Origin of the sequence: Pseudactinotalea sp. Z1748 (assembly GCF_049725185.1) — a bacterium.
Lineage (GTDB): Bacteria > Actinomycetota > Actinomycetes > Actinomycetales > Beutenbergiaceae > CALKWS01.
On record NZ_JBMPQB010000005.1, the window covers coordinates 57,672 to 113,003 of the forward strand.

The 55,332-nt window shown below is 70.5% G+C and carries 55 protein-coding genes and 2 riboswitches (2 of these 57 running past the window's edge); of the genes, 32 read left to right on the forward strand and 23 right to left on the reverse strand.

The genetic code is table 11. The features are described from left to right. On the forward strand, positions 1 to 753 hold the 3' portion of the coding sequence (locus ACO0LU_RS11930; RefSeq protein ID WP_424791580.1) for a glycosyltransferase. 456 nt of this gene lie to the left of the window's left edge; only the last 753 of its 1,209 coding nucleotides appear in the window; its start codon lies off the left edge, out of view; the stop codon is at positions 751 to 753. A 51-nt stretch (positions 754 to 804) separates the two neighbouring features. Here the strand turns inward: ACO0LU_RS11930 and ACO0LU_RS11935 are convergent, their stop codons facing one another. Beyond that, positions 805 to 1,791 (reverse strand): LacI family DNA-binding transcriptional regulator, encoded by a 987-nt coding sequence (locus tag ACO0LU_RS11935; protein WP_424791581.1) that lies wholly within the window; start codon positions 1,789 to 1,791, stop codon positions 805 to 807. Between the two features lie 316 nt (positions 1,792 to 2,107). Here ACO0LU_RS11935 and ACO0LU_RS11940 point away from each other — a divergent pair, with 316 nt between their 5' ends. The 4 genes from ACO0LU_RS11940 to ACO0LU_RS11955 all read left to right on the forward strand — a co-directional run bounded on the left by ACO0LU_RS11940 (position 2,108) and on the right by ACO0LU_RS11955 (position 7,138). After that, a complete protein-coding gene (locus ACO0LU_RS11940; protein ID WP_424791582.1) occupies positions 2,108 to 3,766 on the forward strand; it encodes an extracellular solute-binding protein in 1,659 nt (552 codons plus the stop codon). 80 nt (positions 3,767 to 3,846) lie between these two features. Next, entirely contained in the window at positions 3,847 to 4,887 is a 1,041-nt protein-coding gene (locus ACO0LU_RS11945; protein ID WP_424791583.1) for an ABC transporter permease, read from the forward strand. After that, positions 4,884 to 5,813 carry a carbohydrate ABC transporter permease gene (locus ACO0LU_RS11950; protein WP_424788371.1) on the forward strand — a complete coding sequence of 310 codons (930 nt, stop codon included), beginning with the start codon at positions 4,884 to 4,886 and terminating at the stop codon, positions 5,811 to 5,813. The genes ACO0LU_RS11945 and ACO0LU_RS11950 overlap by 4 nt, the downstream gene beginning before the upstream one ends. A gap of 89 nt (positions 5,814 to 5,902) precedes the next feature. Then, a complete protein-coding gene (locus ACO0LU_RS11955; protein WP_424791584.1) occupies positions 5,903 to 7,138 on the forward strand; it encodes an endo-1,4-beta-xylanase in 1,236 nt (411 codons plus the stop codon). 53 nt (positions 7,139 to 7,191) lie between these two features. On the opposite strand, the gene ACO0LU_RS11960 is transcribed toward ACO0LU_RS11955, so the two are convergent. Next, positions 7,192 to 7,746 carry a cob(I)yrinic acid a,c-diamide adenosyltransferase gene (locus ACO0LU_RS11960; protein WP_424791585.1) on the reverse strand — a complete coding sequence of 185 codons (555 nt, stop codon included), beginning with the start codon at positions 7,744 to 7,746 and terminating at the stop codon, positions 7,192 to 7,194. Between the two features lie 161 nt (positions 7,747 to 7,907). Next, positions 7,908 to 7,976: riboswitch (cobalamin riboswitch) on the forward strand. 123 nt (positions 7,977 to 8,099) lie between these two features. Here ACO0LU_RS11960 and ACO0LU_RS11965 point away from each other — a divergent pair. The 5 genes from ACO0LU_RS11965 (at position 8,100) to nrdJ (ending at position 14,664) form a co-directional block, all read left to right on the forward strand. Continuing rightward, on the forward strand, positions 8,100 to 8,810 hold the full coding sequence (locus tag ACO0LU_RS11965) for a hypothetical protein (protein WP_424791586.1): 711 nt from the start codon (positions 8,100 to 8,102) through the stop codon (positions 8,808 to 8,810). Between the two features lie 4 nt (positions 8,811 to 8,814). Next, positions 8,815 to 9,891 (forward strand): energy-coupling factor transporter transmembrane protein EcfT, encoded by a 1,077-nt coding sequence (locus ACO0LU_RS11970; protein WP_424791587.1) that lies wholly within the window; start codon positions 8,815 to 8,817, stop codon positions 9,889 to 9,891. Next, a complete protein-coding gene (locus ACO0LU_RS11975; RefSeq protein ID WP_424791588.1) occupies positions 9,888 to 11,588 on the forward strand; it encodes an ABC transporter ATP-binding protein in 1,701 nt (566 codons plus the stop codon). Before ACO0LU_RS11970 ends, ACO0LU_RS11975 begins: the two co-directional genes overlap by 4 nt. Further along, positions 11,585 to 12,451 (forward strand): ECF transporter S component, encoded by an 867-nt coding sequence (locus ACO0LU_RS11980; protein ID WP_424791589.1) that lies wholly within the window; start codon positions 11,585 to 11,587, stop codon positions 12,449 to 12,451. Before ACO0LU_RS11975 ends, ACO0LU_RS11980 begins: the two co-directional genes overlap by 4 nt. Before the next feature lie 92 nt (positions 12,452 to 12,543). Next, on the forward strand, positions 12,544 to 14,664 hold the full coding sequence (gene nrdJ, locus ACO0LU_RS11985; protein WP_424791590.1) for a ribonucleoside-triphosphate reductase, adenosylcobalamin-dependent: 2,121 nt from the start codon (positions 12,544 to 12,546) through the stop codon (positions 14,662 to 14,664). 97 nt (positions 14,665 to 14,761) lie between these two features. Here the strand turns inward: nrdJ and ACO0LU_RS11990 are convergent, their stop codons facing one another. Beyond that, the gene (locus ACO0LU_RS11990) at positions 14,762 to 16,174 is read right to left on the reverse strand and encodes a glutamyl-tRNA reductase (protein ID WP_424791591.1); all 1,413 of its coding nucleotides are present in this window, start codon (positions 16,172 to 16,174) and stop codon (positions 14,762 to 14,764) included. 44 nt (positions 16,175 to 16,218) lie between these two features. On the opposite strand from ACO0LU_RS11990, the gene hemE reads away from it, so the two are divergent. The 10 genes from hemE to ribH all read left to right on the forward strand — a co-directional run bounded on the left by hemE (position 16,219) and on the right by ribH (position 26,583). Further along, positions 16,219 to 17,268 carry a uroporphyrinogen decarboxylase gene (hemE, locus tag ACO0LU_RS11995; protein ID WP_424791592.1) on the forward strand — a complete coding sequence of 350 codons (1,050 nt, stop codon included), beginning with the start codon at positions 16,219 to 16,221 and terminating at the stop codon, positions 17,266 to 17,268. Between the two features lie 8 nt (positions 17,269 to 17,276). After that, on the forward strand, positions 17,277 to 18,671 hold the full coding sequence (locus ACO0LU_RS12000) for a protoporphyrinogen/coproporphyrinogen oxidase (protein ID WP_424791593.1): 1,395 nt from the start codon (positions 17,277 to 17,279) through the stop codon (positions 18,669 to 18,671). Then, positions 18,668 to 19,627, forward strand: a complete 960-nt coding sequence (hemC, locus tag ACO0LU_RS12005) for a hydroxymethylbilane synthase (RefSeq protein WP_424791594.1) — start codon at positions 18,668 to 18,670, stop codon at positions 19,625 to 19,627. Before ACO0LU_RS12000 ends, hemC begins: the two co-directional genes overlap by 4 nt. Next, positions 19,624 to 20,457 (forward strand): uroporphyrinogen-III synthase, encoded by an 834-nt coding sequence (locus ACO0LU_RS12010; RefSeq protein WP_424791595.1) that lies wholly within the window; start codon positions 19,624 to 19,626, stop codon positions 20,455 to 20,457. Before hemC ends, ACO0LU_RS12010 begins: the two co-directional genes overlap by 4 nt. An 8-nt stretch (positions 20,458 to 20,465) precedes the next feature. After that, positions 20,466 to 21,464, forward strand: a complete 999-nt coding sequence (gene hemB, locus ACO0LU_RS12015; protein WP_424791846.1) for a porphobilinogen synthase — start codon at positions 20,466 to 20,468, stop codon at positions 21,462 to 21,464. Beyond that, the gene (hemL, locus tag ACO0LU_RS12020; RefSeq protein ID WP_424791596.1) at positions 21,461 to 22,783 is read left to right on the forward strand and encodes a glutamate-1-semialdehyde 2,1-aminomutase; all 1,323 of its coding nucleotides are present in this window, start codon (positions 21,461 to 21,463) and stop codon (positions 22,781 to 22,783) included. Before hemB ends, hemL begins: the two co-directional genes overlap by 4 nt. A 65-nt stretch (positions 22,784 to 22,848) precedes the next feature. Continuing rightward, a riboswitch (FMN riboswitch) is annotated at positions 22,849 to 22,976 on the forward strand. A gap of 82 nt (positions 22,977 to 23,058) precedes the next feature. Next, positions 23,059 to 24,093 carry a bifunctional diaminohydroxyphosphoribosylaminopyrimidine deaminase/5-amino-6-(5-phosphoribosylamino)uracil reductase RibD gene (gene ribD, locus ACO0LU_RS12025; RefSeq protein WP_424791597.1) on the forward strand — a complete coding sequence of 345 codons (1,035 nt, stop codon included), beginning with the start codon at positions 23,059 to 23,061 and terminating at the stop codon, positions 24,091 to 24,093. 11 nt (positions 24,094 to 24,104) lie between these two features. Then, on the forward strand, positions 24,105 to 24,704 hold the full coding sequence (locus ACO0LU_RS12030) for a riboflavin synthase (protein ID WP_424791598.1): 600 nt from the start codon (positions 24,105 to 24,107) through the stop codon (positions 24,702 to 24,704). Continuing rightward, positions 24,701 to 26,077, forward strand: a complete 1,377-nt coding sequence (gene ribB / locus ACO0LU_RS12035; protein ID WP_424791599.1) for a 3,4-dihydroxy-2-butanone-4-phosphate synthase — start codon at positions 24,701 to 24,703, stop codon at positions 26,075 to 26,077. The genes ACO0LU_RS12030 and ribB overlap by 4 nt, the downstream gene beginning before the upstream one ends. After that, positions 26,074 to 26,583: a 6,7-dimethyl-8-ribityllumazine synthase gene (ribH, locus tag ACO0LU_RS12040; RefSeq protein ID WP_424791600.1), complete on the forward strand. Its 510-nt coding sequence runs from the start codon at positions 26,074 to 26,076 to the stop codon at positions 26,581 to 26,583. The genes ribB and ribH overlap by 4 nt, the downstream gene beginning before the upstream one ends. On the opposite strand, the gene ACO0LU_RS12045 is transcribed toward ribH, so the two are convergent. Further along, positions 26,571 to 27,248: a cation diffusion facilitator family transporter gene (locus tag ACO0LU_RS12045; protein WP_424791601.1), complete on the reverse strand. Its 678-nt coding sequence runs from the start codon at positions 27,246 to 27,248 to the stop codon at positions 26,571 to 26,573. The genes ribH and ACO0LU_RS12045 overlap by 13 nt on opposite strands. Further along, a complete protein-coding gene (gene cmtR, locus ACO0LU_RS12050) occupies positions 27,245 to 27,601 on the reverse strand; it encodes a Cd(II)/Pb(II)-sensing metalloregulatory transcriptional regulator CmtR (RefSeq protein ID WP_424791602.1) in 357 nt (118 codons plus the stop codon). Before cmtR ends, ACO0LU_RS12045 begins: the two co-directional genes overlap by 4 nt. Before the next feature lie 111 nt (positions 27,602 to 27,712). On the opposite strand from cmtR, the gene ACO0LU_RS12055 reads away from it, so the two are divergent. Further along, on the forward strand, positions 27,713 to 27,991 hold the full coding sequence (locus ACO0LU_RS12055) for an aldo/keto reductase (RefSeq protein ID WP_424791847.1): 279 nt from the start codon (positions 27,713 to 27,715) through the stop codon (positions 27,989 to 27,991). A gap of 137 nt (positions 27,992 to 28,128) precedes the next feature. Here the strand turns inward: ACO0LU_RS12055 and ACO0LU_RS12060 are convergent, their stop codons facing one another. The 3 genes from ACO0LU_RS12060 to ACO0LU_RS12070 are packed head-to-tail and all read right to left on the reverse strand — an operon-like array spanning position 28,129 to position 29,778. After that, positions 28,129 to 28,821 (reverse strand): alpha/beta fold hydrolase, encoded by a 693-nt coding sequence (locus ACO0LU_RS12060; protein ID WP_424791603.1) that lies wholly within the window; start codon positions 28,819 to 28,821, stop codon positions 28,129 to 28,131. Beyond that, positions 28,818 to 29,621 carry a DinB family protein gene (locus ACO0LU_RS12065; protein WP_424791604.1) on the reverse strand — a complete coding sequence of 268 codons (804 nt, stop codon included), beginning with the start codon at positions 29,619 to 29,621 and terminating at the stop codon, positions 28,818 to 28,820. Before ACO0LU_RS12065 ends, ACO0LU_RS12060 begins: the two co-directional genes overlap by 4 nt. A gap of 13 nt (positions 29,622 to 29,634) precedes the next feature. Next, positions 29,635 to 29,778, reverse strand: a complete 144-nt coding sequence (locus tag ACO0LU_RS12070) for a hypothetical protein (RefSeq protein ID WP_424791605.1) — start codon at positions 29,776 to 29,778, stop codon at positions 29,635 to 29,637. Between the two features lie 86 nt (positions 29,779 to 29,864). On the opposite strand from ACO0LU_RS12070, the gene ACO0LU_RS12075 reads away from it, so the two are divergent. Beyond that, positions 29,865 to 30,818, forward strand: a complete 954-nt coding sequence (locus ACO0LU_RS12075) for a helix-turn-helix transcriptional regulator (protein WP_424791606.1) — start codon at positions 29,865 to 29,867, stop codon at positions 30,816 to 30,818. 8 nt (positions 30,819 to 30,826) lie between these two features. Here ACO0LU_RS12075 and ACO0LU_RS12080 read toward each other — a convergent pair whose 3' ends face one another. Beyond that, the gene (locus tag ACO0LU_RS12080) at positions 30,827 to 31,792 is read right to left on the reverse strand and encodes an arsenic resistance protein (RefSeq protein ID WP_424791607.1); all 966 of its coding nucleotides are present in this window, start codon (positions 31,790 to 31,792) and stop codon (positions 30,827 to 30,829) included. Between the two features lie 105 nt (positions 31,793 to 31,897). Here ACO0LU_RS12080 and ACO0LU_RS12085 point away from each other — a divergent pair, with 105 nt between their 5' ends. Together ACO0LU_RS12085 and ACO0LU_RS12090 are read left to right on the forward strand one after the other, a co-directional pair. Further along, positions 31,898 to 32,320, forward strand: a complete 423-nt coding sequence (locus ACO0LU_RS12085; RefSeq protein ID WP_424791608.1) for an ArsR/SmtB family transcription factor — start codon at positions 31,898 to 31,900, stop codon at positions 32,318 to 32,320. Further along, entirely contained in the window at positions 32,317 to 33,957 is a 1,641-nt protein-coding gene (locus tag ACO0LU_RS12090) for a SulP family inorganic anion transporter (RefSeq protein ID WP_424791609.1), read from the forward strand. Before ACO0LU_RS12085 ends, ACO0LU_RS12090 begins: the two co-directional genes overlap by 4 nt. Before the next feature lie 45 nt (positions 33,958 to 34,002). Here the strand turns inward: ACO0LU_RS12090 and ACO0LU_RS12095 are convergent, their stop codons facing one another. The 3 genes from ACO0LU_RS12095 to ACO0LU_RS12105 are packed head-to-tail and all read right to left on the reverse strand — an operon-like array spanning position 34,003 to position 36,495. Further along, the gene (locus ACO0LU_RS12095; RefSeq protein ID WP_424791610.1) at positions 34,003 to 34,761 is read right to left on the reverse strand and encodes a sugar isomerase domain-containing protein; all 759 of its coding nucleotides are present in this window, start codon (positions 34,759 to 34,761) and stop codon (positions 34,003 to 34,005) included. Between the two features lie 16 nt (positions 34,762 to 34,777). Further along, on the reverse strand, positions 34,778 to 35,482 hold the full coding sequence (locus tag ACO0LU_RS12100; RefSeq protein ID WP_424791611.1) for an N-acetylmannosamine-6-phosphate 2-epimerase: 705 nt from the start codon (positions 35,480 to 35,482) through the stop codon (positions 34,778 to 34,780). A gap of 11 nt (positions 35,483 to 35,493) precedes the next feature. Beyond that, entirely contained in the window at positions 35,494 to 36,495 is a 1,002-nt protein-coding gene (locus ACO0LU_RS12105; RefSeq protein WP_424791612.1) for an N-acetylglucosamine kinase, read from the reverse strand. Between the two features lie 229 nt (positions 36,496 to 36,724). On the opposite strand from ACO0LU_RS12105, the gene manD reads away from it, so the two are divergent. Beyond that, entirely contained in the window at positions 36,725 to 37,957 is a 1,233-nt protein-coding gene (manD, locus tag ACO0LU_RS12110) for a D-mannonate dehydratase ManD (RefSeq protein ID WP_424791613.1), read from the forward strand. Between the two features lie 10 nt (positions 37,958 to 37,967). Here manD and ACO0LU_RS12115 read toward each other — a convergent pair whose 3' ends face one another. Then, positions 37,968 to 38,480, reverse strand: a complete 513-nt coding sequence (locus ACO0LU_RS12115; RefSeq protein ID WP_424791614.1) for a GNAT family N-acetyltransferase — start codon at positions 38,478 to 38,480, stop codon at positions 37,968 to 37,970. Positions 38,481 to 38,537: 57 nt separating this feature from the next. Between ACO0LU_RS12115 and ACO0LU_RS12120 the strand changes: the two genes are divergently transcribed. Both ACO0LU_RS12120 and surE read left to right on the forward strand, forming a co-directional pair. Continuing rightward, entirely contained in the window at positions 38,538 to 39,584 is a 1,047-nt protein-coding gene (locus tag ACO0LU_RS12120) for a PfkB family carbohydrate kinase (RefSeq protein ID WP_424791615.1), read from the forward strand. Beyond that, positions 39,584 to 40,456: a 5'/3'-nucleotidase SurE gene (gene surE / locus ACO0LU_RS12125; RefSeq protein ID WP_424791616.1), complete on the forward strand. Its 873-nt coding sequence runs from the start codon at positions 39,584 to 39,586 to the stop codon at positions 40,454 to 40,456. Before ACO0LU_RS12120 ends, surE begins: the two co-directional genes overlap by 1 nt. Before the next feature lie 9 nt (positions 40,457 to 40,465). On the opposite strand, the gene ACO0LU_RS12130 is transcribed toward surE, so the two are convergent. Next, on the reverse strand, positions 40,466 to 41,044 hold the full coding sequence (locus ACO0LU_RS12130; protein ID WP_424791617.1) for a helix-turn-helix domain-containing protein: 579 nt from the start codon (positions 41,042 to 41,044) through the stop codon (positions 40,466 to 40,468). A 74-nt stretch (positions 41,045 to 41,118) separates the two neighbouring features. Here ACO0LU_RS12130 and ACO0LU_RS12135 point away from each other — a divergent pair, with 74 nt between their 5' ends. After that, positions 41,119 to 41,541, forward strand: coding sequence for a VOC family protein (locus ACO0LU_RS12135; protein WP_424791618.1), 423 nt, complete (start codon positions 41,119 to 41,121; stop codon positions 41,539 to 41,541). Positions 41,542 to 41,617: 76 nt separating this feature from the next. Here the strand turns inward: ACO0LU_RS12135 and ACO0LU_RS12140 are convergent, their stop codons facing one another. From ACO0LU_RS12140 to ACO0LU_RS12150, 3 genes are read right to left on the reverse strand one after another with little or no spacing between them, the layout of a single operon-like run. After that, a complete protein-coding gene (locus ACO0LU_RS12140) occupies positions 41,618 to 41,965 on the reverse strand; it encodes a DUF202 domain-containing protein (protein ID WP_424791619.1) in 348 nt (115 codons plus the stop codon). Continuing rightward, a complete protein-coding gene (locus ACO0LU_RS12145; RefSeq protein ID WP_424791620.1) occupies positions 41,962 to 42,333 on the reverse strand; it encodes a YidH family protein in 372 nt (123 codons plus the stop codon). The genes ACO0LU_RS12140 and ACO0LU_RS12145 overlap by 4 nt, the downstream gene beginning before the upstream one ends. Positions 42,334 to 42,376: 43 nt before the next feature. Then, positions 42,377 to 43,627 carry an aspartate aminotransferase family protein gene (locus ACO0LU_RS12150; RefSeq protein ID WP_424791621.1) on the reverse strand — a complete coding sequence of 417 codons (1,251 nt, stop codon included), beginning with the start codon at positions 43,625 to 43,627 and terminating at the stop codon, positions 42,377 to 42,379. 147 nt (positions 43,628 to 43,774) lie between these two features. Between ACO0LU_RS12150 and ACO0LU_RS12155 the strand changes: the two genes are divergently transcribed. Both ACO0LU_RS12155 and ACO0LU_RS12160 read left to right on the forward strand, forming a co-directional pair. Continuing rightward, a complete protein-coding gene (locus ACO0LU_RS12155; protein ID WP_424791622.1) occupies positions 43,775 to 45,232 on the forward strand; it encodes an NAD-dependent succinate-semialdehyde dehydrogenase in 1,458 nt (485 codons plus the stop codon). A 120-nt stretch (positions 45,233 to 45,352) separates the two neighbouring features. Further along, the gene (locus ACO0LU_RS12160; RefSeq protein ID WP_424791623.1) at positions 45,353 to 46,756 is read left to right on the forward strand and encodes an FAD-binding oxidoreductase; all 1,404 of its coding nucleotides are present in this window, start codon (positions 45,353 to 45,355) and stop codon (positions 46,754 to 46,756) included. Between the two features lie 33 nt (positions 46,757 to 46,789). Here ACO0LU_RS12160 and ACO0LU_RS12165 read toward each other — a convergent pair whose 3' ends face one another. The 6 genes from ACO0LU_RS12165 to ACO0LU_RS12190 all read right to left on the reverse strand — a co-directional run bounded on the left by ACO0LU_RS12165 (position 46,790) and on the right by ACO0LU_RS12190 (position 53,162). Next, complete coding sequence (locus tag ACO0LU_RS12165; protein WP_424791624.1) at positions 46,790 to 47,464, reverse strand: GntR family transcriptional regulator; 675 nt, start codon at positions 47,462 to 47,464, stop codon at positions 46,790 to 46,792. Next, positions 47,464 to 48,282, reverse strand: a complete 819-nt coding sequence (locus ACO0LU_RS12170; RefSeq protein WP_424791625.1) for a maleate cis-trans isomerase family protein — start codon at positions 48,280 to 48,282, stop codon at positions 47,464 to 47,466. Before ACO0LU_RS12170 ends, ACO0LU_RS12165 begins: the two co-directional genes overlap by 1 nt. Before the next feature lie 347 nt (positions 48,283 to 48,629). Continuing rightward, positions 48,630 to 49,817: a M20 family metallopeptidase gene (locus tag ACO0LU_RS12175; RefSeq protein WP_424791626.1), complete on the reverse strand. Its 1,188-nt coding sequence runs from the start codon at positions 49,815 to 49,817 to the stop codon at positions 48,630 to 48,632. Then, positions 49,817 to 51,034: a PLP-dependent aminotransferase family protein gene (locus ACO0LU_RS12180; protein WP_424791627.1), complete on the reverse strand. Its 1,218-nt coding sequence runs from the start codon at positions 51,032 to 51,034 to the stop codon at positions 49,817 to 49,819. Before ACO0LU_RS12180 ends, ACO0LU_RS12175 begins: the two co-directional genes overlap by 1 nt. A 27-nt stretch (positions 51,035 to 51,061) precedes the next feature. After that, complete coding sequence (locus tag ACO0LU_RS12185; protein ID WP_424791628.1) at positions 51,062 to 52,300, reverse strand: M24 family metallopeptidase; 1,239 nt, start codon at positions 52,298 to 52,300, stop codon at positions 51,062 to 51,064. Further along, on the reverse strand, positions 52,293 to 53,162 hold the full coding sequence (locus ACO0LU_RS12190) for a maleate cis-trans isomerase family protein (protein WP_424791629.1): 870 nt from the start codon (positions 53,160 to 53,162) through the stop codon (positions 52,293 to 52,295). Before ACO0LU_RS12190 ends, ACO0LU_RS12185 begins: the two co-directional genes overlap by 8 nt. Before the next feature lie 53 nt (positions 53,163 to 53,215). Between ACO0LU_RS12190 and ACO0LU_RS12195 the strand changes: the two genes are divergently transcribed. Next, on the forward strand, positions 53,216 to 54,187 hold the full coding sequence (locus ACO0LU_RS12195) for a D-2-hydroxyacid dehydrogenase (RefSeq protein ID WP_424791630.1): 972 nt from the start codon (positions 53,216 to 53,218) through the stop codon (positions 54,185 to 54,187). Between the two features lie 53 nt (positions 54,188 to 54,240). After that, positions 54,241 to 55,332, forward strand: the 5' portion of a protein-coding gene (locus tag ACO0LU_RS12200) for an amidase (protein WP_424791631.1). 330 nt of this gene lie beyond the right edge of the window; the window shows 1,092 of its 1,422 coding nt (coding positions 1-1,092); its start codon is at positions 54,241 to 54,243; the stop codon falls past the right edge of the window.

Consider the following 55,332-nt stretch of genomic DNA (forward strand, 5'->3'; position numbering starts at 1 on the left):
CCCGGGAGGATCGACGGCGAACGTCACCTAGCGAAGACCAGCGACGCCGTGCTCGCGGTCAGCCACGCCGAGGCCGCCACCGTCACCGGCCGCCTGGGCGCCGACGGCGAGCGGGTGTTCGTGGTGCCGCCGGGGGTGGATGTGGAACTGTTCCACCCCATCGAGGGCGAGCCTCGCTCCACCCTGGTGCTGGCAGCCCGCCTCGAACCGCTCAAGGGCGTGGACCTGGCGATCCGCGCCCTGGCTCTGCTGCCTGCGCAGATCCGACCGGACCTGCACGTGCTCGGAGCGCCCTCGGGCGCCTACCCCGGCTATGACGAGGAGTTGCGGGCCCTCGCCGCCGAGCTCGGCGTGGCGAGCCGGTTGCAGTTCAACGGCGCGGTCGCCCGGGCCCGGCTCGCACGCTGCTTCGCCACCGCTCGTGCGGTGCTGGTGCCCTCGCACTCCGAGAGTTACGGGCTCACCGCGCTGGAGGCCTCGGCATGCGGGGTCCCGGTGATCGCCTCCGGCGCCGGGGGGCTGCGCGAGGCGGTCCACGACGGCGTCACCGGCCTGATCGTGCCCAGCCGCGACCCGCAGCACTGGGCCGATGCGATCGCAGGGATGCTCACCGATCCGGACCGCGCTGCCGCGCTGGGACAACAGGGCCGCGAACTGGCGCTGCGCCGCACCTGGCGGGCCACCGCGCAAGGCTGGGAGCGGGTCTACCGGCGACTCCTGGGTGCGGGCACGCCCACGACTGGGCTGGGCTGACCGCCGCGCTGGGTAGCCACCGATCCGGGTCTTGCGACCGCAACAGGGCCGTCAACGGGTGGAGCCACGCACCATCAGGGACACCGGGCTGACGATGTGTTCCGCGGGCACCTCGTCCCCGGCGATGCGCTGCTCCAGGAGCCGCATCGCCTCACCGGTGACGAACTCGTGGTTGGGATCGATGCTGGTCAGGCCCGGATGTAGGTAGTCCGAGATCGCGAGGTTGTCGAAGCCGGCCACCTGGGCGCGATCGGGGATGCTCACGCCGTGATCCCAGAGCGCCGACATCGCGCCCAGCGCGAGCATGTCCGTGACGGCGAAGACCGCGTCGAAGGCCAGGCCCTCACCGAGCACGTCGCGCATCGCCTCCCGGGCGTCGTGCATCGTGTAGTCGCCCAACGGCACGATCAACCGGGGGTCGACGGCGAGACCGGCCTCGGCATGGGCGGCCTCCCACCCGGCGCGCCGGGAGGAGGAGATCCCGGCGTCCTCCTGCGCCGAACCGCCCAGCACGATGACGCGGCGCGCGCCGTTGGCGAGCATGTGTGCGGTGGCCAGCCGGGCGCCGTCCTCGTTGGCGAGCCGGATGTGATCGACCGACCTCGGCATCGTCCGCTCACCGAGCAACACCAGTGGAACCCGGTGGCGGGCCTTCTCGATGTCCTCATGGCTGAGGCCGACGGTGGACAGCACTACGCCGTCGAACATCCGCAGCCGGGGCAGGGCGACCGCTTCCAACTCGCTCTCGGTGCGCGCGCTGGTGCGTTCCAGCACCAGATGCCGGCCGGTGGCCTCGACGTGGATGGCCAGTTCATCAGCGATATCACTGAAGTAGTCGTGGAAACTCGGCGCGATGAAGGCGATCGCGTTCGAGCGCCCGACGCGGAGGTGGCGAGCGGTCAGGTTGACCTGGTACCCGAGTTCCTCGGCGACCAGGTGGATCCTGGCGCGGGTCTCGGGGGACACCCGGCCGCGGTTGGTCAACGCGTTCGAGACGGTCGCCACCGTGACGCCGGTGCGCTGAGCGATATCGCTCATGGTGACCATGGTGAACCTCCGAGCGCCGATTGTCGCAGATTTTCCGAGGCGCATTGACGGGGGCGCCCCCTCATGCCACACTCTACGTGCTTGATCGATTAATCACGTGCGATCCCAACGATGCGAGAGAGGGCTACCGAACGCGCGCAGAATCGACGCCGTACAGAACGTCACCGGCGCAGGTGCCGGAGACCGCCGGATCGAGGCTTGCCCGATCCGGCATTCCACACCAGGCCCCGGGCCCTTGTCCGCGGTCCTGACTCGAAGGAGAGGGAGACAGATGTCATCAGAGGCAACATCGTTTCGGCGCAAGCGCGTGAGTGCAGTCGGCGCCGCAACCCTGGCCGCGGTTCTCGGGCTGGCCGCGTGCGGCGGTGGGAACGGCGACACCACGTCCGATCCGGGAAGCGGAGAGGGCGCGGAGGGCACCGGGGCCGCCGCGGGCGGACTTCAGTGCTCCTCGGAGAGCGTTGCCGACGAGCAATGGAGTGCCGCCGAGCCCGTCACCTTCTCCATGCTGTGGACCGACTGGCCGGAGAACCCGATCACCGACGACTGGATCCTCTTCGATGAGATCGCCGAGCGCACGAACGTGACGCTGGAGCTGACCAACATGTCCTTCAGTGACGCCGAGGAGCGGCGCAGCCTGTTGATCAGCGCCGGTGACGCGCCGCAGATCATCCCGCTCATCTACACCGGCGACGAGCGCCAGTACGCGGCCTCCGGTGCCGTGGTCCCGTTGAGCGACTACTCCGACTACATGCCCAACTTCACCAAGTACGTGCAGGAGTGGGAACTGGAAGACATGGTGGAGAACCTGCGCCAGGCCGACGGCAGGTACTACATGACGCCGGGGCTGCAGGAGGTCTCCGTCCCGGTCTTCACGCTCATCATCCGCCAGGACATCTTCGACGAGGTGGGCGCTCCGGCGCCGGAGACCTGGGCGGACCTGCGCGAGGGCCTGGAGTTGATCAAGGAGGCCTATCCGGACAGCCGGCCTCTCGCTGACGGATTCGAGGGTCACTCGATGTGGAACTACGCCTCGCACGCCTTCGGGACCGTAGCGGGCTGGGGGTTCGGCACCGGGATGTGGTTCGACGAGGACGCCGATGAGTTCGTCTACGCTCCCACCACCGACGGATACCGGGAGATGGTCACCTACTTCCACGACCTGGCCGACGACGGGCTGCTGGACACCGAATCGCTGACCGACGCCAACGACGGCATGGGCACGGTCACGGAGAAGTTCGCATCGGAGCAGGTGTTCGCTGCCTCGGGTGCTTCCGGCACCGTGCAGGAGTTCGCCCAAGCCCTCGATGCGGCCGGCGTCACCGACTACGAACTCACCCAGATCGCCCCGCCCGGCGGCCCCGCCGGGCAAGTCGTGGAGCCGCGCAACTTCTGGAACGGGTTCATGCTGTCCTCACACGCGGCCGAGGATGAGAACTTCTGCGACCTGTTGCACTTCGTCGACTGGCTGTACTACAACCCCGAGGCCCGCGAGATGCTGCAGTGGGGCATCGAGGGTGAGCACTACACCAAGGACGACGACGGCACCATCACGCTGAACCCCGAGTACTCCCTGGAGTCCTTCAACATCAACGTCGGCGCCGAGACCGACATCGGCGACCTCGGCTTCAGCAACGACGTGCTCGCCGGCTCGACCGAGTCCCGGGCGCTGAAGGAGTCCTACAACGCCCCGGAGTTCGTGGACTACATCGACACGGTGCTGTCCACCCGCACCCCACGCGACCCGTTCCCGAACGCCCCGCTGACCGAGGCGCAACTGGAGCAGGCCGCGCTGTGGGGTACCCCCCTGAAGGACACCGTGGACACCGCGACCCTGGCGTTCATCATCGGCCAGCGTGACCTGTCCGAGTGGGACGCGTTCCTGGGCCAGTTGGAGTCCCAGGGGCTCTCCAGTTACGAGGACCTCGTCAACGAGGCCCGCGAGAACGCCGAGAACGCGGGCTGACACGCACCGTTTGCCGGTGGGCCGGCGGCACCACGCCGCCGGCCCACCGACCTCGGTCAACTCTGGTGAAGGACTAACAGATGAGTTCAGTTCGCACAGCCGGCCCGGCACCCGGTGGCGAGGTGCTGGTGGGCGACGGAGCACCGGTGGGACAGGAACGCTCGTGGCGTCCCCGACGCGGACCACGGTCCTGGCTGGCGCCAACGAAGAAGTCCACGAAGGTGCCCTGGAGCAAGGCACTTCGGCGCGACTGGGTGCTGTACGCCATGGCCCTGGTGCCCGTGATCTTCCTGCTGATCTTCCGGTACATGCCGATGGTGGGCAACGCCATCGCCTTCCGCCGGTTCCGGCCCGGGGGCAGCATCCTCGGGGACGAGTGGGTGGGCCTGCAGTACGTACGCATGTTCATCGCCGATCCCAACTTCTGGAACGTCTTCGCCAACACCGCGATCCTCGGGCTGCTCACGCTAGTGGTGTGCTTCCCGCTGCCGATCGTGCTGGCGCTGATGCTCAACGAGGTCCGCAAGCGCACCTTCAAACGGGTGATCCAGTCGATCTCCTACCTGCCGCACTTCCTCTCGGTGGTGATCGTGGTGGGCATGGTGATGCAACTGCTCTCCCTGCAGGGCACCGTGAACCAGGTGATCGAGGCGTTCGGCGGTGAGGCCATCCCGTTCCTGCAACGGGCGGAGTGGTTCCGCACCATCTACGTCGGCTCGGAGGTCTGGCAGACCGTGGGCTGGGGCACGATCCTGTACCTGGCCGCGCTGACCACGGTCGATTCCTCCCTGTACGAAGCGGCGCGGATCGACGGGGCGAACCGGCTCCGGCAGACCTGGCACGTGACCCTGCCCGGGATCCGCCCGATGATGGTCACCCTGCTGATCCTCAACATCGGCACGTTCCTCAACGTCGGATTCGAGAAGGTGCTCCTGCTCTACAACCCGTTGACCTATTCCACTGCCGACGTCATCTCCACCTATCTCTACCGCGTCGGCCTGGTCTCCAGCAATTTCAGTTATGCCGCTGCGATCGGACTGTTCCAGGCGATCATCGGCTTGGTCATGGTCGTCAGCGCGAACCTCATTTCCCGTCGACTGGTAGGAGCAAGCCTGTGGTGACCCAGCGCGCGATCACAGCCACACCGAGCGGGTCCGGAAAGCCGGTCGGCCCCAGCGACACCCGTGCGTACCGGATCTTCACCTGGGCCAACAACGGTGTGCTGATCCTGATCTCCATGCTGATGCTGTACCCGTTCATCACCGTGCTCGCACAGTCCTTCTCCAGTGCCGGTGCGGTCAACGCCGGGATGGTGAGCTTCTGGCCGGTCGGATTCAACACCGACACCTACCGGGCAGTGGCTCAGAACGACCTGTTCTGGAACTCCTACCGCAACACGGTGGTGTACACCGTGGTGGGCACCACCATCGCGATGGCGTTGACGACCGTGTTCGCCTACGTGCTCTCCAAGAAACATCTGCGCGGCCGGAACTTCCTGATCGGGCTCACGATCTTCACGATGTTCTTCAACGGGGGCATCATCCCCAACTACGTACTCATCACGGCGCTGGGGATGAAGAACACCATGTGGGCGATGGTGATCCCCGGTGCCATCTCGGTGTTCAACCTGCTGGTGATGAAGTCCTTCTTCGAGAACCAACCCACCGAACTCGACGAGGCCGCACAGATCGATGGGCTGGGCTGGTTCGGGATCTTCACCCGTATCGTGCTTCCGCTGTCCAAGGCGGTCCTGGCCACGATGACGCTGTTCTACTCGGTGGCGCTCTGGAACGACTGGTTCGCCGCCTTCCTCTACCTGGACAGGCAGGACCTGTTCCCGGTGACCTTGTTCCTGCGCAACCTCATCGCAGGGGCATCCTCGGCAACGAGTGAGGGGGCGGCAATGGCGGGCAGCACCACCGCGGCGATCTCGGCCAACATCCAGGCGGTGACGATGATCCTGACGATCATCCCGATCGTGTGCGTCTACCCGTTCGTGCAGCGCTATTTCGTCTCCGGCATCATGCTCGGCTCGATCAAGGGCTGACAGGCAGTCCACCAGCCGAACCCGGGCCCGGTGCACGGGCCGCCCGCCCCCGCTCGCCCCCGTCCGCCATGCCCTCGAAAGGAAACCCGATGTCCCTCAACCAACGAGAAAGCGCCGCCGTCTCCCTGGACCACCGCAGAACCACCACGAGGCTTCGCCTCACCGAACCGGACGGGACCCCCATCGCCCGACGTGAGGTCCACCTCCAGCAACGGCAGCACGCATTCGGGTTCGGCTGCGCCGCCTTCGAGGTGGCCGATGCGGATCCTGCCTACCAGGACCTCTGGCTCGATCTCTTCGACACCGCGACGTTGCCCTTCTACTGGGGCCGGTACGAACCACAGCGGGGCCACACCCAGCGCGAGGCGTTGCTGCGCGCGGCCCGGTGGTTCGCCGAGCGGGAGGTCCGTCTGAAGGGCCACCCCCTGGTCTGGCACACGGTCAAGGCCCCGTGGGTGGATCAGTTGCCCCTGACCGAGGCCGAGGAGTCGCTGCGGGCCCGGATCCGCCGGGAGGTCGGTCACTTCGCGGGACTGATCGACTCCTGGGACGCGATCAACGAGGTGGTCATCATGCCCAGGTTCACCAATGAACCCGATGGCGTGCCCAACGCGATCTCGCGCCTGTGCGCGCAGAAAGGGCGGGTGGAGATGGTGCGCCTGGCCGTGGAGGAGGCGCGCAGCGCCGGGGTGCGCCCGCACCTGGTGCTCAACGACTTCGACCTCGGCCCCGAGTACGAGCATCTGATCGAGCAGGTCCTCGAGGCCGGGATCCAGATCGACGCGATCGGGTTGCAGTCCCATATGCATCAGGGGTTCCGTGGCCAGGAGTTCCTGACCGAGACCTGCGACCGGTTCGCCAGGTTCGGCCTGCCGCTGCACTGGACCGAGACCACCCTGGTCTCCGGTGATCTCATGCCCGAGCACATCGAGGACCTCAACGATCACCAGGTCCCCGACTGGCCCAGCACGCCCGAGGGCGAGGAACGCCAGGCCGCCGACATCGTGGCGCACTACACCGCGCTCGTCGCTCACCCCGCGGTCGACTCGGTCACCTACTGGGGCATCGGTGACGGCGCGGATGCCTGGCTCGGTGCGCCCGCCGGCCTGCTCCGGGCCGACGGCTCACCCAAACCCGCCTACCACGCGCTGCGGACCCTGGTCCGCGAGGACTGGTGGCTCACGCCGACCACCGGTCGCACCGATGATCAGGGCCGGGTGGAACTCAGCGGCTTCGCCGGGCGTTACGAGGTGGAAGCCGGCGGCGCGACGGCCGAGGTGGTGCTGGAGTCCGGGAACGAGGAGGTCACAGTGGTGCTGACCTGAGCACGGATGCTCGCTCGAACATCGGATCCGCCCGCCGCCGAAGAGTTCCCGCCTCAGCCCCGGCTCGTCGGTTCGGGTGCGGGTCCGCTGGCGTCCCGGGCGAGCACGTACAGCAGGTCGGAGAGCCGGTTCAGGTAGCGCAGCACCGGTTCGGCGACGACCGCCCCGGACCCGAGCGCTGCGACCGCGTGCCGCTCGGCCCGGCGCACCACGGTGCGTGCCACGTCCAGGTGAGCCGACGTCGTCGTCGTGCCCGGGACCAGGAAGACCGGCTCGAGCGGGCGCACGGTGAGGCGCTCGTCGATGATCTCCTCCAGGGCTGTGACCATGGCCTCGGTCACCAAGGACACGCCCTCCTCGAGCCGGTCACGCCGCTCCGGATGGGTGGCCACATCGGCCCCGAGCACGAACAGCTCACGCTGCAGGTACAGGATGAGTCCGGCCAGCGACTCGTCCTCGCAGCCGGCCCGGGCCACCCCGAGCACGGCGATCGCCTCATCGACGTCACCGCTGGTCTCCACGACCAGATCGGCCTTGGACACCCGCCCGCCCAGGAATCGTCCGGTGGAGCCGTCATCGCCCCGCTTGGTGTAGATCTTCGTCGCCATGTCCTCAGCATGGCACCACCACGCTCGGCCAGGAAGGGCTCGCACCGCCGGCTTCGAACGGGACACCCGGGTGGGTGGGGGAGTGCCGGAACTCCCCGGTGCCGATGCCGGCGTTCCGCAGGCGGCGGGAAGCGGCTATGGTCGGACCAGGCCCTACCGAGGGGAAGCCGGTGTGAATCCGGCACTGACCCGCAACCGTGAATCGGGACATCCCGATCAGTCGGAACACCTGGGTTGGGCCGGAAGAAGTGGCTCTGTCCGTCGTGGTCTGCGGAGGGGAGTCCGTAGGCGCCGGCGGTGCACGCGCACCCGGCGGGCCGAGGACCCTGCCGTGACCGCCAGAAAGGCGTCCGATGTCCTCCCTACGCACCCGCCCCCGGCGCAGGCTCGCGCTCGCTCTCACAGCCGCCGCCGCACTAGTTCTCGCACCGGCCGCACTCGATGCCCCGGCGGCCGCCGACTCCGCGCCCGGCGCGGACGGGGTCACCGTGGTGGTGGACTTCACCGACCTGGGCGGGACGATCGAGGTCGGCTTCGCCCCGGGGGACCCCGCTAACGGTCGCGAGGCGCTGGAGGGTGCCGGCTTCACCGCCACCGACTCGACACCGGGGATGGTCTGCGCGATCGACGCGATGCCCGACCCGTGCCCGGAGGAATTCGACGGCTCCTTCTGGTCATACTGGACCGGCACATCGGGGGAGTGGGTCGCCCACACCGCCGGTGCCGATGGCACCGATCCCGCGCCCGGGGACATCGACGGCTGGCGCTACCACGACGGGAACGCCGGACCCCGGATCACACCGCAGGAGGCACTCGAGGAGAGCGTCTCAAGGGCCGGCGTCCCCGCGGACGACGGCGCCACCGGCGGGGAGGACGACGACGCTGCGCCGGGGTCGGAGGAGGCCGCCGAGGACGACGGTGCGGCCGAGGACACCACCACCGACGACGGTGCGACCGATGACCGCACGGCATGGGCCGGCACCACCATCTGGGTGGTGCTGGCGCTCGCCGTACTCGCGGTCGCGGTCGTGGCCGCCGTCTGGTTCAACCGCCGGCGGCACTGAGCCGATGACCGCCGTGGCCCCGGCCCCTCCCACCCCGCTGGTGCGCCCCCGGGTTCCGGAGCTGCAGCCGCTGGCGTGGTGGGCCTGGGCGGGGGCGGCGGTGATCGCGCTGACCCGCACCGGCGATCCGGTGGGGGTCCTGCTGCTCACCGGGGCGGTAGTGGCGGTGGTGCTCTGGCGCAGGTCGGCGGCGCCCTGGACCCGCATCTTCCGGCTGTACCTGTACATCGCCGCGGCGGTCATCGTGCTGCGGTTGGGCTTCCATGTGCTGTTCGGCATCCGCACCGGCGGGCCGGTGCTGGTGCCCCTGCCGGCACTGCCGCTGCCGGAGTGGGCCAGTGGCATCTCGCTGCTCGGTCCGATCGAGTCCCGCGGGCTGGTACACGCGTTGTCCGGGGCGATCGCCCTGGCAGCGATCATCGTGTGTTTCGGCGCCGCGAACGCCCTGGCCAACCCCAAGCACGTACTGCGCCACCTGCCCGGCGCGCTGCACGACCTGTCCACCGCGGTGGTCATCGCGGTCACGGTCACTCCCCAGCTCATCGCCTCGGCCCGCACCGTCCGGCGTGCCCGGCGGCTACGGGGCGTGGAGGGCTCCGGCCCCCGGGTGGTGCTGGGCTACGTGCGGCCGGTGCTGGCCGACGCGATGGATCGCGCGATCGCACTGGCCGCCTCGATGGACTCCCGTGGCTACGCGCGCACCCGCGGCCGGGCCTCGGCCGGGCTGAACCTGGCCCTGCTGGTGGCGGTCCTGCTCGCCGGCGTGGGCACCTACGGGCTGCTCGACGCCACGATGCCGGGCTGGCTGGGTCTGCCGGTGCTGGCGGCTGCGGCCGTGCTGGGCGCGCTGACCACCGCCCACGCCTCCCGCCGGGTCCGGCGCACCCGGTACCGGGCCGCTCCGTGGCGGATCCGGGAGAGCGCGGTGGTGGCCTGTAGCGCATCGGCCGGCCTCGCCGTCGTTCTGGCCGGTGACCGGGCGCACCCGGACCCGCTGACGTGGTTGGGCCTGCCGCTTGGCGTCATCGCCGCAGCGCTCCTGCTGGTGGTGCCGGCGCTGCTGGGACGGGGTGGGCGATGATCCGCTTCGAATCGGTCAGCCTGGTCTACCCGGGATCGGCCACCCCGGTGCTGCGCGATGTGCACCTGGCGATCCCCGAGGGGGAACTGTGCCTGGTCACCGGTGCGACCGGGGCGGGAAAGTCCAGCCTGCTCGGTGCCGCCTGCGCCCGCGTGCCCCACTTCACCGGGGGCGTGCTGACCGGCCGGGTACTCGTGGACGGGCGGGACACCGAGACGCACCTTCCGCGTGACCTGGCCGATCTGGTCGGGGTCGTCACCCAGGACCCGCTGCTGGGCTTCGTCACCGATACCGTCGAGGAGGAACTGGCCTTCGCCCTGGAACAACTCGGCCTGCCCCGCCCGGTGATGCGCAAGCGGGTCGAGGAGGTCCTGGACCTGCTCGCGCTGGCCCCGCTGCGGGACCGGGCGCTGACCGAGTTGTCCGGCGGGGAGCAGCAGCGGGTGGCCATCGGCGCGGTGATGACGGCCCAACCGCGGATCCTCGTGCTCGACGAGCCGACCTCCGCGCTGGACCCCGGTGCGGCCGAGGAGGTGCTGGCGGCCCTGACCCGGTTGGTGCACGATCTGGGCGTCACCGTGCTGCTGGCCGAGCACCGGTTGGAGCGGGTGATTCAGTTCGCCGACTCCGTGCTCGAGGTCCACCCCGGCGGCACGGTCACCTACGGGGAGCCCGGGTCGGTCCTGGCCGCCAGTCACAGTGCGCCTCCGGTGGTGGAACTGGGTCGCCTCGCGGGGTGGGACCCGGTGCCGCTGTCGGTGCGGGACGCGCGCCGGCGTGCCGGGCCGCTGCGCGCACGGCTGGGGCCGCCGGTCGGCGACGGCGCGCGGGAACCCGGCAGCACCGGCTCGCCCCGATCGCGGCGGCCGGCCAGAACCACCGACGACGACGCAGGCGGACCGGGAACCGGCGGTGCACCCGGGCAGGGGCTGCTGCGCGCGCGCGGCCTGAGCGTCACCTACGGAGACGTCACCGCGGTGCACGACCTCGACCTGACCCTGCATGCCGGTGAGGTCCTGGCGGTCATGGGTCGCAACGGTTCCGGCAAGTCCTCCCTGCTCTGGGCGTTGCAGGGCACCGGGTCACGCTCGGGCGGACGGGTGAACCTGCTCCGCGCAGCGGGAACACCGGACCCGGCCGCGTTGCCGGCGGCCCGGGCCCGCCGCCATGTGGCCCTGGTGCCCCAGACGCCGGCACACCTGCTCTACCACCAGTCGGTGGCCGCCGAATGCGCCGCAGCCGATACCGATGCCGGGGCGGCCGACGGTACCACCGCGGACCTGCTCGACCGGATCGTTCCCGGCCTGGACAGGTCCACCAACCCCGCGGACCTGTCCGAGGGCGGACGGCTGGCGCTGGCGCTCGCGGTCCAACTGGCCGCCGATCCGCCGGTGCTGCTCCTGGACGAACCGACCCGCGGCCTGGACTACGGCGCCAAGGAAGCGCTGGCCCGGGTGCTCACCGCTCGTGCCCGGGCCGGCCACGCCGTCGTCCTGACCAGTCACGACGTGGAGTTCGTGGCCCGCTGCGCCCACCGGGTGGTGACGTTGGCGCAGGGACAGGTGGTGGCCGATGGCCCGGCGCGGGAGATCCTGGTCGCCTCGCCCACCTTGGCCCCGCAGACCGCGAAGATCCTGCACCCGCTGGGCTACCTGACCGTGGCCGAGGTGCGCCGGGCACTGGAGGCGCGGGCATGAGCCGGGGTCCGGACGCTACCCCGGCCGTGCCCCTGCGGCCCCGGACCATCGTGGTGCTGGCCGCCGCCACCGCGGTCGGCCTGGTCATCTTCGGTTGGCCGTTGGTGATGACCGAGGGATTCATCCAGGTCGATCATGTCCCGATCGCGCTCGGTCTGGTGCTGAGCCTGGTGCTGGTGGTGTTGCTGGTGGCGCTGGCCGACGGGGGCATCGGGGTGAAGGCGGTCGCGCTGCTGGGCCTGCTCTCTGCCGTGGGGGTGGTGCTACGACCACTGGCCGGCGGCACCGCCGGGATCGAGACCGTCTTCCTGCCGCTGGTGCTGGGTGGGCGGGTGCTGGGCCCCGGCTTCGGGTTCGCGCTGGGCTCCACCACGCTGTTCGCCTCGGCGCTGCTCACGGGCGGGGTCGGGCCCTGGTTGCCCTACCAGATGCTGGCCGCCTCCTGGGTGGCGATGGGTGCGGGTCTGTTGCCCCGCGGGGTGCGCGGACGGTGGGAGGTGGCCATGCTCGCCGGGTACGCCGTGATCGCCTCGGTCGGGTACGGGTTGGCGATGAACTTCTCCTTCTGGCCCTTCCAACTCGGCCTGGGCACCGAACTCTCCTTCGTTCCCGGGGCGGCGACGGGGGAGAACATCCACCGGTTCCTCGTCTACGCGGTGACCACCTCACTGGTGTGGGAGATCGGGCGCGCGATCACCACGGTGGTGGGCATCGTGGTGATCGGTCCGCTGGTGCTGGCCACCCTTCGCCGGGGGGCCAGCCAGGTCGGGTTCGCACCCGCTCCGGCCGCTGTGGAGCGACACGCCGACGGAGAACACGCCGACACGCCGAACACAAGATCTGGTGGTCGTTCCGATCCCTGACTACTAGGTGTAGCGTTGGTCATCCAGCGAATTACATTGATGTCGTTCACGCCCCAGCCGCCCCAGCCACACCGAAGAAAGCAACTCACCTGATGTTCTCCTTCCAACTCCCGTCCACGTTCGTCGACTCCTACGCCACTCGGCAGGTGCCGTGGGGCTATGCCGACGCCGCCGGCAACTCCCTGGGTGAGATCACCTTTCTGCGGACCTATTCGCGCCAGCGGGAGGACGGCACCAAGGAACGCTGGCACGAGGTGTGCAGCCGGGTTGTCGAGGGCATGTTCTCCATCCTCAAGGACCACTACATTTCCCAGCGCCTGCCCTGGGACGAGGCGGAGGCCCAGGAGATGGCCCAGGACGCCTACGAGCGGCTGTTCCAGCTCAAGTGGACCCCGCCGGGCCGGGGCCTGTGGGTGATGGGTACCCCGCTGGTCAACGAGGTGGGCAACTCGGCCCCGCTGCAGAACTGCGCGTTCGTGTCCACCGAGGACATGACCGAGCAGGACCCCTCGGCGCCGTTCACGTTCCTGATGGAGGCCTCGATGCTCGGGGTCGGGGTGGGCTTCGACACCCGCGGGGCCAAGAAGGGCTTCACCATCGCCGACCCCACTGTGCACGACTCGGCCACCGGCCTGGAGATCGACGCCGACGGACGTGCACTGCGCCCGGTGGTGGAGGCCGGCACCCCGGTGTTCACCATCCCCGACACCCGCGAGGGCTGGGTGGACTCCACCGCGATGGTGATCGACGCCTACCTCAAGGGCACCGAGCTCCCGGCGATGGACTACGCCCGGATCCGCCCCAAGGGCGCACCGATCAGGACCTTCGGCGGCACCGCCGCGGGGCCGGCGCCGCTGCACCGGCTGCACACCGCGATCCGGGGCGTGCTGCACGGCCGCGGCGGCCAGGCCCTGACCACCCGGGACATCGCCGACATCGGCAACCTGATCGGTGTGTGCGTGGTGGCCGGCAACGTGCGCCGCTCCGCCGAGATCCTGCTCGGGGAACTGGACGACCCGGACTTCCTCAACCTGAAGAACCCCGAGGTCTTCCCCGAGCGCAACTCCTACGACGCGCAGGCACCTGGCTGGGCCTGGATGAGCAACAACTCCGTGGTGGTCAACTCCGGCGATGACCTGTCCGGCGTCACCGAGGCGATCTCCCGCAACGGTGAGCCCGGTGTGATCTGGTTGGACACCACGCGCGCCTACGGTCGCCTGGCCGACCCGGCCGACCACAAGGACCACCGGGTGATGGGCTACAACCCCTGCGCCGAGCAGCCCCTGGAGTCCTTCGAGTGCTGCACCCTGGTGGAGTCCTTCCCCTCCCGCGCGGAGTCCAAGGAGGACTTCCTGGCCACCCTCAAGGTTGCCTTCCTCTACGGCAAGATCGTCACGCTGCTGCCCACCCACTGGGAGCGCACCAACGCCGTGATGCAACGCAACCGCCGGGTGGGCACCTCGATGTCGGGGATCGCCGACTTCGTGGACAACCACAGCACCGAGGTGCTGGTGGAGTGGATGGATGAGGGTTACCGGGCGGTCCGGTCCTGGGACGCGGAGTTGTCCGAGAAGCTCGCCGTGCGCGAGTCCATCCGCACCACCACCGTCAAGCCCAGCGGGACCGTGTCCATCGTGGCCGGGGTCTCCCCGGGGGTGCACTGGGCCCCGGGCGGGACCTACTTCGACCGGGCGATCCGGTTCCGCAACGAGGACCCGCTGGTCACCCTGTTCCAGGCCGCCGGGTACCGGGTGGAGCCGGCCAGTGAGGACCCGACCGGCACCACGGTGATCTTCTTCCCGGTCAAGTCCGCGGCCCGCCGCTCGGAGAAGGACGTGTCACTACGGGAGAAGGCCGAGCTGGCCGCGCTGGCGCAGAAGTACTGGTCGGACAACTCCGTCTCGGTGACCCTGTCCTTCGACCCCGAGTCCGAGGGCGACCAGATCGGGGACATCCTGACCGACTACGCCGGTCGGCTCAAGACCGCCTCGTTCCTGCCGCAGGGTAACTTCACCTATCCGCAGATGCCCTACACCCAGATCACCCGGGAGGAGTACGAGGCGGCCACGAAGAAACTCATCCCGGCCTTCCTCGATGCGATCTACGACGGCGACATGGAGACCATCGACGCCATCGGTGAGGCGTTCTGCGAGACCGATGACTGCGAGATCGACGACCTGAAGATCAACGCGGACTTCAACGCCGCCACCTGAAGCCACACGGACCCGAGGGCAAGGCGGTACCGTCGCGTTCGGCTGCGAGACCAGCCCCGTGCCGGAGGGTCGTGCCGGCCGACATCGGGGCGAACGCTCAACTCGGGGACACCAGGGCGCGTGCGCCCGGCATGGTTCCGGCGGCGTACGTGTCGTGGGGCGTCGTCCGGCGCGCACGGCCACGCGCTAGTGGGTCCTCGCGCGGTACCTGCATGCCGGTGACGAGTGTCAGCGCCTCGATGAACTGTTGACTGCGACCCTCCCGGCCCGCCGCGCGTGCGGCGACAGTGGGGTCGTGGAGGAGTTTGGCGGCCAGCCGGCGTAGGGCTTGCGTCGCCTGGCCGGCGTCCACGACACCGGACATCGGTAGCCGGGCAAGTTCTGCCTCGAGCGCACCACCGACGTGCTCACGCATGGCAACGATGACATCGTCCATGGCCCTCTCCGCTCTTCGCCCGAAGAACTCCTCCACCTCCTCGGCGAGGATCTCCTGCGCACGGTGGACCTGGCCGTCGGTCGCTGCCGGCGCGTGGCTGCGTACGGTGTTCAGGTCCAGGAACACCAGACCCGGAAGGTCGGCCACGCCGGCGGCGACGTCGCGACGGAGGGCGAGGTCCACCAGAACGAGGGGAGTCCTCGCGGGCGATCTCATCGCCAGGGCGTCGGAGGCGGTATCGACGTCGATGACCGGGGTGCCCGTGCCACGGCAGCAGAGGACGAGGTCGGCACTCGCGAGTGCCGCGACGAGACCGTCGGCGGCCAGAGGCACGACGGCATTCTTCGCGGCGAACTCCTCGGCCCGGTCGGAGGAGGACCAGACGCTGATGTCGGCGCACGACCGCTTGCGCAGGGCGGCGACGGTCGCACCGGCGTAAGCGCCCGTGCCGACGACGACGGCGCGCGCTCCGGCCCAGGTGCCAGCGGGCACCCGCGGTCCGTCTGCGTCGCTCCAGGCTGGAACCTCCCGTGGACAACCCGCACGCGATGTGCGTGCTGAGGCGAGGTCGAGGGCGATGGACACGACCGATCGGCCGGCGGCGGCCAGGTCGGTGGACACGGCGATGCGGCGCGATGCACGGGAGGCGCGCTGGAAGACGTCCTCCAGAGTCGGTGACGTCGTCCCGTCCGCGCGGGCGGACTGCAGGGCGCGGCGAAGTTGACCGGCGATCTCCCGCTCACCGACGACCATGGAGTCCAGGCCCGCCGCCACCTCGAAGACGTGTCGGACGACCTCCTGGCCGACGGCGTGGGACGTGCGGGCGGCGACGTGTGCGCGTGATGTCCCGGATGTTTCGGCGAGTGCCTGGCGGGCAGCCTCGATCGCATCGGTCTCGGCCCCTGTCGGCTCGAGGTAGATCTCGACCCTGTTGCAGGTCGAGAGCACGAGCGCACCTTTGACCGCGGGATGGGCGGCCAGGCGAGCGCCGGCGGCCTCGGCACCAACCGAGAGTCTCTCGAGTTCGGGCAGGGGTACGTCGTGGTGGTTGGCGGCGAGGATGGCGAGCGGCATTCTGGCAGGTTAACTAATCCCGCGAGGTTTGACACAATGCTCGAGTGAATTCATCTGATGATCTCTCGTCGACCCCCTCCGCCCTGCTGTCCGCCTACTCCGGGACCCGGCCGGAACGACTGCCCGTGTGGTTCATGCGTCAGGCCGGCCGGTCCCTGCCGGAGTACTGGAAGGTCCGGGAGGGAACCGAGATGCTCGAGTCGTGTCTCCGGCCGGAGTTGTCGGCGGAGATCACCTGCCAGCCGGTGCGGCGGCACGGCGTGGATGCCGCGATCTTCTTCTCCGACATCGTCATCCCCCTGCGCCTGGCGGGTGTTGACGTCGACATCGTCCGGGGTGTGGGCCCGGTCATCGGTTCGCCAGTGCGCACGGCCGCCGACGTCGACCGCCTCACCGCGCTACCCGGGGGCGACATGACGGCAATTCGCGAGGGCGTCGGGCTCGCCGTGCGCGAGCTCAACGGTCGGAGTGAACCGGTCCCGCTCATCGGTTTCGGTGGTGCCCCGTTCACTCTGGCGGCCTACCTCGTCGAAGGGCGGCCCTCACGGGATCACCTCGCCGCCCGAGCGATGATGCACGCAGACCCGGCCGCATGGGCCCGGTTGATGACCTGGGCGGCGGACCGTACCGCGGAGTTCCTCCTCGCCCAGATCGATGCCGGGGCACGCGCGGTCCAACTCTTCGACTCGTGGGCCGGTTCGCTCTCGGTCACCGATTACAGTGAGCGGGTCGCGCCCTACTCCGCCCGCGTCCTGTCCGCTGTCGAAGGCCTGGTGCCACGGGTTCACTTCGGAACCGGCACCTCGGAGATCCTCACTCTCATGCGCGACACCGGTGCCGAGGTCGTCGGAGTGGACCACCGGATTGGCCTCGACGAGGCTGTCCGGCGGCTTGGTCCCAGCACCGTCGTGCAGGGCAATATCGATCCGGCACTGCTCGCCGCGCCGTGGGACGTGCTCCAGCGGCACGTGGAGGATGTGATCAACCGGGGGCGGTCGGCCGCGGCGCATGTGCTCAACCTCGGCCACGGTGTCCCTCCCGAGACAGATCCCGGCGTCCTCACCCGTATCGTCGAACTCGCGCACGCACGATGAGGGATGCGATGGACGTCGTGGTCGTCGGCGGCGGTATAGGCGGCCTGACTGCGGCGTGGGAGCTGGCCCGCAGCGGACGCCGGGTCACGTTGGTCGAGGCGTCGGACCATCTCGGTGGGCTCGTGCGTCCGCTCGACGTCGGCGGCGTGATCGTCAACCGCGGGCCGGAAGCGTTCGCGGTGCGGCGGCCCGCGGTGGCCGAGTTGTGCGCCGAACTCGGGCTGCCCACGGAGTTGCCGGCGCACGGTTCGTGGCTGGTCACCCCGGAACAGGGCGCCTTCCGCGCCCCGGCCCGCGCCATGCTCGGCATCCCCGCGGACCCGAGCGCCCCCGACGTCGTCGCCGCCATCGGTGAGGCCGCGGCGCGGCGCGCGGCGCTGGACGCCGATCTGGGCCCGACCCCCGGCTCCGACGCCCGCGACCTCGCGACGCTCATCACCGTTCGGATGGGCGAGGGGCTGCTCGAGCGCCTCGTGCGACCTCTCGTCTCGGCGATCCACGGCGCCGATCCGTCGGTGCTGCCCGTCGACAGTGTCATGCCGGGCCTTCGCGACGCGCTGGGGCGCACCGGGTCGCTTGCCGCCGCCGTCGCCGCGACCCTGCCCGAGGGGCCCGCCGTCGCGTCCGTCACCGGAGGCATGCACCTCCTCGCCGAGGCCCTCGCGGAGGCCGCACGCGCCCACGGCGCCACCTTGCTCACGCGCGCCCCGGTCGCCGCGATCGAGTCCGGTTCCCGCGGGCGCTGGCGGGTCGTGGTCGCCGGCGGCACGGACGTCCCGGAGGCGCGCGACGTCGTCGTGGCGACGTCCGGGGTCGCCACCCTCGCGCTCCTAGAACCGCACGTCGACACCCACGCGTTGCGGACGACCACGGGTCAGCCGACGACCCACATCACGCTACTCCTCGACGCTCCAGAACTTGACGAGGCCCCCCGAGGTAGCGGAGTCATCGCCGCAGAGGGTGTGCCCGGGGCCAAAGCGCTGACCCACGTCACCGCGAAGTGGGACTGGGCCGCCCGGGCCGCCGGGCCAGGGCGGCATGTGATCCGACTCTCCTACGGCCGGCCGGGGCAGGAACCACCCCTCGATTCCCTCGACATCGTCACGGACGCCGCCCGCCTGCTCGGCACCGATCTTCGGGCCGACCAGGTGCGGGACAGCACGGTGGTCCACCACGCCGGAGCGCTCGTTCCGGCGGATCCGCAGGTTCGAGATGCGGTGCTCGACCTGTCCCGGACGATGGCCGGGCGTGGTCTTCACCTTGCCGGCGGGCTCGTCGCGGGCACGGGGTTGCCCGCCGTCGTGACGCGGTCGCGGTCGCTCGCCCCGATGCTGGGCAGCCCGGCCACCGCGCCCGCCCCTCGCGCGGCTGCACGGCCTTCCGATGAGAGGGTGGCACTGTGAGCGCCACCTCCGACTCGAGTCCCTGGGTGCTGGGCACCCGGGGCTCCGACCTCGCCCGCACCCAGGCCGGAGGCGTCGCGGACGACCTCGTTGCCGCCGGCGCCGGGCCCTTCGAGCTGCGCATCGTGCGCACCGAGGGAGACGTCCGCACCGAGTCCCTCGCCTCGCTCGGTGGTGCCGGCGTCTTTGCCGGAGCGCTGCGCGCGGCGCTGGGTGCGGGGAAGGTCGACGTCGTCGTCCACTCGCTCAAGGACCTCCCCACGGCGCCTGCCCCGGGGTTACGGATCGCCGCCGTTCCGGTTCGTGCGGATGCCCGGGACGCGCTGTGCGCACGGGAGGGCCGCACCCTCGCCACACTGCAGCGAGGCGCCCGTGTCGGAACCGGGTCCCCCCGCCGAGCCGCCCAACTGCGCGCCGCCCGCTCGGACCTGGACGTCGTCGACATCCGCGGCAACGTCCCAACCCGGCTTGCTCGCACCGAGGACGATCTCGACGCCGTCGTGCTCGCGCTCGCCGGCCTCGCGCGCATCGGGCTCGCCGCCCGCGCGACCGACGTCCTCGACCCGGCCGTGATGCTGCCGGCTCCCGGTCAGGGTGCGCTCGCCATCGAGACCCGCGCCGAGGTGCCTGAGCCGCTGGGTCGGGCCCTGGCGGCCCTGGATCATCTGCCGACCCTGATCGAAGTCACCGCCGAACGCCAACTCCTCGCCAGCCTGGAGGCCGGCTGCGCCGCCCCCGTCGGTGCGCTCGCGACGCTGGACGGCGAGACGCTCAGGCTCGAGGCGGTTGCGGCGGCCATCGACGGTAGACGGGTGCTGCGCTCGTCCGGGACGACGTCGGTGGACCTCACGGGCCGGCGTGATGATGTGCTGGCGAGCGCTCGCGAACTCGGCCACGAACTCGGCACCGAACTCATCGGGCAGGGTGCCGGCGAACTCACCAGAGCAACCCCGTGACCGAGGCCTCGGTCAGCAGAGACTCCCCAGGTCCGGGCTCGCCGCTCTCCGGCCTGCGAGTGCTCGTCCCGCGGGCCGGCGCCGAGGACCCGATCGCGCGCGCGGTCCAGGAGGCCGGGGCCGTGCCCGTGACCGTCGCACTCACCGAGACCGTGCCGGCCCACGACACCGTGCTGGAGCACGCTCTCGCACTCGGCGGTGCTGCGTGGCTGGTGCTCACCTCTGCTCGCACGGTCTCGGTGCTCGCGGACTACGCAGCGCGTACCGGCACACCGCTCGGGGAGCGCCTCCGCCGTGCTGTTGCGGCCGGCACCCGACTGGCCGTCGTCGGCCCCGCCACCGCCGCCGCGCTCGCCGGCATCGGGCACCCGCCCCACCTGTGCGCCACCGCCCCGGAGTCGGCCAGGACGCTCCTGGCCGGCTTCCCCCATCCCGGCGGCGGCGGTCGCGTGCTCCTGCCGTGCTCCGCCCTCGCCGCGCCGGAACTGGTCCGGGGACTGCGCGAGCGGGGTTGGGACGTGGACCGCCGGGACGTCTACACCACCCAGGGCGCGGACCTCGACGCCGCTGCGCGGGCACGGCTGACCGAACCGTGGCCCGACGTGATCCTCCTCACCGCGGGCTCAACGGTTCGCGCCCTCGTGACGCTTCTCGGTCCGCCGCCCTCCTCCACCGCCATCGCCGTCATAGGTGACCCCACCCGGCGCGCCGCCGAGCAGGCCGGGTTGCGGGTCGGCGGCGTCGCACCGGAGGCGACCCCGGCAGGCCTCATCGCGGCCGCCGTCCACTCACTCCGTCACCGCCACCCCGACCCAGGAGCCGACCACTGATGTCCCCCATGCCCCTGCCCGCCGACCGCCCGCGGCGCCTGCGTGCCAGCGCCCCGTTGCGCCGACTCGTCGCCGAGCACCGCCTCTCGCCCTCCGACCTCGTGCTGCCCGTATTCCTCGCCGAGGGCGCGACGCAGCCGCGTCCGATCTCCTCGATGCCGGGGGTCGTCCAACACACCGCGGACTCATTGCGCGCCGCGGCGCACGACGCCGCCGCTGCAGGTGTCGGCGGCATCATGCTGTTCGGAGTACCCGCCGTCCGCGACGCCGACGGATCGGGCGCTACGGACCCGGACGGGATCGCCAACCGTGGCCTGGCGATGCTGCGGGAGGAGGTGGGCGCGGACGTCGTCATCATCTCCGATCTGTGCCTCGACGAGTTCACCGACCACGGGCACTGTGGTGTGCTGGCGGCGGACGGCTCGGTCGATAACGATGCGACGCTTCGGCGGTACGCCGAGATGTCGCTCGCCCAGCACGAAGCCGGCGCACATGTTCTGGGTCTGTCCGGCATGATGGACGGTCAGGTGGCTGCCTGTCGTGCCGCGCTGGACGAGGCCGGAGCCACCGGCACCGCCATCCTCGCGTACTCGGCGAAGTATGCTTCCGCCTTCTACGGGCCCTTTCGTGAGGCGGTGGACTCCAGGCTCCGTGGCGATCGCCGCACCTACCAGATGGACTTCGCGAACCGCACCGAGGGCACGCGCGAGGCGCTTCTGGACCTCGCGCAGGGCGCCGACGTCGTCATGGTCAAGCCGGCGCTCGGCTACCTCGATGTTCTGTCCGACGTCGCTTCGGCCGTTGACATCCCGGTGGCCGCCTACCAGGTGTCGGGCGAACTGGCGATGGTCGAGGCGGCTGCGGCGAACGGCTGGCTGGACCGGGACCGCACCATCCTCGAGACGCTGACCTCCATCCGCCGCGCGGGAGCCGGCATCATCGCCACCTACTGGGCCACCGAGGTGGCGGGCTGGCTCACCGCCGGCGGAGGGCAAGGAGAGAAATGACAACGAATGATGATCTGTTCACCCGGGCGCTCGGCGTCATCCCCGGGGGCGTGGACTCCCCGGTCCGTGCCTACGGCTCCGTTGGCGGCAACCCCCGCTTCGTCGCCGCGGCTTCCGGTGCCCGCATCACCGACGTCGAAGGACGCACCTACGTCGACCTTGTGGCCTCGTGGGGGCCGGCACTGCTCGGTCACGCGCACCCCGAGGTCGTCTCTGCCGTCCAGGACGCCGCGGCTGACGGGCTGTCTTTCGGTGCGCCAACCCTCGGTGAGATCGAGCTGGCCGAGACCATCCGCGAACGGGTGCCCCCGGCGCAGCGGGTGCGCCTGGTCTCCACCGGAACCGAGGCAACGATGACGGCGGTGCGCCTCGCGCGGGGCGCGACGGGCCGTGACCTCGTCGTCAAGTTCGCCGGTTGCTACCACGGTCACGTCGACTCCCTGCTCGCCGAGGCCGGCTCGGGCGTGGCGACCTTCGGCCTACCCGGTTCCGCCGGGGTCCCGGCGGCAAGCGCCGCACAGACGATCGTGGTGCCGTACAACGACATCGCCGCGATCGAAGCGGTGTTCGCCGAGCGCGGCGAGGAGGTCGCCTGCGTGATCACCGAGGCCGCACCGGCCAATATGGGCGTTGTCGCGCCCGCTGCCGGATTCAATGCGGCCCTGCGGCGTCTCACCGCGCAGCACGGCGCGCTCCTCGTTCTCGACGAGGTGCTGACCGGATTCCGCGTCGGTCCGGCGGGCTGGTGGGGGCTCGAGGGCGCCGAGGAGTCCTGGGCCGCGGACCTCATGACGTTCGGCAAGGTCGTCGGCGGCGGGATGCCGCTGGCCGCGGTTGGCGGTCGGACAGAACTCATGGAACTCCTTGCCCCGACCGGGCCCGTCTACCAAGCCGGCACCCTCTCCGGGAACCCGCTGGCAACCGCGGCCGGGCTCGCGACGCTCCGGCTCGCCGACGCGAGCGTCTACGCGCACGTCGACCGGGTGGCGGGCATCATCGCGCAGGCTGCCGGGCAGGCCCTCTCCGCGGTGGGTGTGCCGCATGTGATCAACCGGGCGGGGAATCTCTTCTCCGTGTTCTTCGGTCAGGGTGCCGCAACCGGCGGCATCCACAACTACGGCGATGCCACGGCGCAGGAGGCGTGGCGCTACCCGGCATTCTTCCAGGCGATGCTCGAGGCGGGGGTGGCCCTGCCCCCGAGCGTGTACGAGGCGTGGTTCCTCACCGCGGCACACGACGACAACGCTGTGGACGTCATCCTCGAGGCATTGCCGCACGCGGCCCGGGCCGCCGCCCGGGCGGTCCCACCTGGTCGATAACGCCAGGCCGCAGCACGGCGGCTTGGCTGTCGCTGGGAAGTGTGCTTGGCTATCGTCCAAGCAACACGTGCTCCGGGGTCGGTGAAATTCCGAGCCGGCGGTGACAGTCCGCGACCCGCGCGTCTGATGACAAGCGGTTGACCTGGTGGAACTCCGGGACCGACGGTGAAAGTCCGGATGGGAGGCAGCACTGTTGGCGCCGTCGGACGACGACGGCGCCAGTGGCATTGTGCGTCCTCAGTCACCCGGCTCACACCGAGGCAAGAGGAGACCAGGTGCCGGACGACGCAATCAACCGGGCGCTCCAGCGCGCCCTCGTTCTCGCTCGGCGGGGACCGCAGCGCGGCGGCAACCCCCGCGTGGGGTGCGTCATCATCGGCTCCTCGGGCGCCGTCCTCGCTGAGGGTTGGCACCACGGTGCCGGGACCGAACACGCAGAGGCCGCCGCCGTGGCGGCAGCTGACCGTGCCACGCTCCGGGGCGCGACCGCCGTCATCACCCTGGAGCCCTGTCACCACACGGGACGCACCCCGCCCTGTTCGCAGGCCCTGCACGCAGCGGGGATCGCCCGGGTCGTGTATGCGGTCCGCGACCCCGATCCGGCCGCCGCCGGTGGCGCACGGTGGCTCCGGTCGCAGGGTTTGGAGGTCCGCACCGCACGGGAGGCAGAGGTGCCCGACGACGTCGTGCGCGGTGCCGAAGCACTCACCGAGGCCTGGGTCACCGCCGTGGAGCGTCGGAGGCCGTGGGTCCTGGGCAAGATGGCGGCCAGCCTGGACGGCCGGGTCGCGGCGGTCGACGGCACCTCGAAGTGGATCACCGGACCGGTCGCCCGCGACCATGCCCACGCGGTGCGCGGCGACGTGGACGCCATCGTTGTGGGCACAGGCACCGTCATCGCCGACGACCCCGCGCTCACCGCTCGCCGGGCCGACGGCACGCCGGCAGACCACCAGCCGCTGCGAGTGGTCGTCGGTAATCGCTCCGTGCCCGCCTCAGCAGCGATCCGCCACGGCCCGGGGGACTGGCTCCACCTCACGACACGCGACATCCCCTCGGTCCTCGCGCGGCTCTGGGATGTCGGCGCGCGCCGCGTCCTGCTCGAGGGCGGCCCGACCCTCCTCGGGGCGGCGGTGCGCGCTGGCGTGGTGGACGAACTGCACACCTACCTTGCGCCGGTCCTGCTCGGCGCGGGCCTGGCCGCCGTCCCCGATCTGGGTGTATCAACCCTCGCCGACGCGCACCGCCGACACACGACCGAAGCACAACACCTGGGTGAGGACATCCTCGTCGTCACCCGCCGACACTGAGGAGTTCTCCGATGTTCACCGGACTTGTCGAGGAGGTCGGAACCGTTGACGATCGGACCGACCTTGACGGCGCCGCCGTTCTCGCTGTCACCGCGACCACCGTCCTCGAGGACCTGCGCACTGGCGACTCCATCGCGGTCGCCGGGACATGCCTGACTGTCACCGAACTGGACGAGCGCGGCTTCACAGCCGACATCATGCCCGAGTCGCTGCGCCGCACGACCCTCGGTTCGCTGGGGCCCGGCGACCCGGTCAACCTCGAACGGGCAGTTCGGGTGGATGCTCGGCTGGGCGGCCACGTCGTCCAGGGGCACATCGATGGCGTTGGCACGGTCCTGCAGCGCAGACCCGGCCCCCGATGGGACGAGGTCGACCTCGGGATGCCCGTCGCCCTCGCCCGGTATGTGGCCGAGAAGGGATCCATCACCGTCGAAGGGGTATCGCTGACGGTGACGTGGGCCGGCGAGGAGGCCTTCGGAGTCGCGCTCGTCCCCACGACTCTGGAGCGGACCACCCTCGGTACGCTGGCTCGGGGGGACAGGGTCAACCTCGAGGTCGACGTCGTCGCCAAGTACGTCGCACGGCTACTCTCGGTGAGGGCCGGCGCGTGAGTGTCACGAAAGTTCCTGCGCGATCGGAGCCCTCGGGTGGCGCGGTCTCGGCGCACCGGGAACGCGTCGACGCCGCTCTGGCGTGCCTGCGCGACGGGCGCCCCGTTCTCGTAGCCGACGACCGGGACCGGGAGGACGAGGTCGACGTCATCCTTCCCGCGGCGACGGCCACCACCGCGTGGGTTGCCTGGACCATCCGGCACACCTCAGGCTACCTGTGCGCCCCGCTTCCCGAGCATCGGGCCGACCACCTGGAGCTGCCGGTCATGGTGCGCCGCACCCAGGACCCGCGCGGCACGGCGTACACCGTGTCCGTCGATGCCTCCGGCGGCGTGGGCACCGGCATCTCAGCGGCGGATCGCGCAACGACCCTGCGAGTGCTCGCCGACCCGGCCGCCGGTCCAGCCGACCTCATCCGGCCCGGTCACGTCCTCCCGCTGCGCGCCGTGCCCGGCGGCGTCCTGGAGCGGCCCGGACACACAGAGGCCGCTGTTGACCTGTGCCGCCTCGCCGGCGTCGGTGACGTGGCAGCCATCGCCGAACTCGTCGAGGACGACGGCACGATGACCAACCGTGCCCGGGCGGCGGTCCTGGCGCGGCGGCACGGCCTCGCCCTACTCACGATCGCCGACCTCATCGCCTACCGGAGTGCCGAGGGTCGGCCTGCGGTTCCACCAGCACACACCTCGATCCGGGTCCGCGCCCGCGGGACCGCCCGCCTGCCCACCCCGCACGGGGTATTCGACGTTCACGCCTATGCGGACCTGCGCACCGGGGATGAGCATCTCGCCCTCACCGCGCCCGCCCCGGTTCATGACAGCGCCACCGCCGCGCGCCCGGACCCACTCGTTCGCCTGCACTCCGAGTGTCGCACCGGGGATGCGCTCGGATCCGCGCGGTGTGATTGCGGGGAGCAACTGCGCACCGCTATGGCCCGGGTCGCCGAGGAAGGCGGCGCGGTGATCTACCTCGGTGGTCATGAGGGCCGCGGCATCGGGCTTCTCCCGAAGATCGCCGCATACGCGCTGCAGGATGCCGGGGCCGACACCGTCGAGGCGAACCTCAGGCTGGGCCATCCCGCCGAGGCGCGCGAGTACGGCGCGGCCGCGGCGATCCTCACCGACCTCACGATGCGCAGGATCCGGCTGCTCACGAACAACCCGGCCAAGGTCACCGGCATGACCGACGCCGGCATCGAGGTGAGCGCCGCGCTCGGGCTCGACGTGGGTCACACACCCGATAACCATCGCTACCTGGAAACCAAGAGGACGGCCATGAACCACCATCTGCCGAGTCTGGACGACCGCATGGGCGGCACAACGACTCCCCACCCCGCCGAACGCGGAACGGACGCCACGGAGGACCTGTCATGAGCGGTGCAGGAGCGCCTACCATCACACCCGACGGCGCAGGCCTCACGGTCACGGTGGTCGCCGCGCAGTGGCACACCACGGTGATGGAGGGCCTCATCGCCGGAGCCCTCCGCGCTACGCAAGAAGCCGGTGCTGTCGCGACTCTTGTGCGGGTTCCCGGTTCGTTCGAACTCCCGGTGGCTGCCGCTGCCGCCGCTCGGGCCGGCGCGGACGCAGTCGTCGCGCTCGGCGTCGTGATCCGAGGGGAAACCCCGCACTTCGACTACGTCTGCCAAGCCGCGACGAACGGTCTCACTGACGTCACAGTACGAACTGGTGTGCCAGTCGGCTTCGGACTGCTCACCACCGACGACGAGGCGCAAGCCCTGGACCGGGCGGGACTGCCCAACTCGCGAGAGGACAAGGGAGCCGAAGCAGCTCAGGCAGCCATTGCGACGGTACTCTCCATTCGCCGACTCGACCAGGTCAGGAGGGAGCCGCCCGCTCCGTCGCTTCAGTCGCGCTGACGGCGTGTGTCGCCGGCCGGGCCGTCGCGGGTCATCTCCTCCAGGACTTCGACGGGTGACTCCACATCGCCGCGCCACGCCTCGATGCCCTCACGGATCGCCAGGAAGGCGACCACGAAGGCCGCGACGGAGTCGGCCCAGGCCCAGCCGAACAGGGTGTTGAGCAGCAGACCGATCAACACCGTGCCGGACAGGTAGACGCAGAGCACGAGTTGCCTGGCATCGGCCATGACACTCTTGGACTGCAGTTCACGGCCGGTTCGGTGCTCCAGCCAGGCCAGCGCCGGCATCACGATCAGGCTCAGAGCCGCGATGCCGATACCCAACGGGGAGGAATCGACGTCCCGGGTTCCGGCCAGGGAGAGTACCGAGTCGGTGATCACGTAGGCGGCCAGGGCGAAGAACGCGATGCCGATGGCGCGGACGGTCGGTTTCTCCCAGCGTTCAGGGTGCTCGCGGGTGAACTGCCACGCGACCGCAACCGCGGACAGGACCTCGATGACCGAGTCGAGCCCGAAGCCGATGAGAGCGGTGGAGGAGGCAAGGGCGCCGGCCCAGATCGCGACGACGGCTTCCAGGACGTTATAGGTAATGGTGAAGGCGACGATGAAGCGCACGCGGCGATGGAGCCTCATGCGGCGCGCGGCGGTGACCGCAGCGGTCATGAGGTCCTCGCGGCGCAGCAGTCCGGGACGGGGCAGGCGGCATCCATACACGGTGCGTCCTCATCGACGGCCAGCGTCACCTCGACCAGGACGGTCAGGGCGCGGGCCAGGTGTGGATCGGCGATCTCGTACCGCGTCCGGCGGCCCTCCGGTTCGGCGACGACGATGCCGCAGTCGCGCAGACAGGTGAGGTGGTTGGACACGTTCGAGCGGGTCAGCCCGAGATCGCGGGCCAGCGCGGCCGGGTAGTTCGGCGCGTCCAGGAGCGTCAGGAGGATCCGGGACCGGGTCGGGTCCGCCATGGCCCGGCCCACCCGGTTCATGACGTCGAGATGGTCGGCAACAGTCAGCACCTGATGACTATACAGCGGTGACTGTACCAATTTGTCGCGCCCGTCTTATGACGGCAGCGCTCGGGGTCGGGCCGGCAGACTGGCCGGTGCCGTACTCCCACCACGAAGGGTCTGCTCACCGGCGCCTCCAACGCCTATGGCGGGGGTCGCAGCGAGGTGATCCTGGGCAAGGCGATCACCGAGGCCGGCGGCGTGCCGGCGGGCAAGCAGATCGTCTCCAAGGCTGACGCAGAGCCCGGTACCGGCATCTTCGGCCGGGATCGGGTGATGCGCTCCTTCGAGGAGTCCATCACCAGGCTCGGGCTGGATACCCTGCCGCTGTATCAGTTGCACGACCCGTACACGATCACCTTCGCCGAGGCGATGGGTACCGGGGCACGACGGTCCTGAACGCCGCTCCCTACGGGGGCGGGCTGCGCGCCGGTGGCCCGCGGGAGGGGGCGACCTACGCCTACCAGGTTTGACCTGCTCCGGATGATGGTGACCCGGCCGGTGGCCAACGCGATCACGCTACCGCGCGCAGGGACCTACCCGGTCAGGGTCGAGAGGATCTGCGCGAGTTCCCCGGGCCGGGTCAGCATCGGCCAGTGCCCGGAGTCGATGTCGACGAAGGCGACCTGCTCGGCCTTGGTCAGTTCGGGCATCTCACCGGCCTTCAGCCACGCCTTGGCGTCCTCGGTGCTGTACTCCGGGCACACCAGCACCACCGGCACGGCGTAGCGGCGCTCATCGCGCAGGTGCACCACGCCCTTGGTGACGGCGCCCGGCACCGGGATCGCCGCTGCGCTGAAGCGGTCCTTGGCAGCCTGGTCCAGGTCGGCGGAATCGGGGCCCTCGAAGGCTTCCCAGCCGGGGAAGGGGACCTGCCCGTCGGTGGGTTCGAAGAAGTCCGCGTAGGTTCCGCCGTCAGCGGTCGGGAAGCCGCCGATCAACGCGACCGTGGCGACCTTCTCCGGCCTGGCATCGGCGGCGATCCAGGCCAGGGTGCACGCGGCCGAGTGCCCCACCACCAGCACCTGACCGGATGCGGCGTCCACCGCCTGCAGCACTGCCTCGACCTGGTCGGCGAGTGTGGCCTGCTGCCCGGCGGAGCCGCTGGTCTGTCCCGGGAGCGCCACCGGGTGCGGGCGGTGGCCGAGTCGTCGAAGTTCGCCGGCCACCTCGTCCCAGGCGCTCGCGTCCAGCCACAGCCCGGCGATCAACACGATGTCCATGCTCATCCCTCCTCGTTCGCCAGAATATCCAGGTCACGTTCGGCGTACCGCCGGTGCTCCCACTGCTCGACCAGCACGATCCACAGGCAGGTCCTGACCGGGAAGTCCTCCGCTTGCGGCCAGCCCGGTTCGGTGCGGGTCACCGTCGCCTCCAACCGCTCCGGGGTCAGGTCCTCGATCACCCGGCGCACCGAGGCGGTGCGCTGGTCCCGGACCGCCAGTACCTCGTCCAGGGTTGGACGGGCCTGGCGGTCCCATGGGATTCCGTCCCAGCCGGGCGCTTCGTCCCAGGGCAGGTCGAGCGGGTGCCAGGGGGAGAGCTCGCCCAGGATCATCCGATCCACCCAGGCGGCATTGGCGAAGTTCAGGTGGCGCAGGGTCTGGATGAAGGACCACTCCTCATTGACGCTGCGATGCAGGATCTCCTCATCGAAGGTGCGTGCGCGTTCGATGGTGCCCTGCCACAGGCGCTCCAGGGTGGTCCAGGCCCGGCCGAACTCCTCCGGAGTGCTGGCCCGCAGGAGGGTGCGCTCGGGCTCGCGCCGGTCGAGTTCCGCCTCGATGAGGGGGCCGACGTCGACACCGTTGATCACGACGTTGCGCAGTTCACCATCGATCGTGACGTCGACCAGTTCGGCACCGCGCACCCGGGTCCCGGCGAACAGCGACCCGCGGATGTCCGCGCCGGAGAAGTCGACCGAGCGCATCCGGGCGTCGGTGAACCGGACCCTGGTCAGGTGTGCCTCGCGCAGGTTCACCCGCTCCAGGGTGGCGCCGGCCAGGTCTCGATCGGTGAGATCGGTCACAACCGGGCCCCGCTCATGCCGAGCGGGTGCCACGCCTGCGGCGACGTCCGGAATGGCGGGCCGACGCGCTCCGCGGCCGGATCAGGTCCCACTCCGGTGGGTCGGCCGGGGTGCGCACCACGTGCAAGCCGAGTGCGGCATTGCTGAGTTGTTCCATGACTCCTCCTTCGTTACTGACCACCGTAGAAGCCATTCCGGACGATCTACTTCCGCCTTCCTTAGATGCGGTACTACCGTGGTCCGATGACCGACCTGAGCCCCACCGCCCGTGCGTTGCGCGCGTTGGAAATCCTGCACGCCCGCCCGGGGGTGACCGCCGAGGAGCTGGCCCAGCGGCTGGATGTCAGCGAACGCGCCGCCCGGCGCTACATCGGCATCCTGCGCGAGGCCGGGATCCCGGTGGAAGCGACCCGCGGCCGCTACGGCGGCTATCGGCTGGGCCGCGGCACCCGGCTGCCGCCGGTGACGTTCACCGAACTCGAGGCGCTCGCGCTGGTGATGGCGGTGCTGGACAGCCACCCCACCGCCACCGATGACGACGACGCGGTGGGCCAGGCGCTGGGCAAGGTGATCCGGGCGCTACCCCCGGCGATCGGCCGCCAGGCCGGGGAGATGCGCGCCCACGCCGCGGCTGCACCGGATCCCTATCAGGCCCAGGCTGACCCGGCCATCGCCAGTGCGCTGATCGCCGCTGCTGCAGCGCACCAGCGCACCCGGATCACCTACCGCAGCAACCCGGACCGGGAGTGGGACGCCGACGTGGACCCCTGGTCGGTGGTGGTGCGGTTCGGGCGCTGGTACCTGCTCTGCTTCGCCCACCACGTGCGCGCGGTGCGCACCTACCGGGTGGACCGGATCTTGAAGGTGCAGCCCGGCACGTTCACGTTCGAACCGCGCCAGGACCTGGACCCCGTGGCCGAGCTGGAGGAGAACCTCGGCCTGGGCTGGCCGTTCGAGACGCGGGTGGTCTTCCACCATCCGCCGGACGAAGTGAAGCAGTGGGCGCATCCGGCGATGGGCCGCCTCGATGACCATGCCGAGGGGTGCCTGCTGAGCGGGACCACCAGCGACCCGTACATGTACGCCGCGGAGTGGCTGGCCCGCATCCCGCTGTCCTACCGGGTGGAGGGCGGGGCCGAACTGCGTGAAGCCGTGGTGGCGCTGCGGGATCGACTCGGCGTGGCGGTGTTCGGGTAGCGGACCGGTCAGGTGTCGGGGAACAGCCGGGGCACCAGCCACAGGCAGGCGATCATGCCGAACAGTTCCACCAGCGCCTGGATCACGATCACCAGCGCCACCACCTCCCACCCGGGCGGAAGCGCCAGCGCCACCGGTAGCACCAGGAACGAGTTCCGGGTGGCCAGGGTGAAGGCCAACGTGCGACCCCTCGCCGGAGCCAGGCCGAGGAGAAGGGTGCTGACCCTGGCCACCACCAGTGCGCCGGCGAGGAAGACCGCGGCGACGGTGACGACGACCGGCACCAGGTGGGCGGCCCCGAGTGCGGCATCGGTGTGGGCCGCGGCGACGGCGAGGATGACCAATCCCAGCAGGGGCACCGGGGCGTGTCCCAGGATGTTCCGGATCTGCTCACCATCACGGCGCCGGCGCAGCACCGGCTCGGTCAGCACCGCAGCCAGCAGCGGTCCGAGCACCACGAGCAGCGCCGGCCACAGGTCGGCGATGTCCAGTGCGGCGCTGATCCGGGTACCGGCCATCAGCCACGGGTAGGCAGGTAGGAGGAGGAACTGCAGAAGGAGGTTCACCGGCGTCAGCGCGATCGCGGCCGGTGTGTCACCGCGACCCAACTGCGTGAACGTGATGAACCAGTCGGTGCACGGCACCAGCAGCACCAGGAGCAGTCCCAGCCGCAGCGCGTCGTGGGCGGGGGTGAACTGCAGCATGAGCCATACCAGGGCCGGCATGATCAGGAAATTGCCGGCCAGTGCGGACCCGAGAAATCGACCATCGGCGAATGCCGCTGCCATGGAGCGCAGCGGCACCTGGGTGAAGGTGGCATAGAGCAGCAGGGCCAGCGTCGGCCAGACCGCGATCTCCAGCACGAGGCCGGCCTGGGGCCACCGGCTGCCAGTTCCGAGACCGAGCAGGGCGAAGCCGAGATAGATCCAGACCTGCCCGCGCTCCAGTCGCTCGCGGAGGGTGGGAGTCGGCACGCGGTCGACTGTAGGTCAACGGGGACCGCCTGGAGCCGCGAGCCCCTCGATCCGGTTGACAGGACCGATATGATGGAATAGTCAAGTCATCATCCTGGAGGCAGTGTGGGGTTCGCGGTACGGGATCAGCCGCTGTATGAGATCAAAGCCGACCTGTTCAAGGGTTTGGCGCACCCGTTTCGGATCCGGATCCTTGAACTCCTCTCCGCCGACCCCGAGGTCTCGGTGGCGCAGATGCTGATCGACATGGACCTGGAGGCCTCGCACCTGTCCCAGCACCTGTCCGTGCTGCGTCGGCACCGCTTGGTGACCTCCCAGCGGCGGGGCTCACACGTCTACTACCGGCTCGCCTCCGCGCGAGCCGCCGAACTGCTCACGGTGGCCCGGTTGCTGCTCGCCGACGTCCTGCAGACCAACGCCGCCCAACTCGAACAGGCCACCGCACCGGCGTCGCAGCCCCAGGCTCCGCCCCGGAAGCCGGCAGGGACGGCCCAGGTCTGGCCGACCGATGCGGTGGAGGCTGAGTGAGCACCTGGCGCTCCTTGTTCCCGAGCCGTCAGGACTACACCGGACTGGGCAGGACGTGGAAACGCGACGTGATGGCGGGGCTGACGGTCGGCATCGTCGCGCTGCCCCTGGCCCTGGCCTTCGGGGTGAGTTCCGGTGCGGGCGCGGAGGCCGGACTGATCACCGCGATCGTGGCCGGACTGGTGGCCGCGATCTTCGGTGGCTCCCACATCCAGGTCTCGGGCCCCACAGGGGCGATGGTGGTGGTGCTGCTGCCGATCGTGGTCGACCACGGTCCCGGTGCCCTGGTGGTCACCAGCGTGATGGCCGGCCTTGTGGTGCTCATCGCCGGATTCCTACGGCTGGGCCGCACCATCAGTTACATCCCCTGGCCCGTGGTGGAGGGGTTCACGATGGGGATCGGCGTCATCATCTTCGCCCAGCAGATCCCTGCCGCCGTCGGGGCCTCCGATGCGGTCGGCTCCACCAACGCCGTGGTCGCGGCTGCCCAGGCGTTCGGCGCGGCCACCTGGCCCAGCACCTTCCTGACCCTGGGTGCGGTGGTCACCGTGGCGGCCATCATGGTCGCTACCGGTCGGTGGCTGCCGCAGGTGCCGGGCTCCTTCCTGGGGATCGTGCTCGTGACCGTGATCGCCGTCGTCGCCGCGGTGCCGCTGGAGACCATCGGCGCCCTGCCCGACGGCCTGACCGCACCCACGCTGCCGGAGGTGAACCTGGACATCCTGCAGACGCTGGCCGGGCCTGCCCTGGCGGTGGCCGCGCTGGCAGCGATCGAGTCGTTGCTCTCGGGCCGGGTTGCCCACTCGATGTCCGAGGTGGGCCCGTTCGATGCGGACCGGGAACTGGTGGGGCAGGGCCTGGCCTCGGTGGCCTCGGGCCTGTTCGGGGGCATGCCGGCCACCGCGGCGATCGCCCGCACCGCGGTGAACGTGCGCTCAGGAGCCCGAACCCGGGTCTCCGCGGTGGTGCACGCCCTGGCGCTGCTGGCCGTGGTGTACCTGGCCTCCCGGGTGGTGTCCCAGGTGCCACTGGCCGCGCTCTCCGGTGTGCTGATGGTGACCGCCGCGCGGATGATCTCGGCGCGGGTGGTGCGCACCATGTTCGCCACCACCCGCTCCGACGCGTTGGTGTTCACCATCACCGCCCTGATCACGGTGTCCTTCGACCTGGTGGTGGCGATCCTGATCGGGCTGGCGGTGGCGGCGTTCTTCGTGCTCCGGGGCCTGAGCCGGGCCAGCGGGGTGCACCGGGAAACGATCGCCGGGAAGGTCCAACCCGGCGATGAGCGGATCGCGGTGTTCCGCATCGACGGTGCCCTGTTCTTCGGCGCGGTGGAGCGGATCATGGAACGGGTCGGCGAGCACGAGGGGATCGACGTGGTGATCCTGCGCCTGTCCCAGTTGCATCTGGTCGATGCCACCGGCGCGCACTCCCTGGCCGCGGTGGTCTCGGAGTTGGAGAAGCGCGGCGTCACGGTGCTGATCAAGGGGGTGCGTCCGGAGCACCTGAACCTGATGCGCCGGCTGCAGGTGTTCAGCGCGTTGCGGCACCGCAGCCACCTGTTCGATGATCTGGAGCCGGCGGTGGAGCACGCCCGCTCCCACATCCAGCGGATCGACGCGGCCGCCCGGCCCTAGCCCGCTCCCGCCCCGCGAACCGCCCGGGATGGTGGCGAGGCCGGCTCAGGGCTCGCCGACGCGCAGCCGGGTGCCGTAGCGGGCGCGGATGGCGTCGTTGTGCTCATCCCCGCCGGGTACGTTCGCCGACACCAGGATCGGCGGCGTGTCGCCGCGATCGAGCATGATGCCGCAGACCTCGGCGGCGATCATCTCCGCGATCATGTTGGCGGTGACGGCGCTGGAGGGTACGGCCGCCCCGACACCCGGGATCTCCACCTCGGCATCGCCGAACACCGACCCGTTGTCGATCACCACATCGGCCACCTCGAACAGCCGCCGGCCCGAGGGGTGCCGGGAGGTGATCTGGGTGGTGTGGTCCATGCTGGTCACCGCGATCACCTGGTGCCCGCGCCGGCGGGCCTGCACCGCCATCTCCACCGTCGCCCCGTTGCCGCCGGAGTTCGAGGCGATGATGAAGGCGTCGGCCGGGTGCAGTTCGGCCAGGTCCAGCACCGCGTGGGCGGTCTCGGGCCTGCGCTCGGCATCGGGGGTCATGATGTCGGCCGGGTCGGTATCGCCGTACATCACCACGTCCTTGACGTTGAGTTGATTGGCCGGGACCAACCCACCGGCCCGGCCGGCCACCTCCATCGCGAATCCCCGGGAGTGCCCGGTGCCGAACGCCTGGATGATGCCGCCGGCGTCGAGCGCCCGCACGTACACCTCCGCGGCCGCGCGGATGTTGACGGTCTGGGTGGTCAGCACCCGGGTCACGGCGGACATGATGGCGGATGCGGCGATGGTCTGGTTGATCACGGTCACGGAAGGTCTCCCGGGGTTAGGTGGCACCGCCGCGCGGGGTGGCGGCGGCGAAGGAACGGGTCAGGGTGAACGGGTCGGTGATCGCGGTCCCGACGACGACGGCGTGGGCGCCGGCATCGAAGGCTGCGTTCACATGGGCGGGTGTGCGGTAGCGCCCTTCGGCGACGACGGGCACATCGAACTCGGCGCACATGGCGGCGAGCAGGTCGAGGTCGGGGCCGGCGGGCTCCGGCCGTGCCGTTGCGGTCGCGGTGGCCGCATCAGCACCGGTATATCCGGCCAGCGTGGTGGCCAGCAGATCGGCACCGGCCCGGGCGGCGTGCTCGGCGCTCGGCATCGAGTCACAGTCGGCCATCACCGGCACGTCCAACCGGGCATGGATCGCCTCGATCAACTCCGCCAGGGTCAGTCCCGCAGGGCGCGCGCGTGCGGTGCCGTCCACCGCCACCATCGCGGCCCCGGCGCGCACCACCTGCTCGGCAGCGGTGAAGGTCGGGGTGATGTAGACCCCCACCCGCCGGCCGGCCTTGGTGATCCCGATGATCGGCAGGTCGGTGACCGCGGCGATCGCGGCCACATCGGCAGCCCCGTTCGCGCGGATGCCCACCGCGCCGCCGGCCTCGGCGGCCCGGGCCATCGCGGCCATCACCGGTGCCTGCCGGATCGGACTGGCCTCGGGAGCCTGGCAGGAGACCACCAGGCCCCCAGCCGGAACGGGCATCGCGCGGCCACTCACACCGGCCGCCCGGGGGAGGGAAGGGAGGGGAGATCGCCTTGCGGCTCAACGGCAGGGAACGTCGTCGTCGGCCGGCTCGAAGTGCCGAAGGCGTGCACCATCGCGGCATAGGGCCCGGCATCGCCGCCGGCGAGCCATGCCGCCCCGTCGAGTGCGGTGCCGGCCGGATCCTGCAGGTGCGCGTCCGGCAGCACCTGGGCCAGAGCACTGGCCAACACGGGGGTGAGCACCTGGCGCGAACGCATCAGGCCACCGACCACCACGACCGGGACCGGACCGGTACCGAACCCGGCGGCCGCGGCGGCGATGGAGCGGGCCAGCGAGGTCATCGAGGTCCGCACCAGTGCTGTCGCGGTCGGCTCGCCGGCACCGGCTGCGGAGATGACGTCCGCGGCGAAGGCGGCCACAGCGGCGACCGGTGCCTCGGAGCGATAGATGCGGTGTGCGATCTGGGCCACCGGACCGTACCGGGCGATGGCCGCCTCGGTCAGGGTTGTGGGCGGGTGCAGACCCTCGGCGTGCTCCAGCACGGCCCGCAGCCCGCGCCGGCCGAGTTGGAAGCCGGACCCCTCATCGCCGAGCAGGTAGCCACGACCGTCCACCACGTTGAACTCACCGCCCGGGGTCAACCCGATGACGGCGGTTCCGGTGCCGATCGCGGCGACCACACCGGGCGCGCCCCGCAGGGCACCGGCGTGACCGGTGACGTCATCCCCGACCAGCAGTACCCGGGTGGCGCCGCTGGCCGCAGCCACACCGCGGGCCAACTCCCGGAGCGACTGGTCCTCCTGGAACAGCCCGCTCATCCCCAGCGCGGCCACCTGCACGCGCGGGCTGCCCAGCCGCGCCAGCCCCTGCCGGATCGAGGCGAGCATCCCCGGCACATTGCCGCCGGGGCGATGCTGCACGCCGTCGGCCTGTGCCTGGGCACCACCGGAATGGCGCAACCGGATCTGGGACTGCCCACCATCGATCGCCAGCCATGACGTGGTGCTCATGGGCCGGCCTCGGGCATCTCGACTCCTCCTGACAGGTGACGCACTTATCCCCAGCGACCCAGCCTCGCAGGCCGGCGCCGATGACTTCAGCCTAAGGGGCGCAGGTGCACGTGCGGTCGCTGACGCGACCGCACCTCGCCGGTCGGGTGCCCCAGTCGCCGCGAGGCCGGCGGGAACAACCTTCGGCAACCGGTTGTTGATGCCGGTTTCCCGGTGTTTGTCTGGGCCGATGATCATCGAACAGGCCGACGTCATCGTCACCAGCCCGGACCGCAACTTCGTCACCTTGAAGATCACCACCGACGATGGGCTCACCGGCCTGGGTGATGCCACGCTGAACGGCCGCGAGCTCTCGGTGGTGTCCTACCTGCGCGACCACGTGGTGCCGCTACTGATCGGCCGCGACGCCGGGGCGATCGAGGACACCTGGCAGTTCCTCTACCGCAGCGCCTACTGGCGCCGCGGTCCGGTGACGATGGCCGCGATCGCCGCGGTCGACGTCGCGCTCTGGGACATCAAGGCCAAGGCTGCCTCGATGCCGCTGTACGAACTGCTCGGCGGGGCCTCCCGGCGCGGGCTGCTCGCCTACGGACATGCTTCGGGCGGCACGCGCGAGGCGCTGTTCGACAGCATCCGCGACCACCAGGAGCAGGGCTTCAAGGCCATCCGGGTGCAGAGCGGGGTGCCGGGCCTGAAGTCGATCTACGGCATTGCCTCGGACGCCACCTACTCCGAGGGTGAGACGCACGAGTACGAACCAGCCCAGCGCGGTGCGCTGCCCCATGAGGAGGACTGGGACACCGGCAGCTACCTGCGCCACATCCCGACGGTTTTCGAGGCAGTCCGCAACGAGTTCGGCCCCGAGCTCCCGCTGCTGCACGATGCTCACCACCGGCTCAGCCCGATCCAGGCGGCGCGCCTGGGCAAGTCCCTGGAGCCCTATGACCTGTTCTGGCTCGAGGACGTCACCCCGGCGGAGAACCAGGAGGCGTTGCGACTGGTGCGCCGGCACACCACCACACCACTGGCGATCGGGGAGATCTTCAACACCGTCTGGGACTATCAGCAGATCGTGCGGGAACAACTCATCGATTACGTGCGCAGTTCGGTCACCCACACCGGCGGGATCTCCCACCTGAAGAAGGTGCTGGATTACGCCGCGCAGTACCAGATCAAGTCAGGGATGCACGGGCCCACCGACGTCTCTCCGGTGGGAATGGCCGCGGCGCTGCACCTGGGCCTGGCGATCCACAACTTCGGAATCCAGGAGTACATGCAGCACGGGGCCCGCACGAACGAGGTGTTCGACCAGTCCTTCACCTTCACCGACGGGCTGCTGCACGCCGGGGACGCTGTGGGCCTGGGCGTCGAACTGGACACCGATGAGGCGGGCAGGTATCCCTATGAGCGGGCCTACCTGCCCTATAACCGGCTCGCCGACGGCACCGTGCACGATTGGTGAGGTGGCCTGCTCAGGTGGACACCAGTTGCTTGCCGAAGAAGTGCGTGGCGTGGGGGTTGGCCTCGAACCGATCCACGGGCTGATAGCCGGCGGAGGTATACATGCCGCAGGCCTCGACCAGTGATTCGTTCACGGCCAGCAGCACCCGCCGCGCTCCGAGCGCACGCGCGCGGTTCTCCAGTTCCTTGAGGAGGAACGTGCCCAGGCCGCGCCCGCGCACGTCGGGTTTGAGCCACATCCGCTTGATCTCCACCACCCCGGGCTCGAGCACGTAGACCGCCCCGAAACCCACCACGGTGGCGGTGCCAACCTCGCGAACCAGCACGAAGTCCCCTCGCGGCGGCGTCACATCGGCTGGATCGTCGGCATGGGTGAGGTCGGGGTCCTCCTCGGTGCCCAATCGCTCGCTGAGTTCGCTGAGGTAGTGCTGCATGGCCCGTGCTGCCGCGGCACTGCCGGCCTGCCCACCCAGGATCCGCACCGGCGCGGGCGGGCGGTGCTCGGGGCTCGTCGGGGGCACCATCTACCTAGTGTGCACCGCCATGCTGCGGGCTGTCCTGTCCGGTTCTAGGCTCGCGCTATGGCAGACCCGGACCAACCCAACCGGAGCCCCCGACTGTGCGTGCTGGCGGCCACCCCGCTCCTGATGGTGGAGATCGAGTCCTCCGACGAGGACACCGAGGCGGCAGGGAATGTGCATCTGCATCCGGGCGGACAGGGGTTGTGGGTGGCCCGTATGGCTTCATCGCTGGGCGCCGGGGTGACCGTGTGTGGACCCTTCGGTGGCGAGGTCGGTGCGGTGCTGAGCCCGATGCTTGCGGAGGAGAGTCTGCGGATCCGGGCGGTGCCGTACAACGCGGGCAACGGCGCCTATGTGCACGACCGGCGGGCAGGGCAGCGGGTGACCCTGGCGCACATGGTTCCCGGACCGCTCACCCGGCACGAGATGGACGACTTGTACGGCACCGTGCTGGTTGAGGCGCTGGAGTGTGACGTGTTGGTGGTGACCGGGGCCGAACCGGAGCGGGTCCTGCCGGCGGAGTTCTTCGCCCGGATCGTGCGGGACGTGCGCAGCGCGGGGATCCCGGTCGTGGCCGACCTGTCCGGGAACACGGCGAAGGCGGCCGCGGCGGAGTGTCCCACGCTGCTGAAGATGAGCCACGAGGAGATCCAGGCCGCCGGCCTGGCTGACCACGACGATCTGACCACCCTGGAGGAGGTCGGCCGGGAACTGGTCTGCGGCGGGGTGGAGGCGATGTTGATCTCCCGGGCGGGGGAGCCGCCGCTGCTGGTCACCGCCGACTCCGCGCAACTACTCGTGGGACCGGTCGTCACCCCACTGGACCACCACGGCGGGGGCGACTCCATGACGGCCGGGGTTGCGGTGGCGCTCGGGCGCGGAGCCGGGGTGGCTGAGGCCGCCCGGCTTGGTGCGGCGGCGGGGGCGCTGAACGTGACCCGTCGGGGGCTGGGCACCGGCAGGCGCGAACAGGTCGAGCGGTTCGCCGACCACATCGGGATCGAGGAGGTCGCCGGCGCGGGCGGCCGGAGTGCGGACGGCACCGATGCCGACGGCACCGATGCCGACGGCAGCGCGCGCGGGAACGATGGCGGGAGCAGCGGCTGATGCGGGTCCTGATCACCAACGACGACGGCATCGCGTCTCCCGGCCTGACCGTGCTGGCCGAGGTCGCCCTCGCGGCCGGGTGCGACGTCGTCGTGGCCGCCCCGCACCGGCAGTACTCCGGTGCCAGCGCGGCCCTGACCGCACAGGAGGTCGATGGCGCGCTGGTGCTCGTTGAGGGGCGCCCGCCCGGACTGCCGGAGGAGGTGAGGGCATTCGGGGTCAAGGCCGCACCCGCGCTGATCACGTTCGTGGCCGCCTATGGCGCGTTCGGTGAGCGCCCCGATCTGGTGCTCTCCGGCGTCAACCTCGGCGCGAACACCGGGCGGGCCACCCTGCACTCCGGCACCGTGGGTGCCGCGCTGTCGGCTGCGACGCAGGGTATCGGAGCACTTGCCGTCTCGATCGCCTCCGGGGACCCACAGCACTGGGATACGGCGCGGCTGGTGAGTGAGCACGCATTCGACTGGTTGCTCCGTCAGCCGGCCGATGAGCGGGTGCTCAACGTCAACGTGCCCGATATCCCGGCCGGCCAGTTGCGCGGACTCAAACCCGCACCACTGGCCAGTTTCGGTGCCGTGCAGGCGAGTGTGCGGGAGAAGGGCAAGGGCTACGTGATGCTGACCTACTCCGGTGTCAGCGCCCGGGAGGAGCCGGGCTCCGACCACGACCTGCTCACCCGGGGCTGGGCCACGGCCACCCTGCTCAGTGCGCCCTATGACGATCCCGGTCAGACCGTGCTGCCCGAGTTCGAAAGTGGCGGCACGGACGTCGCGGTGGATGTGGGCACCGGAGCGGTGATGAGTTCGGGCGATGACAAGCCCAGCGGTGAGATCTCCGAGGAACTGACCGGCCGGGATGCCGCCGGCAGGTGAGCGGCCCGCTCAGGGCGTTGCCGCCTCCAGGAGGCGGTCCAGCACCCGCCCGGCCGCTGCGCGGGCAGGATCGTCGCCGGGGTGCTGGGCGAGCCAGAGTGCGGCCTCGTTCATCGCCCCGGACAGTTGTGCCGCTGTGGCATCCAGGAGTTCCGGAGCCACACCGACGCTGTGCAGCACCTCGCGCAGATGGGCGCCGGAGTGCTCGGCATCCAGGGCGCGCCATTGGGCCCAGCCCATCACGGCGGGAGCGTCGATGAGCAGGATCTGCCCCACGGGGGCTGCGGTGATCGCGTCCAGGAAGGCGTGGCTGCCGGCGCGCAGTTGAGCGCCGGGCTCGGCTCCGGCCCGTTCGGCGGCGGCGACCACAGCCGCGGCGACATCGGCCTGCAGGGCAGCGGCGACCGCGCCGAAGAGCCCCGCCTTGCTCCGGTAGTGGTGGTACACCGCGCCTCGGGTGACCCCTGCCGATCGGGCCACGTCCTCCAGGGATACCGCGGCGTAGCCCTCGGAGGCGAATGACTCGGTAGCGACCCGCAGGAGGGTCCGGGCGGTCTGCGCGGCGACCGCGGCAGAAGCACGTGCCATCACTCTTCCTTTACCTACTTGGTGTATGTATCCTGTTCATGTTTACAAACACAGTGTACGTAAAGGAGAGTGCGATGTCTGTCACCAGCGTCTACCCGGTCCTGATGTCCGACGACGTGGCTGCGGCCGCGCGGTTCTACCGCGAGGTGCTCGGATTCGAGAGCACCTTCGAGGCGGACTGGTACGTCAGCCTGCGCCTGGGGGAGTGCGAGCTGGCGATCCTGCAGGGCGACCATCCCACGGTGCCTGCCGGGTTCGGTGCACCCGTACGCGGCCTCATCCTCAACATCGAGGTGGAGGATGTCCACCCGCTCCACCACGCCCTGACCGTGGAACATGGGCTGACGCCGGTTCTCGCGCTGCGGGATGAGGACTTCGGGCAGCGGCACTTCATCGTCGAGGCCCCGGGCGGGGTGCTCGTGGATGTGATCCAGCCGATTCCGCCTACGGCACAGTTCGAGCAAGCCTACGCACAGGAAGCCCTGCCCACCGGGTGAGGCCGGTTGGTCGTGTTCCGGGCCCGCAGTTGTTCGTGGGATCGGCCGGCGGTGCCCGGATCGCCGGCCGGGGTGGTCAGGTGACCAGCGCCGAGGTGGACACGAAGACGACGCCGGCGAGGATCGCCAGCCCCGTCATCAGGGCCACCGCCGCGATCAGTCCACCACCGGGCATCCGCTCGATGGTGGGTGCCCCGATCGTGATGGCTCGCACCACCCGCTCGGCCCGCCGGATCCGCGCGGTGAAGAGCCACAGCATCCCGACGCCGCAGACCAGGGCCGCCGCCGGCAGTGCGATCCCCAGCACCGCGTTGCCGGCGGCCAGGTATCGGCCCGCCAGGGCCAGCCCGGCTGTCACGGCGAGGACGGTGCGGCGCCAGGACAGATCGGTACGTTCGAACTGCAGGCCCCGGTCCCAGGTCATCCCGACCCGCCGAGTAGCAGGCCCGCACCCACCAGCACCGTGACCGCGACCAACCCGATGGTGACCGGCAGGGTGGTCAACGGCGAGGGCAGCGGGCGGTCCTGCCGCAGCGCGCGCTCAATACGCACCCACCCGATCCAGGCCTGCAGCACCACGATCAGGGCGGTGGCCACCAGGGTCAGGGCGGCGATGGCGCGTACGGTGGGGTTGAGCGGGGTGGCCAGGGCCTCCAGCGCGACCGCACCGGCCAGGAAGGCCAGGGCGGTGCGGACCCAGGCCAGGAAAGTGCGTTCGTTGGCCAGGGAGAAGCGCGGGTCCGGCTCGTCGCCGGAGGCATAGACGTGCCGGGGGAAACGGGCCCTAGCCATCGAACCTCGCTCTGGACGGTCTGCTCTGTGCTGTCACCGCCCCTCAGAGTACTGCCTGCACCACCTCGGCCCAGATCTGCCCGGCCTCCGTGACCTGCTCCTCGGTGACGACGAGCGCCGGGATGAAGCGCACCACCTGGCCCCAGGGACCGCAGGTCAGCAGCAGCAGCCCACGTTCGGCGGCCGCTTGCTGGGCCCTGGCGGCGGTGGCCCCGTCCGGGCGGCCGTCGGCGTCGCGGAACTCATTGCCGAGCATCAGGCCGAGACCGCGCACGTCGGTGATCGCGCTGTGGTCGGCCGCGACCCGCTCGAGCGCGCCTCGCAGTTGCGCGCCCCGCTCGCGGGCGTTGGCCACCAGGTTCTCGGAGGTGATGACGTCCAGCGTCGCCAGCGCTGCGGCGCAGGCCACGGCGTTGGCGCCATAGGTGCCGCCCTGTGAGCCGGCCCAGGCCTTGCTCATCAACTCCTCCGAGGCGGCGATAGCCGAGAGCGGGAAACCGGAGGCAATGCCCTTGGCGGTGGTGATGACATCGGGACGCAGGCCGAAGTGGTCGCCACCCCAGAACTCCCCGGTGCGGCCCCAGCCGGTCTGGATCTCGTCGACGATCAGCAGGATCCCGTGCCGATCGGCCCGTTCGCGCAGCCCGGCGAAGAACTCGGCGTTGCCGGGTACGTACCCGCCCTCACCCAGCACCGGCTCGACGATGAACGCGGCGGTGTCAGCCGGGGCGCTCATGGTCTGCAGCGTGTAGTCGAGCTGGTTCAGGGCGAACGTGGTGGCCTCGGCCTCGCTCCAGCCGTAGTGCGTGGGGTCGGGGAAGGGGGAGATGTGCACTCCGGCCATCAACGGGGCGAACCCGGAGCGGAACCGGGTCCCGGAGGTGGTCAACGAGGCCGCCGCGACGGTACGTCCGTGGAACCCCCCGTGGAAGGCGATGATGTTCGGGCGGCCGGTGGCCTGGCGCACCAGGCGCAGCGCCGCCTCGACCGCCTCGGAGCCGGAGTTGGCGAAGAACAGCGAGTCCAGGCCGCTGGGTAGCACCTCCGAGAGCCGCTCGGTCAGGTCCAGCAGCGGGCGGTGCATCACGGTTGTGTACTGGGCGTGGATGATCTTGGCGACCTGTTCCTGTGCGGCGGCCACCACCTTGGGGTGGCTGTGACCGGTGCCGGTCACGCCGATGCCGGCGGTGAAGTCCAGGTAGCGCCGGTCATCCTCATCCCAGAGCAGCGCACCCTGTCCCCGGGCGGCGACGACGCCGGTGGCCTGCTTCAGGTTGGGGGACAGTTCAGCCATGTTCATGCTCCCGTGTAGGATTGTCGACAATCTGTCGGGTCCATTGGTACCACGGTGAGGTGGCCTCGTGCTACCGCACCGCGTGCGTTCAGGTTGCGACACCTAGATAGGTTGCCCCCCATACCCCATCTGCGAAAGGCGAACCACATGGCTCACCAACTTCCCGCCGGGACTCCCACCGGTCTGTTCATCGATGGGCAGTGGGGTCCGGCGTCGAACCAGGCCCAGTTCGAGGTGGTGAACCCCGCCACCGGTCAGGTGCTGACCCAGGTGGCCGATGCCGATCCGTCCGACGGCCGCCGCGCCCTCGATGCCGCCGTCGCCGCCCAGCCGGCCTTCGCCGCGCTGGCGCCCAAGCGCCGCCACGAGATCCTCATGGACGCCTTCAACCTGCTGCATGAGCGCATCGATGATCTGGCGCTGCTGATGACCCTGGAGATGGGCAAGCCACTGGCCGAGGCCAAGGGCGAGATCACCTATGCCGCAGAGTTCTTCCGCCACTCCGCCGGTGACGCGCTGCGGATCTCCGGGGGCTACCAGAGGGCACCTCAGGGCGGAGCCCGGTTCATCATCGCCAAGCAGCCGGTGGGACCGTGCCTGCTGATCACCCCGTGGAACTTCCCGATGGCCATGGGCACGCGCAAACTCGGACCAGCGATCGCCGCCGGCTGCACCTCGGTGATCAAACCGGCCGCCCAGACGCCGTTGTCGATGCTGGCGCTGGTGGACATCCTGCGTGAGGTGGGCCTGCCCGACGGGGTCGTCAACACCGTCACCACCTCCGACTCCGGCGGGGTGATGGAGCCGCTGATCCGGTCCGGCCTGGCGCGCAAGCTCTCCTTCACCGGATCCACCCCGGTGGGCAAGAAGCTGCTGGAGCAGTGCGCGGACAAGGTGATGCGCACGTCGATGGAACTGGGCGGCAACGCCCCCTTCATCGTGTTCGACGACGCCGACCTGGACTCCGCCGTCGAGGGCGCCTTCCTGGCCAAGATGCGCAACATGGGCGAGGCCTGCACCGCTGCCAACCGGATCTACGTCCAGCGCGGCATCATGACCGACTTCGCCACCAGACTCACCGAGAAGATGTCCGGCCTCACCGTCGGCCCCGGCACCGACGACGGGGTGAACGTGGGCCCCCTGATCGACCAGGCCGCGCGGGACAAGGTCAGCGAACTGGTCAGCGACGCACTCGAGCGTGGCGCCACGGTGCTCACCGGCGGGCAACAGTCCGAGGGCGAGGGTTACTTCTACCCGCCCACGGTGCTGTCCGACGTGCCGGTCGATTCGCGGATGGGAAGTGAGGAGATCTTCGGTCCGGTGGCGCCGTTGACCCCCTTCGACACCGAGGAGGAGGTGCTCGCCGCGGCCAACAACACGCCCTATGGCCTGGTCTCCTACGTCTACACCACCAACCTGGACCGGGGCTTGCGGATGGCCGAGGCCCTCGAATCGGGCATGGTCGGCCTGAACCAGGGCGTGGTGTCCAACCCGGCGGCTCCCTTCGGTGGGATCAAGGAGTCCGGCCTGGGCCGCGAGGGCGGGACCGTGGGGATCGAGGAGTTCCTGGAGACCAAGTACATCGGCATCGCAGTGGCAGACTGAGGGCACAAGTCCGGGCCGTGCCGACCGGGCCGCCACAAGTCTCGTCCGACCGACGACGACGTAGCGCGCGGCGGCGGTGCAGGTGCGCCCGGGCGCACCTCACCTGACGTAAGGATCACGATGCCAGAGCCGATCGCGCCGTCGGACCGGGCCGACGGCCCCACCTCACCCGAGGGCCTGCCCGACCTGGAGGCGCTGCGCGCCCGGCTCGGGCCGCGCCTGCTCACCGACCCGGACCAGGTGGCGCCCTACTGCCGCGACGCCTCCCGGGCCGTCCCGGACGGGCCGGCCCACGCCGTCGTGCTGGCCGAGGACACCGCCGACGTCAGTGCCGCGCTTGCCTGGGCGGACGAGCACCGGGTGCCGGTGTCGGTGCGCGGTGGCGGGACCGGGCTGTCCGGGGGAGCGGTGTCCTACCCCAGCGGGCTGGTCGTGTCACTGGAGGCGATGAACAGGATCATCGATATCGACATGGGCAACCGGCTGGCCGATGTGCAGGCCGGCGTGATCACCGCGGACCTGGATGCGGCCGCCCGGGAGCGGGGCCTGTTCTTTCCGCCGGACCCGGCGAGTTCGCGTACTTCCACGGTGGCCGGCAATATCGCCAGCAACGCCGGAGGCCTGCGCGGGGTGGCCCACGGGGTGCTGGGCGACTTCGTCGCGGCACTGGAGGTGGTGCTGGCCGACGGCCGGGTGCTGCGGACCGGGCGGCGCACCACCAAGGACGCCACCGGGTATGACCTGACCAGCCTGTTCGTCGGATCGGAGGGCACTTTGGGCGTGATCACGGCCGCCACGGTGCGACTCAAGGCGGTGCCGCCGGGGCAGCCGCGGATGTTCCGGGTTAGTTTCGATGACATTGAGGACGCCGGCCGGGCGGTGATGGCGATCGTGTCCAGTCCGGCTCGCCCGGAGGTGCTGGAGATGATCGATGCCCTCGGGGTGGAGATCATCGAGGACTATCAACCCAGTGGTCTGCCGCGCCCGGAGGCTGCCCTGCTGATCGGGCAGACGGTGGGCATCGACGCCCAGCAGCAGGCCGAGGCGATCCTGCGGATCTGCACCGAGCACGGCGGGACCGAGGGCGAGATCTTCGCCGACGAGGAGTTGCTGGAGGCCAGGCGGCGCTCGCATCCGGCCCTGGTGGCACGCGGGATGCGGGTCTCCTCCGACGTCGGCGTGCCGGTGGCGGCGTTGGCGCAGATGGTCACCGGGGTCAAGCGGATCGGGGCCGAGCACGGCCGGCGGGTCTCGATCGTGGCGCACGCCGGGGACGGCAACCTGCATCCCACGGTCGAGGCCGGGGCGGGGGAGGATGAGTACGCCGCCGCCCAGGCCGTGATCGATGACATCACCCGGTTCGCGCTGGAACTGGGTGGCACCGTGAGCGGGGAGCATGGGATCGGTTCGCTCAAGCGGCACGCGCTGGCCTGGCAGGTCGGGCCGGTCTCCCGGGAGATGCAGGCCGGGATCAAGGCCGTGTTCGACCCCAACGGCATCCTCACCCCCGGCCGCGGGATCTGATCCGGCCCGGCGCCCGGGGAGTTGCCCGGGTGGTCAGTGCTGCTGGGCGATGAGGCGCTCGAGTGCGTCCGCCATGTGCGCCACGATGAGGTCATCGGTGTGCTCGGCACCCCCGGGCACGAAGGACTCCGCGATCGAGCGGTGCTCCTCGACCCTGGTCTGCGGGTCGGCGTAGGTCGGCTCCAGGGCACGGATGCACATGCGGGTCTCGGTGAGCACGGTCTCGTGCGCACGCTGCAGCCGCGGGCTTCGGGCGCCGGCCACCATCGCCTCGTGAAAGCGCACGTCGGCCTCGGAGACGGCGACGACGTCCCCACTGCCGGCGGCGCGGCTCATCTGTTCCACCGCCACCAGGAGTTCGGCGCGCACCGGGTCCGGATCCACCCGGTGCACGTGTGCCGCGGCGGTGCGTTCGATCCCCTCCCGGGCCAGGTACATGTCCCGGATGTTCTCCGGGGACAACTCGATCAGGAAGAGCCCGCGGTTGCGATGGGAGACCAGCAGTCCCTCCTGGGTCAGGCGCTGCAGTCCCTCGCGGAGCGGGCCACGGCTGACACCGAGCTGGGCCGCCAGCGCCGACTCGTGCAGTTGGCTGCCCGGCGGGATACGCCCCTGCGCGATCGCCTCGCGCACCTGGGAGGCGATCAGGCTGGGCGTGGACTCCTGCACCACCGGATCCAGTGGACGGATCCCCTCGATCGTGGCCATCAGGATGCCCCCTCCGTACCGCCGGTGGCATGTGCGCCGGTAGGGGTGCCGGTGCCGGTGGTGGTGGTGGCGGTGGCACGGTCGAACAAGGCGCCGAAGCCCTCCAATTGTGGGCGCAGGCCGAGTAGACCGAGGCCGTCGAATACGGTCACCTGGTTCGCGGTCAGCACCGGCGTTCCGGCCACGTGCTCCAGGTCCGGCAGCCAGCCCAGTGAGTGCATCGCGGTGTCCGGAACCAGGACCGCCTCGGCGCCGGAACGGCCGGCACCGGCAACGATCGCGCAGACGTCATCGCGACCGAGGGTGCCCACCTGGGCAGCGGTGTGGATGTCGTGGCTGGACATCCCGACGACCTCGATCCCCCCGGCACGGAGGAAGTCGGTGAAGTGCTGCGCCACGTCCTGGGGGTAGGAGGCTGCGACCGCCACCCGCTCCACGGAGAGGGCCCGGCAGGCGCGCACGAAGGCCAGCGACGTCGAGGAGGCTGGTCGGCCGGTGCGCTCGGCGATCTCGGCGGCCTGGGCGTGGGCGCCCTCCCAACCGAACACGAAACTCCCCGACGTGCAGGCCCACATCAGCGCATCGACGCGGTGCCCGATCCGGGCGGCGCCCTCCAGGAGGCGTTCACTCGAGCCCAGGTCAAGGAGGGCATCGACCTCATGGGCGTCGATGCCCACCGAGGTCTCCTCCACCAACAACTGGACCCCATGGGCAGCCAACGGTTCGGTCAAATGGACGTAATCATCGGCGGCGCTGTCGCCGGGGTACAGCAATCCGATCGTGGGCACCGGAACCTCCACCGTGTCGATTGTCGACAATCCTACCGTTCCTCGGTCCCTGTGCTACCACCCTCCTCGCCCCAACCGCCCAATTGGGCGCTCGGGGCGGTGCGTCGGGGGGTGGGTGCGCTGGAACTGTCCAATTGGACGGTTGGGGCGGTGCGTCGGGGGGTGGGTGCGCTGGAACTGTCCAATTGGACGGTTGGGGCGGTGGGTCGGGGGGTGGGTGCGCTGGAACTGTCCAATTGGACGGTCGGGGCGGTGGGTCGGGGGGTGGGTGCGCTGGAACTGTCCAATTGGACGGTTGGGGCGGTGGGGATGGCGCGGGCGGCGCGGCGGAGCCGCTGGGCGAGCGGCGAAGTGGCGCGCGGGTGGGGGAGGGGCGGTTAGGTGAGCAGGTTCAGGGCGATCAGCGCATAGGCCCCGGCGGCGGTGGTCAGGTCCTCCAGCGCCACGGACTCGTTCGGCCGATGCGCCTGCTCGGTGACCGAGCCGGGCCCGAGCACCACCACCGGCATGCCGGCATCGCGTGCCAGGAACCCGCCGTCGCACGCCGCCGTCCAGCCACCCACCGGCAGGTCCGGCCCACCCGCGGCGGGGACCGCGGCGGTGGCGGCCCGCACCAGCGCGCTCGCCGGGTCGGTCTCGAACCCGGGCATGTTCATCGGCATCAGCACATCCACTGCCAGCCCGCGTCGATCCAGACCCAGGCCCGCGATCCGCTCGCGCGCCTCGGCGAGCACCTGCTCGGGATCCTCACCGGGCAGCAGGCGCCGGTCGGCGCTGATCCGGCAGTGGTCGGGCACCATCGACCCGCCCACACCGCCGGTGACCACGCCCACGTTCCAGGTGGCCGGCCCCGCCAACGGGTGCGCGTCGGCAGCCAGTTCGGCGTGCCAGGCCTCCAGGTCGGCGATGATCGCGGCCGCCCCGTAAATCGCGTTGCGTCCGTCGGCTGGGTTCCCGGCGTGGGCCGCCCGGCCGTGCACGTCGATCTCGATATAACTGGCACCACGAGCGGCCACGATGGTCTGCAGATCGGTGGGCTCGGCCACCACGCACCCGGCGTGGGTCAGGTTCGCCGGGTCGGTGATGTAGTCCCGGATCCCGATCCCGAGTTCCTCCTCATCGACCACCGCGGCAAGTTCCACCGGCCCGCGCAGGCGCACACCGGATCGGGCCAGGGCGCCCATCGCCACCAGTGCCGCGGCCAGCCCACCGAGCATGTCCGCCGCGCCCCGCCCGTACAGACGCCCATCGCGGACCACCGGCCGATACGGGTCGGAGCGCCACCCGGTGCCGGCCGGGACCACGTCGGTGTGCCCGAGCAACAACAACCCGGGCTCGGCACCGGCATCGGGGGTCGTGATGCGCACGTTCGGCCGCTGTGGTGCCACCACCGTGCTGCTGGCATCCAGGCCCAGGTCGCGGGCGTATTCGGACAGCACCCGAGCGGTCACTTCCTCGGTGCCCATCTCGCCCTGCCCGGCGGCGGTGATCAACTCCGCTGCCAGGTCGGCCACCGCCTCCGGTGCGATCCCCTCCAGAACCGCCGCTGCGTCGTCGTCGGCCATCAGGACCGGTCCTGCAGGCGCCGCACCGCAGCGGCCAGGCGGGCCACGCCCTCGCGGGTACGGTCGGGGTTGGTGGAGGCGAAGCACAGCCGCAGCGCGTTCGGGAACCGTTTGGAGGGGGAGAAGGCGTTGCCGGGGATGTAGGCAACCCCCTCCGCCAGGGCGATCTCGAACAGGGCCTCGGTGTCCACCGACTCATCGAAGGTGACCCACAGGAAGAAGCCGCCGTCGGGGTCGGTCCACCGGGCGCTGTCGCCGAAGTGCTCCTGCAGTGCCTCCTGCATCGCCTGCTTTCGGCGCCGGTACTGCGCTCGTTGGGTCTGCAGGTGCTCCTCCAGCCCGCCGCTGGTGAGGAACCCGGCGAGCAGACGTTGCGCAGGCAGGTTGGTGCAGGTGTCCATCGCCTGCTTGGCGTTGATGATCAACTGCTGCAGTGAGGGGGCGGTGTCCACCCAGCCCACCCGCAGCCCCGGGGCGACCATCTTGGAGAACGTGCGAACCGAGAACACCAGCGGATCGCCGTCGGCCAGTTCGTGCAGGGTGGGCACGGCGGTGCCGGAGAAGCGCAGCAGACCGTAGGGGTCGTCGTCGATGATCATCGATCCCCATGAGCGTGCCAGTTCCAGCAGTTCGTGGCGCCGTTGCAAGGTCATCGTGGTGCCCGAGGGGTTCTGGAACGTGGGCACGGTGTAGATCGCCTTCGGGGTGCGCCCGGTGGCCTCGACCATCTCCGCCATCCGGGAGACGATCAGGCCCTCGGTGTCGACCGGTGCCTCCAGCAGTTCGGCCTGGTAGGACAGCGCGGTCGCGGAGCCGTTGGTGTAGGTCGGCGACTCCACCACCACCAGGTCACCGGGGTCGATGAAGATCTTGCAGGCCAGGTCCAGACCCTGCATCCCTCCCGCGGTGATGGTCAGCCGGTCACTGGTCGTGGCATCGGAGGTGCCCTCCAGCATCGCCAGCAGCGCCTCACGCAGCGCCGGGTCGCCCTCGGTGGCGGCGTAGTCGAACGCGTCGGCCCGCCCCGCCCCGATCGCCTCCACCCCGATCGCGGCCAGCGCCTCGGTCGGGATCGCCTCGGCAGCCGGGCTGCCCATAGCGAACCGGACCACGTCATGGGTCTGGGCGGCCAGCAGCGATGTGGAGGAGTCGATCACCGAACCCACCAGAGAATCGGCTCGTGCGGCCAGGGGCAGGGTGCGGTTCGCGGTGTTCATGCCTGTGCTACTCCTTCGTGACGACATTCATGTCTTGACTGTCAGCCCTTGCGGGAAGTCGGTCAGTTGCTCGACTCCGTCGGCGGTGACCATCACCGACTCGCTCATCTCATACCCCCACCCCTCCATCCACATCCCCATGATGATGTGGAAGCACATCCCGGGGGCCAGCACGGTCTGTTCCTCGGCGCGCAGGCTGATGGTCCGCTCGCCCCAGTCCGGGGGGTAGCCCACTCCGATGGAGTACCCGATCCGTGATTCCTTGTAGAACCCGCGCCGTGCGATGGAGTCGGCGAACGCGGCGTGCACCTCCCGGCCGGTGGCGCCCGGGCCCATCACCTCCAGGGCGGCGTGCAGGCCCTCGGTGACGGCATCGGCGCAGCGCGCGAGCTCGGCGTGGGGTCTGCCCAGCGCCACGGTGCGGGCCAGCGGGGCGTGGTACCGGCGGTGCACCCCGGCGATCTCGATCGTGGTCGGCTCACCGCGCACCAGCGGGGCGTCCGACCACGTCAGGTGCGGTGTCCCGGCCGACTGCCCGGTGGGCAGCATCGGCACGATCGCGGGGTAATCCCCGCCCAGGTGGTGGGAGCCGAGGGCCTGGGCGTGCTGGATCTCGGCCACCACATCGCACTGGCGCCGGCCCACCTCGATGGCGTCCATGGCCACCTGCATCACCGTGCTGGCGATCCGACCCGCCACGCGCATCTTCTCCTGCTCGGCCGGCGATTTCACGGCCCGCACCCAGTTGACCAGTTCGACGCTGTCGACGATGGCGGCGTGCGCCAGCCGGGAGTGCAGGGCGAAGAAGCCTCGGGGGGAGAAGTAGTGGGCATCCATCTCCACCGCGATCACGGCACCGGGAACGTCCTCGAACAGACCGAGTTCGCGGGCCTGCTCGGTGATCCAGTCCATCGGGTGGATGTCGGCCCGCTGCACGTAGTGCTCGGGGTAGCCGTGGATATGGGTGCGTTCCAGGTAGGCCGTCCAGTGTGCCCCCTGGGCGTCCATGGCCCGGGCGAACAGGTGCGGGCTGCCCTCGGCGGGTACCACCAGGCACTGGGGGGTGTAGAAGGACCAGGCGTTGTATCCGGTGAGGTAGTACAGGTTCGCCGGGTCAGCCACCATCAGGGCGTTCAGCCCGCGGGATGACATCGCGTGCTGGACGCGCTCCAGCCGGTTGATGTACTCGCTGACGGCGAAGGGCCGGGCGTCGAACGGCTCTGGGGTGTGGGGCAGGGTGTAGCCGGGAACTTCCAGGTCAGTCATTCCTCACCTCCGCATGGGTGGGCGCCGGCACAGCCAGCGTGTCAGGCGACGCCACAGCCGGGGTAGCGGGCCACGACGGCACAGCCGGGGTGGTGGGCTGGTGGGTCAGCAGGTGTTGGCCCGGTCCGACCGCGCTCAACCCGATGGTGCGCAGCGCGGCCCAGATGGTGGCCTGGTTGGCGGTGATCACCGGGATGCCAAGTTCGGCCTCCAACGGGGCGATCAGCGGGCGGGTCGGCAGGTTCGTGCACGAGACGACCACGGCCTGCGGTGGCCGGCCGAGGGTGTGCGATGCGCGGGCGGCGCGGCGGATCAGATCGGCGGTGCGTTGGTACGGCACGGTCCAGATCCTCCCGCTCAGGCCCAGGCTGTGCAGCCCGCTGACGGCGATGCCGGCCTGGTGCAGGAAGGCCGCAAGGCGGGCGGCGATCGGCTCATCGTACGGTGTGGCCACCGCCACCACCTGGGCATCGAGCACGTCCAGCGCCTGCAGCAGCGCCCCGGAGGTGGTGACCGCGTGGTCGAACCCACCGCCCCGCAGCGCCGAGACGATTCCTGCCTCCCCGGCCAGTCCGCCGACGAAACTGCCCGAGGTGCAGGCGTAGGCCATCACCTCGGGATTGATCGTGTGCAGGTCCTGCGCGCAGCGTGCGATCACCTCCGGGGCCCCGATCAACTCGGCCTGGGTCAGGTTCACCAGTACCCGTTGGTAGGGGGTGCGCGTCAGGTGCAGGCTGACCTGCGGCGGAATCCACTCCCACAACTCGCGGTCGAGGGCGAAATCGTACGGCGCGATCACCCCCACGCCGCGCTGATCCAGCGGCGTCAGGGCCGCCACCGGTTCATCCTGCACCAGTTCCATAGTCGCACCCTAGATTGTTGACAATCAGACAGGAAGGCTTATAGCGTCCCGGTGTGTCTGGTTCCGTTCCGGCGATCGCCGTGCTGCTCGATTCCGAAGGCTCGCGCCCGCCGGGTTTGAAGGCTCTGGAGGGGCGCGCGCAGGTGCGCTACGCCGACGCGGACTCCCTCGGTGAGGCGGTTCAGGGAGCTCAGGCGCTGTTCCTGTGGGACTTCTTCTCCACCGCGGTGCGCGACGTGTGGGACCGGTGCGGTGACCTGGACTGGATCCACGTGGCCGCAGCCGGCGTCGATACCCTGCTGTTCGACGAACTGCGCGAGTCCGACGTGATGGTCACCAATGCTCGGGGGGTGTTTGACCAGCCGATCGCCGAGTTCGTCCTGGCCAGCGTGCTGGCTCACGCCAAACTCCTGCACGAGAGCGCGCAGTTCCAGGCCGAGCGCACCTGGGTGCACCGCGAGACGACCCGGGTGGCGGGCAAGAACGCGCTGGTGGTGGGGACCGGGGCGATCGGCCGCGCCTGCGCTCGGTTGCTCGGTGCAGTCGGCATGACCGTGCACGGGGCGGGCCGCAGCGCCAGGGCCGGTGACGCCGAGTTCGCCAGAATCCACGCCAGCGCGGACCTGCCCGCCTATGTGGGCTGGGCCGACTACGTGATCAATGCCGCCCCCCTGACCAGCGCAACGACCGGGCTGTTCGACGCACCGGTCTTCGCCGCCATGCGCCCCGGCGCCCACTTCATCAACATCGGGCGCGGAGCGAGCGTGGTGGAGGACGAACTGCTGACCGCGGTGCGTCAGGGACCCCTGGACGGGGCTAGCCTGGATGTGTTCGACACCGAGCCGCTCCCGGCCGAGCACCCGCTCTGGGATGCACCGGGGGTGCGGATCTCGGCGCACATGTCCGGGGACGTGGTGGGCTGGCGCGATGAACTCGCCGCCCAGTTCCTCGACAACGCCGAGCGCTGGTTGGCCGGTCAGGACCCGGTCAACGTGGTGGACAAGTCCGCCGGATTCGTCCGGTAGCCGGGGTCCGGGCAGGGCCGCAGAAGCGTAGACGAGGGCGAAGGAGCCGGTGGATGAGTAGCGAGTTGGCGATGGCGGACGCCGCCACGCTCGTGGCCGGCTACCGCTCCGGGGACTTCACCCCCGTGCAGGCCACGGAGGCGGCACTGGCCCAGATCGAACGCCTCGACCCCCACGTGCACGCGATGGTGCTCACCGACGCCGAGGGTGCGCTGGCCGCCGCCACCGCCTCCGCCCAGCGGTGGGCCGCGGGGGAGCCCAGGGGACCGGCCGACGGCGTCCCCACCACGATCAAGGACATCTTGCTGGTCCGGGGCTGGCCGACCCGGCGGGGTTCGGTGCTGTGCGCCCACCTGCCCCCGGCGGATCAAGACTCGCCGGCCGTGCAGCGGCTGCGCGAGGGTGGGGCGGTGTTCCTGGGCAAGAACACCACCCCGGAGTTCGGGTGGAAGGGGGTGACCCATTCCCCCTCCTACGTTCCGACCACCAACCCCTGGAACCCCGGGTTGACCGCCGGTGGCTCGTCCGGGGGTTCCGCGGCTGCGGTGGGCCTGGGGATGGGCACGTGGTCGATCGGCACCGATGCCGGCGGATCGGTGCGCATCCCCGCCTCCTTCACCGGGACGGTGGCCCTCAAACCCACCTACGGTCGCATCCCGGCCTACCCAGCCAGTCCCTACGGCACCTTGGCCCACCCAGGCCCGATGACGCGCACCGTGGCCGATGCGGCCGTCCTGCTCGACCTGGTATCAGCCCCGGACCACCGGGACTGGTTCTCCCTGGAGGCTCCGTCGTCGTCCTTCACCGCCGGACTGCACGACGGCGTAGCGAACCTGCGTATCGGCTTCTCACCGGATCTGGGGTACGGCGAGAACGACCCGCAGGTGGAGGCGGCGGTACGCGCGGCGGTGGAGGTCTTCGCTGCTGCGGGAGCGAACGTGGAGGAGGTAGCGCCGATCTTCCACGACCCGGTCTCGGCCTTCCACACGCTGTGGTTCCCCGGGGCGGCCAAAGTGGTCGAGACGTTCTGGACCGGCGAGGGTGACTGGGAGCGGGTGGACCCCGAATTGCGCGCGGGTATCTCCCAGTTCGGGCAGGTGGATGCCTCGGCCTACCTCGATGCCACCGCGGTCCGGATGGATCTG

Bases quoted from the DNA above. Each gene is read 5' to 3' on its own strand.
- ACO0LU_RS12000 (WP_424791593.1), top strand. From the start codon at position 17,277: ATGGACGTCGTGGTCGTCGGCGGCGGTATAGGCGGCCTGACTGCGGCG.
- ACO0LU_RS12140 (WP_424791619.1), bottom strand. From the start codon at position 41,965: ATGACCTGGGACCGGGGCCTGCAGTTCGAACGTACCGATCTGTCCTGG.
- ACO0LU_RS12130 (WP_424791617.1), bottom strand. From the start codon at position 41,044: ATGGCACGTGCTTCTGCCGCGGTCGCCGCGCAGACCGCCCGGACCCTC.
- ACO0LU_RS12120 (WP_424791615.1), top strand. From the start codon at position 38,538: ATGGCAGACCCGGACCAACCCAACCGGAGCCCCCGACTGTGCGTGCTG.
- ACO0LU_RS11935 (WP_424791581.1), bottom strand. From the start codon at position 1,791: ATGAGCGATATCGCTCAGCGCACCGGCGTCACGGTGGCGACCGTCTCG.
- ACO0LU_RS11960 (WP_424791585.1), bottom strand. From the start codon at position 7,746: ATGGCGACGAAGATCTACACCAAGCGGGGCGATGACGGCTCCACCGGA.
- ACO0LU_RS12155 (WP_424791622.1), top strand. From the start codon at position 43,775: ATGGCTCACCAACTTCCCGCCGGGACTCCCACCGGTCTGTTCATCGAT.
- ACO0LU_RS11955 (WP_424791584.1), top strand. From the start codon at position 5,903: ATGTCCCTCAACCAACGAGAAAGCGCCGCCGTCTCCCTGGACCACCGC.
- ACO0LU_RS11990 (WP_424791591.1), bottom strand. From the start codon at position 16,174: ATGCCGCTCGCCATCCTCGCCGCCAACCACCACGACGTACCCCTGCCC.
- ACO0LU_RS12030 (WP_424791598.1), top strand. From the start codon at position 24,105: ATGTTCACCGGACTTGTCGAGGAGGTCGGAACCGTTGACGATCGGACC.
- ACO0LU_RS12150 (WP_424791621.1), bottom strand. From the start codon at position 43,627: ATGGCTGAACTGTCCCCCAACCTGAAGCAGGCCACCGGCGTCGTCGCC.
- nrdJ (WP_424791590.1), top strand. From the start codon at position 12,544: ATGTTCTCCTTCCAACTCCCGTCCACGTTCGTCGACTCCTACGCCACT.
- ACO0LU_RS12105 (WP_424791612.1), bottom strand. From the start codon at position 36,495: ATGAGCACCACGTCATGGCTGGCGATCGATGGTGGGCAGTCCCAGATC.
- ACO0LU_RS12145 (WP_424791620.1), bottom strand. From the start codon at position 42,333: ATGGCTAGGGCCCGTTTCCCCCGGCACGTCTATGCCTCCGGCGACGAG.
- ACO0LU_RS12115 (WP_424791614.1), bottom strand. From the start codon at position 38,480: ATGGTGCCCCCGACGAGCCCCGAGCACCGCCCGCCCGCGCCGGTGCGG.
- ACO0LU_RS12070 (WP_424791605.1), bottom strand. From the start codon at position 29,778: ATGGAACAACTCAGCAATGCCGCACTCGGCTTGCACGTGGTGCGCACC.
- ACO0LU_RS12190 (WP_424791629.1), bottom strand. From the start codon at position 53,162: ATGGAACTGGTGCAGGATGAACCGGTGGCGGCCCTGACGCCGCTGGAT.
- ACO0LU_RS11980 (WP_424791589.1), top strand. From the start codon at position 11,585: ATGAGCCGGGGTCCGGACGCTACCCCGGCCGTGCCCCTGCGGCCCCGG.
- ACO0LU_RS12180 (WP_424791627.1), bottom strand. From the start codon at position 51,034: ATGAACACCGCGAACCGCACCCTGCCCCTGGCCGCACGAGCCGATTCT.
- ACO0LU_RS11970 (WP_424791587.1), top strand. From the start codon at position 8,815: ATGACCGCCGTGGCCCCGGCCCCTCCCACCCCGCTGGTGCGCCCCCGG.
- manD (WP_424791613.1), top strand. From the start codon at position 36,725: ATGATCATCGAACAGGCCGACGTCATCGTCACCAGCCCGGACCGCAAC.
- ACO0LU_RS12135 (WP_424791618.1), top strand. From the start codon at position 41,119: ATGTCTGTCACCAGCGTCTACCCGGTCCTGATGTCCGACGACGTGGCT.
- ACO0LU_RS12060 (WP_424791603.1), bottom strand. From the start codon at position 28,821: ATGAGCATGGACATCGTGTTGATCGCCGGGCTGTGGCTGGACGCGAGC.
- hemB (WP_424791846.1), top strand. From the start codon at position 20,466: ATGCCCCTGCCCGCCGACCGCCCGCGGCGCCTGCGTGCCAGCGCCCCG.
- ACO0LU_RS11975 (WP_424791588.1), top strand. From the start codon at position 9,888: ATGATCCGCTTCGAATCGGTCAGCCTGGTCTACCCGGGATCGGCCACC.
- ACO0LU_RS12175 (WP_424791626.1), bottom strand. From the start codon at position 49,817: ATGGCCGACGACGACGCAGCGGCGGTTCTGGAGGGGATCGCACCGGAG.
- ACO0LU_RS12185 (WP_424791628.1), bottom strand. From the start codon at position 52,300: ATGACTGACCTGGAAGTTCCCGGCTACACCCTGCCCCACACCCCAGAG.
- ACO0LU_RS11965 (WP_424791586.1), top strand. From the start codon at position 8,100: ATGTCCTCCCTACGCACCCGCCCCCGGCGCAGGCTCGCGCTCGCTCTC.
- ACO0LU_RS12160 (WP_424791623.1), top strand. From the start codon at position 45,353: ATGCCAGAGCCGATCGCGCCGTCGGACCGGGCCGACGGCCCCACCTCA.
- ACO0LU_RS11945 (WP_424791583.1), top strand. From the start codon at position 3,847: ATGAGTTCAGTTCGCACAGCCGGCCCGGCACCCGGTGGCGAGGTGCTG.
- ACO0LU_RS12165 (WP_424791624.1), bottom strand. From the start codon at position 47,464: ATGGCCACGATCGAGGGGATCCGTCCACTGGATCCGGTGGTGCAGGAG.
- ACO0LU_RS12075 (WP_424791606.1), top strand. From the start codon at position 29,865: ATGACCGACCTGAGCCCCACCGCCCGTGCGTTGCGCGCGTTGGAAATC.
- hemL (WP_424791596.1), top strand. From the start codon at position 21,461: ATGACAACGAATGATGATCTGTTCACCCGGGCGCTCGGCGTCATCCCC.
- ACO0LU_RS12045 (WP_424791601.1), bottom strand. From the start codon at position 27,248: ATGACCGCTGCGGTCACCGCCGCGCGCCGCATGAGGCTCCATCGCCGC.
- ACO0LU_RS12100 (WP_424791611.1), bottom strand. From the start codon at position 35,482: ATGCCCGTTCCGGCTGGGGGCCTGGTGGTCTCCTGCCAGGCTCCCGAG.
- ribH (WP_424791600.1), top strand. From the start codon at position 26,074: ATGAGCGGTGCAGGAGCGCCTACCATCACACCCGACGGCGCAGGCCTC.
- surE (WP_424791616.1), top strand. From the start codon at position 39,584: ATGCGGGTCCTGATCACCAACGACGACGGCATCGCGTCTCCCGGCCTG.